This is a genomic window from Streptomyces sp. SID5464, assembly GCF_009862985.1.
Taxonomy (GTDB): domain Bacteria; phylum Actinomycetota; class Actinomycetes; order Streptomycetales; family Streptomycetaceae; genus Streptomyces; species Streptomyces chartreusis_D.
On the sequence record NZ_WWIQ01000049.1, the window covers coordinates 63,964 to 111,376 of the forward strand.

Genomic DNA, 47,413 nt, shown 5'->3' on the forward strand with positions numbered 1-47,413 from the left:
TGTACCGCGCCACGGACGAGGGGACGCGCGAACTGTCCCGGTGGGCCGGGGAGATCACGCCGCCCGCGCCCTTCGTGGCGAACGAGATCTTCGCCAAGGTCGTCGTGGCCATCCTCTCGGGCGGCGACCCCGCCGCGTATCTGAGCACCCAGCGCGCCGCCCACATGGAGCGGATGCGGCAGCTCACGGCCCTCAAGGCCGCGCAGGGCGCGGATCTGGCGACCGTGCTCTCGGCGGACTACGCCCTCAACCACCTCGACGCCGACCTCCGCTGGATGAGCACCACGGCGGCCCGGCTCACCACCCTGACCGCGGAGGTCGACGCAGCATGAGCAAACCCGTGCCTCTCCTCTCGGCGAGCGGCCTCACCAAGGCGCACGGCAGGACGCCCGCCCTGCGCGGCGCGTCCATCGACCTGCACCCTGGGGAGATCCTCGCCGTGACCGGCGCGAGCGGCAGCGGGAAGTCGACGCTGCTGCACTGCCTGGCCGGCATCGTCCGGCCCGACGAGGGCTCGGTGACGTACGACGGCCGGCGGCTGGCGGACCTGCCCGAGAAGCGGCTGAGCGAGCTGCGGCGGACCGAGTTCGGCGTCGTGTTCCAGTTCGGGCAGCTCATCCCTGAGCTGACGGCCCTGGACAACGTCGCCCTGCCACTGCTGCTGGCCGGCACCGCCCGCGCCCGGGCCCGGAGCCTGGCCGGTGAGTGGCTGGAGCGGTTCGGCGTGCGCGGGCAGCAGGACCTGCGGCCGGGCGAGATGAGCGGCGGTCAGGCCCAGCGGACCGCGCTGGCCCGGGCCCTGGTCACCGGCCCGAAGGTCGTCTTCGCCGACGAGCCGACGGGGGCCCTGGACTCCCTCGCCGGCGAACAGGTCATGACGGCCCTGGTCCACACGGCCCGCGAGTCGGGCACGGCGGTCCTGCTGATCACCCACGACGCCCAGGTGGCGGCGTACGGGGACCGGGAGGTCCAGCTGCGGGACGGGGCCGTGGCGCCGCTGGGGGTGACGGCATGAGGTCCCTGCGTGCCGATCTCCGCCTCGCCTGGGAGCTCACCCGTGGTTCCGATCGCCGGGAGTGGTGGCGGGTGACGCTGACGGCGACGGGCGCCGCGCTCGCGACGGGGTTCGCGCTGGCCGCCGTCACCCTGGCCGCGCTGCGCGGCAGTTACCGGATGTCCGCCGGCGCGGGCCTGCTGGACCAGCCCGGCACCCGGTCCGGCGTGATCGTCGGCCTGCTGCTCCTGCTCGTGCCGGTGCTGGGGTTCCTCGGCCAGTGCGCCCGGATCGGCGCCGTGCACCGCGACCGGCGGCTCGCCGGGTTGCGGCTGGCCGGGGCGACGCCCTGGCAGGTGCGGCGGATCGCCGCGCTGGAGACCGGGCTGGCCTGCCTGCTGGGCTCGGCGGTCGCCACCGTCCTCGCGGTGCTGCTCCTGCTGCGACAGTGGGACCGGCCGACCGTCCTGGCCTGGGTGGGCATCGCCCTGGTCGCCGTCGCCGTACCGGTACTGGGCGCGACGGCGGGCGCGCTGGCGCTGCGCCGGGTCGTGGCCTCCCCGCTCGGCTGGGTGCGCCGGGTCGGGCCGCGCACCGGACGGGGGCCCGGGCTGCTGTTCCTGGCCGGGGTCCTGCTCGTCGCGGTGCTGGCGCTGCTGACCGCGGGCACCACGTCCCCGGCGGCCTCCAACCGGCCGGGCGGCGGGTTGCCGCTGACGGTGGCGGGCGTGGTCCTCGCGGTCGGCGCGGGCGCGGTGTGGCTCTCCGGGGCCACCGCGAAGGCGACCGGGCGGATCCTCGCGGTCCGGGCCCGGTCGGCGGCGACGCTGATCGCGGCGGAGCGGCTGCGCGACGACCCCTGGTCGGCCGCCCGCACGCATGCCGCGGTGCTGCTGGTGACGGCAGTCGGGACCGCCTTCATGGGCGTCCGGCAGGTGCTGGGCGACGTGGTGCGCACCCGGAACTTCTCCGAACCCGCGTCCTACTACACCACCGGCCTCGACCTCACCGGCGCCGCCATCGCCATCGCCTTCGCGATCACCCTGTCCGGTCTCGCCGTCGGCAGCGCCGAGTCCCTGGCCACCCGCCGCCGGGGCCTGGCCGCGCAGGCCGCCGCCGGGGTGCCGCGCACGGTGCTCGGCCGGGCCCTGCTGCTGGAGACCGCGCTGCCGCTCGCCCCGGCCGTGCTGCTGTCGGGCATGGGCGGGCTGGCCATCGGCACGTGGTACGCCCTGCTCGCCGGCCGTCCGGTGCCCTGGGCGATCTCCCTGGTACCGGTCGCCGTCTACGCCGCCTGCCTGCTGGCCGCGGCCGGCTCGCTGCCCCTGCTGCGCCGCGCGGTACGCCCCGGGGAGCTGCGGTACGCGTAAGCGCCCTCCTCACGACCGGCCGGCCCGGGGGAACGGGGGTTCCCCGGGCCGGTCGGCCGGCCGCACGCGGCAATACGAAGGCCCGGATCCTCGTCAGGCGGAAATGCCGTCGATCCGGGCCAAGGCGTCGTCCGCGCCGTACGGCTGCAAGTACGGCAGCCAGCGCGGATCCCTATGCCCGGTCCCGATGATGCGCCAGGCCAGGCCGGAGGGCGGAGCGGGTTTGTGGCGCAGCCGCCAGCCGATCTCGAAGAGGTGACGGTCGGCCTTCACGTGGTTGCAGCGGCGGCAGGACGCCACCACGTTGTCCCAGACGTGCTTGCCCCCGCGGCTGCGCGGGATGACGTGGTCGACGCTGGTTGCGACGCCACCGCAGTACATGCACCGGCCCCCGTCACGGGCGAACAGCGCCCGGCGGGTCAGTGGAACGGGCCCCCGATAGGGAACCCGGACGAATCGCTTGAGCCGGACCACGCTGGGTGCGGGGACTGTGACGGTCGCGCTGTGCAGATAGGCGCCGGACTCCTCGAGGCATACGGCCTTGTTCTCGAGGACGAGGACGAGCGCGCGGCGGAGCGGTACGACACCTAGCGGCTCGTACGACGCGTTGAGGACCAGGACGTGCGGCACGGATGCCTCCTTGGACGCCGGCGGCGCGTGGCTCGCGCCGGGACGATTCGTAGTCAGTCTCCCCTCATGCCTGGTGATAGCGCCACCATGTCCCCGTAACGGGCTGGGAGTGTTTTCGACCACATCTGATTCATCCCCCGGATCATGGCCTGTTCAAGCCCAGGTGAGCACGGTCTCTCCTTCACACATCCCGCGGGAGCACACACAATGCCCCGTTAGTGTGGTGGTTCTGCCCCTTCGGTGACCCAGTCGTGACCTTGACCCCCCTGAACCACCGCACCGGGGCAGACCGCTGCACCTGGAGGTACCTGCCGTGTCCTTGTCCGTTGCGGACGCCGTCCTGCTGGCCGCCGGCCCGTCGCCGTCGCCGACCCCCTCGGAGTCGGAGACCCCGAGAGTGCCCTCGTTCCAGGACGCCCAGGAGAGCGCCACGAACGCCGCCGGCTGGGTCGAGCAGAACTGGTCGACGTGGCTCGCGATCGGCCTGAGGGTCCTGCTCATCGTGGTGGTGGCGGCCGTACTGCGGGTCGTCGTCCGGCGCGCGATCACCAAGCTGATAGACCGGATGAACCGGACCGGCCAGTCCGTGGACGGCTCCGGGCTCGGCGGGCTGCTGGTCAACGTCGAGCGCCGTCGCCAGCGCTCGCAGGCGATCGGCTCGGTGCTGCGCTCGGTGGCGTCGTTCCTGATCATCGGCACGGCCGCGCTGATGGTCCTGGGCACCTTCCAGATCAACCTGGCCCCGTTGCTGGCCTCGGCCGGTGTCGCCGGTGTCGCGATCGGCTTCGGCGCCCGCAACCTGGTCACGGACTTCCTCTCCGGCGTCTTCATGATCCTGGAGGACCAGTACGGCGTCGGCGACACCATCGACGCGGGCGTCGCCTCCGGAGAGGTGATCGAGGTGGGCCTGCGTGTGACCAAGCTGCGCGGCGACGGCGGCGAGATCTGGTACGTCCGCAACGGCGAGGTCAAGCGCATCGGCAACCTGTCCCAGGGCTGGGCGACGGCCAATGTCGACGTCACCGTCCATGCCGGCGAGGACCTGGACAAGGTGAAGGCGACGCTGGACGAGGTCGCCGGGAAGATGAGCGCCGAGGAGCCCTGGAACGAGCTGCTGTGGGGCCCGATCGAGGTCCTCGGCCTGGACAGCGTCCTGCTGGACTCCATGGTGGTGCGCGTCTCCGCCAAGACCATGCCCGGCAAGTCCCTGACCGTGGAGCGCGAACTGCGCTGGCGCATCAAGCGGGCGTTCGACGCGGCGGACATCCGGATCGTCGGCGGGGCCACGGCCCCGGTGGAGGAAGCCCCCGCCGACCCGACGGCGGGCATGGCGGCCCCGTCGGTGTACGCGAACTCGGCGTCCCCGCAGTCGGCGGCGGCGTCCCCGCTCACGCCCGTCGCACCGCCGACGAGCACCACGAAGTAACCGTCACCAAGAGGGGCGGCACCCGGATCACCCGGGTGCCGCCCTTTCGCGTGCCCGGGTAACGACCGCGTTGCCGGGCCCGTCCCCTCTTGACGCCCGCCGGGCGCCGGGCTTACGTTCCTCCCCACCGATAGGAAAGTTTCCTAACAGTGGGTCGGAGACCGGTCGCCCGATGGACTTCCCCGCCGGATCACTGAGAAGCTGAGCAGCCGAAGGGCAGGTGTGGACACGCATGGCAGGAACCGCCGGAACGCCGGGCACCCCGCGCGTCCTGCGCGCCATGAACGACCGGGCCGCCCTGGACCTGCTGCTGGAGCACGGGCAGCTGTCCCGCACCCGGATCGGCAAGCTCACCGGCCTGTCCAAGCCGACCGCCTCCCAGCTCCTGGCCCGCCTGGAGGCCGCGGGCCTCGTCCTGGCCACCGGCACCACCGAAGGCCGGCCGGGCCCGAACGCCCAGCTGTACGAGGTCAACCCGGCGGCCGGTTACGCCGCCGGACTCGACGTCACCCCCCACCGGATCCTCGCCGCCGTCGCCGACATCACCGGCCGTACGGTCGGGCGCCACGAGCTGCCCACCCCCGGCCGACGCACCGGCACCCCCGTCGTCCAGCAGGTCACCGACGCCCTGGACGGCGCGGTGAAGGCGGCGGGCCTCGCCCGGGACGACGTCCACCGGCTCGTCATCGGCACACCCGGCGCCTTCGACCCCACCACCGGCCGCCTGCGCTACGCCTCGCACCTCCCCGGCTGGCACTCCCCCACCCTCCTGGACGAACTCGCCGCGGCCCTGCCGATGCCGTTCGAGTACGAGAACGACGTCAACCTGGTCGCGCTCGCCGAACAGCGGCTGGGCGCGGCCCGGGGCCACACGGACTTCGTGCTGCTGTGGAACCAGGAGGGCCTGGGCGCCGCCCTGGTCCTGGGCGGCCGGCTGCACCGCGGCTGGACCGGCGGCGCCGGCGAGGTCGGCTTCCTGCCGGTGCCGGGCACGCCCCTGGTCCGCCAGGTCACCAAGGCCAACAGCGGCGGCTACCAGGAGCTGGCCGGCTCCCAGGCCGTCCCCAGGCTGGCCCGCGAACTCGGCATCGAGGACATCCCCCCGGGCCCGTACGCCGAGGCCGCCGCACACCTGGTGGCCCGGGCCGCCGAGGCCGACGACGAACCGCACCGCCACCTCCTGCGGACCTACGCGACCCGGCTGGCCACCGGTCTGGCCTCCCTCGTCTCGGTCCTCGACCCCGAGCTCGTCGTGCTGAGCGGCGCGTCCCTCACCTCGGGCGGCGAGGCGCTGCGCGCCCTCGTCCAGGCCGAGCTGGAGGAACTGGCCGCGTCCCGCCCGCGCCTGGTCGTGGGTGACGTCCGTGAACACCCCGTGCTGCGGGGCGCGCTGGAGAGCGCGCTCGCGACCACGCGCGACGAGGTCTTCGACACCTCCCGCTGAACCCACCCCCCTCCCCCGGTATTTCCCTTCTTCCCCGTACCTCAGGGAGCTCCGCCATGCCCGGAACATCCAGAAAAGCGACCTTCGCGCTCGCCGCCTCCGCCTGCCTCGCCCTCCTCGCCACCGCGTGCACCGGCCAGTCGGACGCGGGTACGAGCGACGACGCGTCCAAGGAGACGACCCTCAACTTCTGGCACGCCTGGAGCGCGCCGTCGGAGGTGAAGGCCGTCAAGGACCTGGTCGCAGGCTTCGAGAAGACGCACCCCACCATCCATGTGAACGTCGTCGGCAACATGACCGACGACAAGATCAACCAGGCCCTGCGCACCGGCGGCGGCAAGGCTCCGGACGTGATCTCGTCCTTCACCACGAACAGCGTCGGGAGGTTCTGCTCGTCCGGTGCCCTGGTGGACCTCAACCCGTTCTTCGAGAAGTCGGGCATCGACCCGGAGAAGACCTTCCCGAAGGCGATGAACGAGTACACCCAGTTCGAGGGGGACCGCTGCGCGGTGCCCCTCCTCGGCGACGCGTACGGCCTCTACTACAACAAGACGGCGTTCAAGAAGGCCGGTATCGCCGCCCCGCCGAAGACCTGGTCCGAGTTCGAGGAGGTCGCAAAGAAGCTGACGATCCCCCAGGGCGACTCCTACGAGCAGCTCGGCTTCATGCCGAACTACCACGGCTGGGAGACCACCACCGAGCACTACCTCGGCCAGTTCTCCCCCACGTACTTCGACAAGGACGGCAAGTCGAACGTCGCCGAGGACCCGGCCTTCGCACAGGCCTTCAGGGTCCAGAAGAAGCTGGTCGACGCCCTCGGCGGCTACCGCAAGCTGGAGACCTACCGCTCCGGGCTCGGCGACGAGTGGGGCCCCAAGCACCCCTTCCACACCGGCCAGGTCGCCATGCAGCTCGACGGCGAATGGCGCCTGGGCATGGCCCTGGACACCAAGCCGAAGTTCGACATCGGCGTGGCCCCGCTGCCCGTCCCCGACGACCAGGCCGACCAGTACGGCAAGGGCTACATCACCGGCACCATCGCCGGGATCGCCGCGACCAGCACGAAGCAGAACGCGGCCTGGGAGCTGGTGAAGTACATGACCACCGACACGGACGCGGTGGTGAACTTCTCCAACGCCATCCACAACGTGCCCTCGACGCTCGCGGCCCTGAAGTCCCCGAAGCTGAAGTACGACCCGCGCTTCAAGACGTTCCTGGAGATCGCCGCGAACCCGGACTCCACCACCGCCCCCGCCTCCGTCAACGGCGGCGTCTACCTCACCACGATCCAGGAGTTCGGCTACGCCTACGAGAGCGGCAAGGCCACCGACCTGAAGAAGGGCCTTCGGGACACCGCCCGGCAGATCGACACGGACATCGCGCAGGCGAAGTAGGCCATGAGCACCCATACTCTGCGCGCGAAACACCGCCGCTCGACGCTCCGCACCCTCGCCTTCCTCTCCCCCTGGCTGATCGGCTTCTCGGTCTTCTTCGCCTACCCCCTGGTCTCCACCGTCTACTTCTCCTTCATGCACTACGACGGCTTCCGGCCGCCCGCCTGGACCGGCACGAAGAACTGGACGTACGTCTTCGAGCACTACCCCTTGTTCTGGCCCGCCCTGCGCAACACCCTGTGGCTGGTCCTCGTCATGGTCACGCTCCGGGTCGCCTTCGGCCTGGGCGTGGGCCTGCTGATCACCAAGATCAAGACGGGTACGGGTGTCTTCCGCACCCTCTTCTACCTGCCGTACCTGGCCCCGCCCGTGGCGGCCACCATGGCCTTCGCCTTCCTCCTCAACCCCGGCACGGGCCCGGTCAACTCCCTCCTGGAGAGGACCGGGCTCCCCGCCCCCGGCTGGTTCAACGACCCCACCTGGTCGAAGCCGGCCCTCACCCTCCTGGCCCTCTGGGGCATCGGCGACCTGATGGTCATCTTCATGGCCGCGCTGCTGGACGTGCCGAAGGAGCAGTACGAGGCGGCGGAACTGGACGGCGCGACACCCTGGCAGCGCTTCCGCTACGTCACGCTCCCGAACATCTCCCCGATCGTCATGTTCGCGGTCGTCACCGGCGTGATCCAGACCATGCAGTACTACACACAGCCACTGATCGCCGGGAAGGTCGCCTCGGGCGTGATCCAGGGCGCGGGCACCCAGTTCGAGCCCGGCTACCCGGACAAGTCCACGCTCACCCTCCCCCAACTCGTCTACAACCTGGGCTTCCAGCGCTTCGACTACGGCTCCGCCTGCGTGGTCGCCCTGATCCTCTTCGCCCTCTCCATGGCCTTCACCGCGCTGCTGATGCGCCGCAAGGGCGGTCTGATCCAGGCAGGTGAACGATGACGCAACTACTGGACAAGCCACTGGTGCTGAAGGCACCGCCCTCCCCCGCGGAACGCACGGCCCACCGCAGGGCGTTCCTGGAGTGGATCGCGATCCACTCCCTGGGCGTCGCGGCAGCCCTCTTCTTCACCCTCCCCTTCCTGTTCGTCCTGCTCACCTCGCTCATGAGCGACAGCCAGGCACTCAGCCGCGACCTGATCCCGCACACCTGGGAATGGGACAACTACCGCAGGGTCTTCGACACCCCGGGCTTCCTCACCTGGTGGCGGAACACCCTGTGCTACGCGGTCCTGGGCACGGCGCTCACCGTGATCTCCTCGATCCCGGTGGCCTACGCCCTCGCGAAGTTCCGCTTCCGGGGCCGAAACCTGGCCCTGATGCTGGTCATCTCGATGATGATGCTGCCGCCGCAGGTGATCATCATCCCGATGTACCTGTTCTGGGCGAAGCAGCTCGACCTGTCCGGCACGCTCTGGCCGCTGATCATCCCCATGGCGTTCGGCGACGCGTTCTCGATCTTCCTGCTGCGCCAGTTCCTCACCACGATCCCCGACGAGTACCTGGACGCGGCCAAGGTGGACGGCTGCGGCGACCTGCGCGCCCTCCTGAAGGTCGTGCTCCCGATGGCGAAACCGGGCATAGCCGCAGTGGCCCTCTTCCAGTTCTTCTACGCGTGGAACGACTACTTCGGACCCCAGATCTACGCCTCGGAGAACCCGGGCGCCTGGACCCTGTCCTACGGCCTGGAGTCGTTCAAGGGCGCCCACCACACCGACTGGAACCTCACCATGGCCGCCACCGTGCTGGTGATGGCCCCCGTGATCCTCGTGTTCTTCTTCGCCCAGAAGGCGTTTGTCGAGGGTGTCACGCTCACCGGCGTCAAGGGTTAGCTCACCGGCGCAAAGGTCAGACGCAAGCAAAGGGTTGGACGCAATGAAACTCACCGTGGTCGGCGGAGGCTCGACCTACACCCCCGAACTCGTGGACGGCTTCGCCCGCCTGAGGGACACCCTGCCCGTCGAGGAACTGGTCCTGATGGACCCGGCGCAGGACCGCCTGGACCTGGTGGGCGGCCTCGCCCGCCGCATCCTCGCCCGCCAGGACCACCCCGGCCGCATCACCACCACGACCGACCTCGACCAGGCGGTCGACGGCGCGGACGCGGTACTCCTCCAACTCCGCGTCGGCGGCCAGGCGGCCCGGGAACAGGACGAGACCTGGCCCCTGGAGTGCGGCTGCGTGGGCCAGGAGACGACCGGCGCCGGCGGCCTGGCCAAGGCCCTGCGCACGGTCCCGGTGGTCCTGGACATCGCGGACCGGGTACGCCGCACCAACCCCCACGCCTGGATCATCGACTTCACGAACCCGGTCGGCATCGTGACCCGCGCCCTGCTCCGGGCGGGCCACAAGGCGGTGGGCCTGTGCAACGTGGCGATCGGCCTCCAGCGCAAGTTCGCGGGCCTGCTGGGCGTCGAGCCCCCGGAGGTCCACCTGGACCACGTGGGCCTCAACCACCTCACCTGGGAAACGGGCGTACGCCTCGGCGGCCCCGAAGGCGAGGACGTCCTGCCCGGACTCCTGACCCGGCACGGCGACAGGATCGCGGCGGACCTGCGCCTCCCCCGCGCCCTGCTCGACCGCCTGGGCGTGGTCCCGTCGTACTACCTGCGCTACTACTACGCGCACGACGAGGTCGTACGAGAACTCGGGACGAAGCCGTCCCGCGCGGCCGAAGTGGCGGCCATGGAACGCGAGTTGCTGACCCTGTACGCCGACCCGTCCCTGGACGGGAAGCCGGCCCTGCTCGCCGAACGGGGCGGCGCCTACTACTCGGAGGCGGCGGTCGACCTGGCGGCGGCCCTGCTGGGCGGCGGCGGCACCCCCTACCAGGTGGTGAACACGTACAACCGGGGCACGCTCCCGTTCCTCCCCGACGACGCGGTGATCGAGGTGCAGGCGGCGGTGGGCGCGAAGGGGGCGTCCCCCCTCCCGGTCCCGTCCGTGGACCCCCTCTACGCGGGCCTGATGGCGAACGTGACGGCCTACGAGGACCTGGCCCTGGAGGCGGCCCTGCACGGCGGCCGGACCCGCGTCTTCCGGGCCCTCCTCTCGCACCCCCTCATCGGCCAGTACGAGTACGCCGAGGCACTCACCGACCGGCTGATCGCACACAACCGGGAGCACCTCGCGTGGGCCTGACCGCACGTGTCCTCGCCATCGACGCCGGCAACAGCAAGACGGACGTCGCGATCGTGACGGCGGACGGAGAGGTCCTTTCCACGGCACGCGGGGGCGGCTTCCGGCCACCCGCGGTAGGCCTGGACGCGGCGATGGACACCCTGACCGACACGGTCGCCCAGGCCCTTTCCACCGCCGGTCTCCCCTCCGTCGACCACGTCTCGGCCTGCCTCGCCAACGCCGACTTCCCGGTCGAGGAGGACCAGTTGGCGGCCGCTCTGCACGCGCGCGGCTGGGGCCCGACGGTGACGGTCCGGAACGACACCTTCGCCGTCCTGCGGGCCGGTGTGACGGAACCCCGCGGTGTCGCGGTCGTCTGCGGCGCGGGCATCAACTGCGTCGGCATGCGCCCCGACGGCCGCACGGCCCGCTTCCCGGCGCTCGGCAGGGTCTCGGGCGACTGGGGCGGCGGCTGGGGCCTGTCGGAGGAGGCGCTGTGGCACGCGGCTCGCGCGGAGGACGGCCGTGGCGATGCCACGGCCCTGGCCCACACCCTCCCCGCCCACTTCGGCCTGCCCTCCATGTACGCCCTCATCGAGGCACTGCACCTGGGCGACATCGAGCAGCCCCGTCGCCACGAGCTGACGCCGGTCCTCTTCGCGACGGCGGCGGACGGCGACCCGGTCGCCCGCGCGATCGTGGAACGCCAGGCGGACGAAGTGGTCGCGATGGCCGTGGTGGCCCTGACCCGCCTGGACCTGCTGGACGAGCCGACGCCCGTCCTCCTGGGCGGCGGGGTGCTGGCCGCCCAGCACCCGCAGCTGAACGGCAGGATCGCCGACGTCCTGGCCGACCGAGCCCCCAAGGCGACCCCGCAGGTCGTCACGGCCGGCCCTGTCCTCGGCGCGGCGCTGCTGGGGCTGGACAGGGTGGGAGCCGGGACGGGGGCGCAGGAGCGCCTGCGGTCGCACTACGGGACGTGAGAGAGGCACGTGCCCGAGGCGGGCCGGGGCCGTGCCGGACAGCGGAACATGGACAGCCACAGGCACCGGAACACGCGAGGGCGCATACTAGGGGCAATGACAAAGCCTGCTGCACCGAAGCGCCATCTGCCCACCAGCCCCTTCAGGGCCCCGGTCATTCCAGCTCCCAAGCACTTCGCTGTGGGCGACCAGGTCACACACGACATGTACGGCCTCGGCCGGGTCATCGGCATCGAGGACGGAATCGCGGTCCTCGTGGATTTCGGCTCGGCCCAGCATCGGATCCTGAGCCCGTACGCCAAGATGACCAAGCTCTGACACCGCTGTGCCCGGTCACGGCACACCAGGTCCCTCCGGGGGCTTGGCACCAGAAGGAGACCTCCCATCGATCTGACCTCGCTGTTCTCCGCCCCGGAAGGGGCACCCCGGAGTACCGCCACGGCCTCACCGCCGCCGACCACGAACCCCTTCCAGGCCCCGGACTTCGGAGAGGACGACAGCGCGACAGCGCCGGAGCCCCTCAACGGCGACCGGCACTGACCTCAAAACTCGCCACGAGAGGGCATGAAAGTGCCCCCTCACCGTTTCAAGATCGCTTGGCAAGGGCTGCAGCCCGACGGCGCAACCCCCACGCCCTGAACCGACCGCTGCAGAAGAGGCCGACACCGACGGACAGAGCGAGCAGCACGGATGAGGGTCCGACGCCGAGGGAGACCGGGTGGTGCCCGGCTGTCCGCGACAACAGAAACATGATCAGCGCGAGGGTCGCCGCCGCCCCGGCGAGGAAGACCGCCAGTTCGGCCCACCACATCGCCCGCGTCGGTTGAGTCGTCACGGCGTCGTTCTACACGCTCGAGCTAGGGCTGTACAGCGGGAGAAGGCCTGCGGAGGAAGCCCGTGAATCGCTGACGCGCGGCCAGGTGTCAGGCACGCGGCAGCAGCCACACCTGCGGGAACGCCAGCATGTCGTCGAACAGGTTGAACGCCGCAGGCTCCAAGGTCACGGTCGCGGCCGCGCCGGTGAAAAGCCCGGCCATGTCCGCGGCGATCTTCTCCATCGCGGGCACGTCCGACGGCAGTGGCTTGACCAAGCGGTAACCGATGGTCGAGTGGAACTGGTAGGTGTCGAAGTTCGCGGCACGGATGTCGAGCAGGTCCCGCAGCTCCCGACGAGTCGTCCACAGCATGTTGAACGTGGTGTCGTCAGCCGGGGCGAGGTCCATGGTGAAGTTCGCGTCGAAGGGGCGGAAGCCCTTGACCTTCATGGTGATCGGGCCGAGCGGCGTCAGGTGAGACTTTTGAAGGCGCGCCAGAACTCGCTGTGAAATCTCCGTCATGTCCCGGCAGTCCGCCAACCACGGCGGCAGCTGCTTGTTGACGACTGCGTCCTGGGCGACCACGTCGAAGACGGTCATGTGCATGCTGTTGTGCGGTAGGCAGACGTACTGGTCGGCCAGCGACGACCGCTTCATGATTTCTTGGGCCTGCTTCTCGGCGTGGAAGAAGGCCGAGTCCTGAGGCACGGGGCAGACGACGGTGTTGCCACGGAAGCGCTGGGCATTGCCGTCGAGGTCCCACTTCTTCCCCGGACCGGCGTTGAGCGGCTCACGCTTGCCGTCGCTCCCGGTGGCCTCGGCGGGTCCGGCGAGGGCCAGACCAGCGGCGGTGGCACCGGCGGCACCGAGCAGCATGCTTCGACGATTGATCGCGGTCATGACGCTCCCGTGGGTCAAAGGGCTGGGGGGAGCTACAGACTCAGTCACGGAAGTGAACGGTCGGCGGACACCGAGCCAAGCACACGTTGAAGTCACGGGTGAGGGTCCTGGTGCGACTCCACGGCACGAAGCGGACCATCCACGTCGAGAAAGAGGAGGGGGCGCTCCACGCTGGTCACGGCGGCACGACTGGGTATCTGTGACGTCGTCAACGTATGGATTAAGTGTCTGGTCTTGTTCCTTCACAGGCCGCTCGTCGCGCTTGAGCCAATTGCAATCCGAGCAAGCTGGAATGTGGAAACGCGGATCGCGACGGTGTTCCCTGTGAGGCGGGCGTGCACGCCGTCGTGCTTCAGCCGTTCCGGGAGCTCAGCACATTCAGTTACCGTCACTCCGAATAAGGCACCCGGAGCTTGGCCCAGGACCTTGCTCCCGGCCAGCCGTCCGCGTCCGCACCCCGGTACCCGAGCTTCCGCTGCCACCTGGCGTAGGAGTCGCGGTGGTGTGTCGTCCACCGACGTCCACTGAGCGGGTGGGCCGAGGGTGGGCCGACCGGACCAAATTCGGTGCACCCCTCTTCGACCAGGCGCATTGCCATCATCCTGATGATCGGGCTGGTCGGCGCACTTTTGAACCATTCGGAACCTGGAAAGGGAACGTAGCCGTCTTCTGCACTCATGCGTGCATGTTAGGCGTATCCACCATTGCCGGCATGTTCACGCCTTTGCGATTAGGTAAGTTCATGCGATTAGCGCGTCTGATTCCGAGTCCCGGCGGAGCGTGCGTGGATGCCGCACACATCCGCACGAAAGGTGCGGCCCCGGCCGACATCGCGGCCCGGCCGGGCATCGCCGAGGGCGACCTGTGCGTCAGGACGTCGTACGAGTTCGTCGTTCTCCCCGAGGGAGGCCCACACGCCGGGGCCGGTGTCGTGAAACGCATGGCCGCGATCGGTGTCACCGTCAGCCACGCCGTGGAACAGCCGGGACCTCTGTGCGTCCACGTCTGGCAAGCGGTGAGGGCGGTCAGTCCTGCCGTTCACGTCGCGACGGTGGCCCGACCCCGTACAACGCTGCCGTCGAGTGATCACCCCTGGGCCGTCTCCGGGCCGTGTCAGGGTGCCCGAGGCCGGCCAACGGCGACCGGCAGTGACAGGCGAGTCCCCGTCGTCCAACACAAAGGCCCAGGTCAGAGCCCCCGAACCATTCGCGTTTCCACCCAGGGGTGGCGGTACGGCAAGATGGGGTGTATCTGCCCACTGCCGTATTCAAGCTGCCGGACGGTTTCTCTTGGCTGAGTTCATTTACACCATGCGCAAGGCGCGTAAGGCGCACGGCGACAAGGTGATCCTCGACGACGTGACGACCAGCTTCTACCCGGGAGCGAAGATCGGCGTCGTCGGCCCGAACGGCGCCGGCAAGTCGACCATCCTCAAGATCATGGCCGGGATCGAGCAGCCGTCCAACGGTGACGCCTTCCTCACCCCCGGCTACACGGTCGGCATCCTGCTCCAGGAGCCCCCTCTGAACGAGGAGAAGACCGTCCTGGAGAACGTCCAGGAGGGTGTCGCCGAGATCAAGGGCAAGCTCGACCGGTTCAACGAGATCGCCGAACAGATGGCGACCGACTACACCGACGAGCTCATGGACGAGATGGGCAAGCTCCAGGAGCAGCTCGACCACGCCAACGCCTGGGACCTCGACGCCCAGCTGGAGCAGGCCATGGACGCCCTGGGCTGCCCGCCCGGCGACTGGCCCGTCGTCAACCTGTCCGGTGGTGAGCGCCGCCGCGTCGCGCTGTGCAAACTGCTGCTGGAGCAGCCCGACCTGCTGCTGCTCGACGAGCCCACCAACCACCTCGACGCCGAGTCCGTGAACTGGCTGGAGCAGCACCTCGCCAAGTACCCGGGCACCGTCGTGGCGGTCACCCACGACCGGTACTTCCTCGACAACGTCGCCCAGTGGATCTGCGAGGTCGACCGCGGCCGCCTCTACCCCTACGAGGGCAACTACTCCAAGTACCTGGAGACCAAGGCCGCCCGTCTCAAGGTCGAGGGCCAGAAGGACGCCAAGCGGCAGAAGAGGCTGAAGGAGGAGCTCGAATGGGTTCGCTCCAACGCCAAGGGGCGGCAGGCCAAGTCCAAGGCGCGCCTCGCCCGCTACGAGGAGATGGCCGCCGAGGCCGACAAGATGCGGAAGCTGGACTTCGAGGAGATCCAGATCCCGCCGGGCCCGCGCCTGGGCAACGTCGTCGTCGAGGTCAACAACCTCAGCAAGGGCTTCGGTGAGAAGGTCCTCATCGACGACCTCAGCTTCACGCTGCCGCGGAACGGCATCGTCGGCATCATCGGCCCGAACGGCGCCGGCAAGACGACCCTGTTCAAGATGATCCAGGGCATCGAGCAGCCCGACTCGGGCGAGATCAAGGTCGGCGACACCGTCAAGATCTCGTACGTCGACCAGAGCCGCGAGAACATCGACCCGAAGAAGACGCTGTGGGCGGTCGTCTCCGACGAGCTGGACTACATCAACGTGGGCCAGGTCGAGATGCCGAGCCGCGCGTACGTCTCCGCCTTCGGGTTCAAGGGGCCGGACCAGCAGAAGCCGGCCGGTGTGCTCTCCGGCGGTGAGCGCAACCGGCTGAACCTCGCGCTCACCCTCAAGCAGGGCGGCAACCTGCTGCTCCTCGACGAGCCGACCAACGACCTGGACGTCGAGACCCTCTCCAGCCTGGAGAACGCGCTGCTGGAGTTCCCCGGCTGCGCCGTCGTCGTCTCCCACGACCGGTGGTTCCTCGACCGCATCGCCACGCACATCCTCGCCTACGAGGGCGAGTCAAAGTGGTTCTGGTTCGAGGGCAACTTCGAGTCGTACGAGAAGAACAAGATCGAGCGGCTCGGCCCGGACGCCGCGCGTCCGCACCGCGCCACCTACAAGAAGCTGACCCGGGGCTGATCTTGCGGCACATCTACCGCTGCCCGCTGCGCTGGGCGGACATGGACGCGTACGGCCACGTCAACAACGTGGTGTTCCTCCGTTACCTGGAGGAGGCCCGTATCGACTTCCTGTTCCGCCCGGAGAAGGACTTCAAGCAGGGGTCCGTGGTGGCACGCCATGAGATCGACTACAAGCGGCAGCTGGTCCACCGGCACACCCCGGTGGACATCGAGCTGTGGGTCACGGAGATCAGGGCGGCGTCCTTCACCCTCACCTACGAGGTGAAGGACGACGACCTGGTCTACGTCCGGGCCTCGACGGTCATCGTGCCGTTCGACTTCGAGGCACAGCGCCCGCGCCGCCTCACCCCGGAGGAACGGGAGTTCCTCCGGGAGTACACGGACGACGACGAGGAGGAGGCCGTCGCCGCATGACGGTGCTCCACCTCGCCGACGAGGGGGAGGCGGCGGATCTCGCGGCCTTCCTCTCCCGGCTGCTCCACTACGACCGTGGGGCCGCCGTGCGCCTCCAGGCGGCCGGCACCGCCCTCGCCGTGTTCGGGCGGCCGCCGTCCTTCGAGGTGCTGGCCGTGCGCGCGGTGCGGCTGGCGAAGCCGTACGAGGACGGGCTCGACGTCACGCTGGACGTGACCGTGTCCGCCGGTGAGCTGCTGGAGTCGGTGGACGAGAGGGGCGCGACGGCCGTCGTGCCGGGCGCGGTGACCGGGCCGCCGTGGGCGGGCCTGCTGCCGCCGCGCGGCGGCTGGCGGCCCGAGCCGGGGCTGCCGGAGCCCGACGCGCTGCGGTCCCTCGTGGCCGCCGCCGTCGCCGAGTTCCGCTCCCGTACGCAGGAGTTGCCGGCCGAGCGGCGCACGCGGGCCGAACTGGACCGGATCGGGCGGGACATCTGGTCCCGTACGGTCGGCGACACCCGGCTCCCGGTCCGGGCCGTGCACGCGGCGCAGTCGCTCGGGTTCCTGCGCCCCGGGGTGCCCTTGGCGCTGTTCTCGTCGGGCGCGTGGCTCAGGCTGCGCACGCCGTACGGGTCGATCGCCGTACGGCGGACCGGGCTCGGGGCGCTGGACGTCAGCGTCCGCTGACCGTCACCACGCCCCTTCGGGTCAGCCCGGGGTGTTCACCATCGACGCCGCCGCGTACGTCAGGTAGTTCCACAGCGTCTGCTCGTGCTCCTCGGAGAGCCCGAGTTCCTCGACGGCGACCCGCATGTGCTTCAGCCAGGCGTCGTGCGCCGCACGGTCGACCGTGAAGGGCGCGTGCCGCATCCGCAGGCGCGGGTGGCCGCGGTTGTCGCTGTACGTCGTGGGGCCGCCCCAGTACTGGATGAGGAAGAGCGTGAGGCGCTCCTCGGCCGGACCCAGGTCCTCCTCGGGGTACATGGGCCGCAGCAGTGGGTCCTCGGCGACTCCCTCGTAGAAACGGTGGACGAGCCGACGGAAGGTCTCCTCCCCGCCGACCTGCTCGTAGAAGGTCTGCTCCTGAAGCGTGCCGCGCCGAATCTCTCTCACGCCCTCCATGCTCTCAGACGCGGGGGCATAGGACTCAAGGCCTAGGACCGGCCCCGATGCCCTTACTGTGGGGGTATGGGCGGGCATGCACCCGACAGGGAACAGGACGATCTCGCCGCCACGGCGCGGGCGGCGCTGGTGCGCCGGATCGACGCGAGCGGCGCCTGGGCCACCGACCCGGTGTGGCGGGAGGCGTTCGCGGCGGTCCCGCGTCACCTCTTCGTGCCGTACTACTACGTCGGCGTCGCCGGCGGGTACGAACGCCGGTGGGGCGAGAGCCCCGACCCGCAGGCGCGTGAGCGGTGGATACGGGGCGCCTACGAGGACACCCCGCTGGCGACCCGGCTGCGCGACGGCGAACTGCTGTCCTCCAGCAGCCAGCCGTCCCTGATGGCGGACATGCTGGCCGCGCTGCGCGTCGAGGACGGGAACACGGTCCTGGAGATCGGCGCCGGCACCGGCTACAACGCCGCGCTGCTCGCCCACCGGCTGGGCGACGACCGCGTCACGACCGTCGATCTCGACCCGGAGATCACCGAGTCGGCCCGCCGGCACCTGGCCGCGGCCGGGTACCAGCCGGTCGTCGTCACCGGCGACGGCGCCCGGGGCGTGCCCGAGCGCGCGCCGTTCGACCGGATCATCGCCACCTGCGCGCTGAGCACCGTGCCGCGCGCCTGGATCGCCCAGAGCCGCCCCGGTGGCCGGATCCTGATGCCGCTCGCCACCGGGCTGGTCGTGCTCAGGGTGAGCGACGCCACACATGCCGAGGGGCGCTTCCTGCACACGCCCGCCTACTTCGTGCCGCTGCGCGGCGGGAGCCGGCCCGGGGGCGAGCCGCTCCAGCTGGGCGGCGTACCGCGCAGGGCCCGGGAGGACGACCTGTTCCGCTTTCTGCTGGCCCTGACGCGCGGCACCCTCGACCCGCAGGAGGCGCACTCGCTGTGGGAGCAGGAGGGCAGGCCGCAGCGCGAACGCTACGGCATCACGGTCAGCGGGGACCGGGAGTGGGCCTGGCTGGACGACCCGGAGGGGCCGTACGCCTGGCCCCTCCCGACCTGACGAGGCCGCCGGCCGGGGCTCTCAGCCCCGGCGGATCGTGATCGTCGTCCAGGCGCCCACGTGCACCCGGTCGCCGTCCTGGAGCGGTACGGGGACGAACGGCTGGATCGGGTCCTCCGAGCCGTTGACCGTCGTGCCGTTCGTCGAGTTCTGGTCGACGACCGCCCAACTGCCGTCGGGCTGCTGGACCAGCACCGCGTGCTGGTGCGAGACGCCCGGGTCCTCCGGCGGCACCGAGAGATCGATGTCGGGGGTGTCGCCGGTGGAGTGCCGGCGGCGGCCGATCGTGATCTGGTTGCCGGTGAGCGTGCGCTGCTGCTCGGGCGAGTACGCGGGCAGGTTCAGGCCCGCGGCCTCGGGTCCTGAGCGCTGCATCATCGCCATGAAGTACTCACGGTCCGGGCCGATGGTCGCGGTCCAGGTCGCCGGCCCCTGGGGCGCCTGGGGCTGCTGCGGGAAGCCGCCGGGGCCGGGCGGGGCCTGCGTCGCGCCGGGCTGCGGGTAGCCGTAGCCACCGCCCTGACCACCACCGGGGCCGGGCGGGGCCTGGGTGGCGCCGGGCTGCGGATAGCCGTAGCCGCCGCCCTGACCACCACCGGGGCCGCCGGGGCCACCGGGCCCGCCAGGGCCGCCGCCCGGGCCGGTGGGCGACGGCGGGGGGATCACCCAGTCGTCACCGCCGCCGCCGAAGGACTGACCGCCCTGCTGCGGACGCCGGGTCTCCTGCGGGAACCCGGGCGGAGCCGGCGGGCCGGACTGCTGGAAGCCCTGCGGAGCGCCGCCGGGGCCACCGGGACCTCCGGGACCTCCGGGGCCGGGCGGCGGTGGGGCCTGCCGCGAGGGGTCGGGACCGAATCCGGGCGGGCCGGGAGGACCACCAGGGCCACCAGGACCGCCGGGGCCACCCGGGCCGGGACGACCGCCGGGGCCGCCGGGCCCGGGGTGGCCCGACGGGTCGCTGCCGAACGGCGGGATCGGCTCGGCCGGGCGGTTCACCTGCGACGGGCGGGAGCCCTGGTACTCGTACGAGTCACCGCCGCCGTACGACGGACCCGACGGGCCGGGAGGACCGGACCGACCGGGCTGGCCCGGCGGCTGGAAACGCACGCCCGGGCCGGGCGGGGGCGGGGCGGCGGGGGTGTACGAAGTCGCCGTGTTCGTCAGGAAGTTCCACCGGCACTCCTCGCAGAACGGTGCGCCGCCCTCACGCGGCGTACGGCACTGCGGGCAGAGCTCAGGCTCGGCGTTCGGTACGGCGGACAGGTGCGGAGGACGCCCACCGGGCTGGCCACCGGGGCCGCCGGGAGGGCCGCCAGGGCCCCCTGGGCCGCCCGGGGGCGGGAAGCCGTAGCCGCCGGGCGGGGGCGGCGGGGGAGGAGGCGGAGGCACGGCACCCGCCATGCGGTGACCGCAGACCTCGCACCAGTCGTCGGAACCCGACTGGTGTCCGTTCGGGCAGGTCGGCATGTCGGCGCGTCCCTCCTTCGATTCCTTCTAGGTCACTTCTTCACGCGAACAGTCTTGGTGGACCGGGTCTCGAGCGTCATCTCGTCGGCCTCCTCGACCTTCGCCTTCAGTCGCACAGTACCGGTCGCGGCATCGACCACGTCCACCACCTTCGCAAGCAGTTTCGCAGTATCGGCGTTCCCGGAGGCACTCGCGAGCTGAACGGCCCGGCCCAGTTTGGCCGTTGCTCCGTCTATATCTCCTGACTTGCGAAGATCCAGCCCTTGTTGGATGACTTGCGCCAATTCCGCCTGCCCGGTGTAGTGGGCGACTTGGGGGTTGATCGACGTCGAGGCGACCATGTCGTCCGTCCACACGGCACGGACCAGGCCCTGCGCGCCGAGGTTCTGGACGGTGCCGTCGGGCTGCGGAATGACCAGCGAGATCCGGGCCGCCAGCATCTCCTGCCCGATGTTCGCGGCCGGGACCTCGACGCAGACGTGGTAGTCACGGGACTCGTCTCCCCAGGAACCCAGGGGATAGTCGCCGGCGCGCGGTCCCGCCTCGGTGCGCCGGCCGGTCAGTTCCTCGACCGTGGGCGCGACCTGCTTGAGGAACTTCACAGTGGTGCCGACCGGGGTCCACAGCCGCAGGGAGACGTCCGCGACCTCCTTGCCCATCGCCGTCTCCATCATCTGCGTGAAGTCGGCGGCGAGCCCGGCCGGGTCGGCGACGATGTCGGCGGTGCCGAGCAGGGCGGAGGCGATCGCTGTGACTTCTTTCACTTCCCAGTCGGTGCCCACGCCGCGCGCGTCACAGGTGAAGCGCCCCGCGCACGCGTCGAGCGCGGCCTTCAGGTCCTGGGGCGCCTCGTGTTCGTTGCGGCCGTCGGTGAGCAGGATGCCGTGCCGGATGGCGACGTCGGCGGAGGACAGCAGGCGGTCGGCCAGTTTCAGCCAGGTGCCGATGGCCGTGCCACCGCCCGCGCTGAGCGAGCGCAGCGCCTTCTTGGCCTGCTCGCGGGTGGTGGCGTCGGCGACCGCGAGGGTCCCGCCGCCCGGGTAGACCTCCTTGGCCACGTGCGTCCCGCCGATCACGGCGAAGTGCACGCCGTCGCGCAGGGTGTCGATCGCGGCGGCCGTGGCGTCGCGGGCGTTGCGCATCTTGGTCGCCGGGTAGTCCATCGACCCCGAGCAGTCGACCATGATCGCCACGGCCGCGGACGGGCCCCGGCCGGGCGAGAAGAGGTGGGGCGCGGAGACCGCGCTGCCGATCGTGCCGCCGCCGGTCGCCGTCACCGTGACGATGGCGTTGACCTCGCCGGCGCCCTCCGGCAGGTACTCGTTCTGGTACACGTCCACCGAGAACTGGGGCACGTTCGACTTCGAGAAATTGGCCATGCCTGCTTCGATCCCCCTCGAAAGCCCCCACCGGAGCGGGGTGATGACGGTGGGCGGACCGGTCCCCTCCGGTCCGCTGAGCCGCCCCCGTAACGCGGCCTCAGGCCGATCCTGCCCCCTGGGAGACGGCCGGGAACGGCACGAGGGCCACTGTTACGTTGTCGTGGCCCCCGCCGTCCAGGGCGTGGCCGACGAGCACCCGGGCGCTGTGCAGCGGATGCGCGGCCGCGTCGAGCGGGACGACCCTGGCCATCTCGTCGGCCGCCTCCGCGTAGTTCCACAGGCCGTCGGTGCAGACCACGACCACGCCGGGCCGGTCGGGCTTGAACGCGGCGGTGTGCGGTTCCAGTTCGTAGGCGTCCGCGCCGAGCCAGCCGGTGATCGCGTGGGCGCGCTCGTCGGCGTAGGCCTCGGCCTCGCTCATCAGGCCCGCGGCGACCATCTGCGCCGCCCACGAGTCGTCCTCGGTGAGCCGGGCGGGGGGTGCGCTCCGGTCGACCGGGACCCAGTAGGCGCGGCTGTCGCCGACCCAGCCGACGATCAGCAGACCCGATGTGACGACGGCGCCGACGATGGTGCACGCGGGGGCGTTCTGGTGCGGGGCGTGCTCGCGGGCCGTGGCGGGTTCCGCGGCGAGCGAGTTGACCGCGCGCGATGCGGCGATGATCGCGTCGTGCATCGCCTGCTGCGGGTGCGTGCCGCGCGGCAGGGCGGCCAGCAGTGCCTCGCTCGCCGCCTTCGACGCCGCCATCGAGGCGTCGTCGGGGCGGGTCGCCGAGGAGACACCGTCGCAGACGATCGCCACGGAGGCGGGTGAGCCGTCCGGCAGCGCGGTACCGCCGATGGCGAACGCGTCCTCGTTGCGGTGGTGGCGCAGGCCGCGGTCGCTGACCGCGGCCACCGGGCCGGACTCCTGCTCCATGTGGTCCCGTTCGCGCGGCTGGGCGTGGCCGCAGTTCTCGCAGTAGCCGTCGTCGTCCACGCGGCCGGCCCGGCAGGCCACGCAGACCTTGCCGCCGGCGCCCGCGGCCTGCGCCGCCGGGTCGGCGGACACCCGTGGGTCCGGTGCCTGGAGGAGGTACTCGTCGGGCTGCTGTGCCTGGTAGGTCTCTGACTGTGCCGGATATCCCCCGGGCTGTGGGGCGTAACCGCCGGGCGCCGTGGGGTGGCCGTCGGCCTGGGGGTGTGCCTCGGCCCGGGCCGAATGGTCGAAGCGGACGCCCGCGGCCGGCGGGGCACCGGGGGGCGGGGGTGGATCCAGGGGCAGCGCGGAGCCGCCCGAGTCCGTGCCCGGGAGGTCCGTCGGCAGGTGCGCCGCCTGCGATCCGCCCGTGCCGTCCGGCCCGGCGCCGGGCCAGGCCGTGCCGGCGGGCGGCACCGACGGCGGCTCGGGATACGCACCGGCCGGAGCGCCCTGCGCGGGCACCGAGCCGTTCATGGCGATGGTCGGGTTGTCCGCCGGCCGTGCCGGCACGGCGGACAGGTCGTATCCGCACGCGCCGCAGAAACGGTCACCCGACTCGAGGGGTTCCTCGCAACTCGGGCAGGCGGACAACTGGGGCATCTGCGACATCAACTACACCCACGTCCGGGGGCGGTAACGATTGGCACGTTCCACCAGGTCGATCCTCTCCTCGCCGCCGCGCGCCAGCCGGGCCAGCGTGCGGTACGAGCGTTCCAGGCCGAAACGCAGGCCCCGCTCGTCCAGGCCGCTGCCGAGCAGCGTCCGTCCTCCGGCGGCGGGAGGGGCGGAACCCTGGCCCCCGGAGAGTACCCAGTCCAGCGCGCAGCCGAGGACTTCGGCCGACAACTGCTCGCGGCGCGCCGGATCCAGACCGTACGCCTCCAGGGCCTCGACCTGCGCCGCGGCGGCCGTGAGGTCCTCCAGGAACGGTACGTCGGACGCGGTCGCCGTGCGTTGCCGGAGCCGCGCGCGGACGGCGGCCACGCGCGCGGCCGTGTAGTGGATGGAGGACTCCGGGACCGACTCCAGCGTCCGTACGGCGCTGCGCCGGTCCCCGGTCGCCAACTGCACGCGGGCCAGCCCGAACGCGGCGCTCACATAGCTCGGGTCGGTCGACCACACCAGCCGGTAGTACTCGGCGGCGTTGTCGAGCTGCCCCAGCACCTCCGCGCACAGGCCCAGCGCCAGCTTGGGCGCGATCTCGCCGGGGAAGGCGTCGTAGATCGCGTCGAAGGCGAGCGCGGCGCCCTCGTCGTCGCCCGTCACCAGCGCGGCCACGCCCCGGTACCAGACCACCCGCCAGTCGTCGGGCCGCTCCCCCTCCAGCGTGACCAGCGCCTCCAGCGCGGCGGGCGGATCGCCGGTCTCCAGCCAGGCCCGGATCTGCCGCAGCCTTGTCTCGATCGAGGGGGCCGGAGCCGCCGCGAGCGCGCCGAGCAGCTCGGCCGGGGCCGAGGTCATCAGGCCCGCCAGGAAGCCGGCGTTGGGGTCGGACGGGTCGACGCGGGGGACGGGGAGGGCGAGGGCGGCGGCTGCGGTGTCGACGGGTTTGACGAAGCCGTGGGGGCTGGGGAGGCTCTGCACGCCGCCGGGGCCCGGCCCGGTCGGGGCTCCCGCGGGCCCGGCAGCGAGCCGGGCGGCGTGGGGCTGGGAGGGGACAGCGGGGAGCGCCGCCGCCGCGGAGGTGCGCCGTTTCCGCACCACCCTCGCCCCGAGCCGGGACACCTCACCGTCCAGCTTCGGGAACAACTCCGTGTCCGTGACCCGCAGCTCAGGCCCGAACAGTGTGGACAGGGCGGGCCGGGCGCGGCCCGTCTGGAGGGAGACGACCTCCCGCAGGACGCCCGTGAGCTGCTCGGTCATCTCCTGCGCGGAGGCGAACCGGCGGGCCGGGTCGGGGTCCGTGGCGCGGACCAGGAGGCGGTAGAACGACTCGTACTGCCGGAACACCTCGATGTTGTCCGGGTCCGGCAGGGAGTCGACGTAGACGTTCGTGTAGCCCTGGAAGTCGAAGGTCAGGACGGCGAGGGTGCGCGCGACGGTGTAGAGGTCGCTCGCCACCGACGGGCCTGCCTCGGCGACCTCCGGCGCCTGGTACCCGACCGTGCCGTAGATGGCCGACTCCTCGTCGTCCATCCTGCGCACCGCGCCCATGTCGATCAGCTTGAGCTGGTCCTCGGTCTGGATCGCGTTGTCGACCTTGAAGTCGCAGTACAGCAGGTTGCGGCTGTGCAGATGGCCGAGCGCCTCCAGGGCCTCCAGGCCGTACGCGCAGGCCTGCTCCACCGGCAGCGGGTCGCGCCTGCCCTGCGGGGTGCGGCGGGCGTTGGCGATCTCCTTCAGGGACTTGCCGCCGACGTACTCCATGACGATGTAGCCGTCGAGGGAGCCCGTGCGCTGGTCCAGGTGCTCGACGAAGTTGTAGATCCGCACGATGTTGGCGTGCTCGATCTCCGCGAGGAAGCGACGCTCGGAGATCGCCGCGGCCATCGCGTCCTGGTCGCCGGTGTCCAGCAGGCCCTTGAGGACCACCCAACGGTCGGAGACCGCCCGGTCGACGGCCAGGTAGATCCAGCCCAGTCCGCCGTGCGCGAGGCAGCCGACCACCTCGTACTGGCCGTGCACCACGTCCCCGGCCTTCAGCTTCGGCACGAACGAGTACGGGTGGCCGCACTTGGTGCAGAAGCCCTCCGTACGTCCCGGCCGGTCGCCGCGGGCACGGCCCACCTGGGCGCCGCAGTCGGAGCGCGAGCAGAACCGCTTCCGCTCGGGCACTTCCGGGTTGTCCAGGACCATTTCGCGCGGGTCGGGCCGCGGGATCGGCGGGACCTGGACCAGTCCCGCCCCCAGCCGGCCCCGGGACGAGGAACCGGCGGCGGAGCCGGAGCTGCGCACCGACACCGAGCGGCCCGTCGCCTTGCCCGACAGGGAGCGCGAGAGGCGGCCCGACACCGAGCGGCGGGACTTCGACGACTGGGACGACGTTCGCGAACTGCGGCTGCTGGAGCGGGAGCTGCCGCTGCCCCCCGAGCCGCGTGAGCCGCCCCTGCCGCCGGCGGTGATGCCGGTGGGGGGTGACCCGACCATGCCGTTCGGCGCGACGACCGGGGCGAGGCCGCAGGTGTCGCAGTACAGTTCGCCGCCGCCCACGTCTTCGTAGCTGCCGCCGCAGGCGGGGCGTTGACATGTGCGTGCCCCACTCATGGACTCCCCCTCGTCGCTCATGCGCCCGGCCCCCTCCGGTCGTCCTCCGGCACGCCCTGGTCCGGCACCCGCGGGCCGCCGAGCAGTTCCGCGGCGGCCTGCTGGTAGCGCAGCACGGCCTGTTCGGCGGCGCGCAGGTCGCAGGGGGCGCTCCACAGCATGCGGCGGGCCTTCTCGTACCGCTCCACCAGCAGCGCGTCCTCGGCGAAGCCGTGCCGGGCGACCTTCGCCTTGTAGGCGTCGAGACGCCCGCGCAGCTCGGCGCGGACCGCGAGGGGCGCGGTGACCGCTGTCAACGACTCGCGGGCGCGCAGCAGCTCGTCCTCCGCCTTCTGCTCCAGCGACTCCAGGAGCGGGGACAGGCGGTGCCACTGGGCCTGTCTGCGGTACTCGGCGGCCGCCGCCAGCTGCTCCTGCAACGCGGTCGGCGGTCCGCTGACGACCGGCACCTCCGTCGCCGCGATCTTCGCGAGGACCTCGCCGCGGGCGGTGCGCGCCTCGGCGAGCGTACGGTCCGCGCGGCTGAGGACGTCCCGCAGTCTGACGATCCGCTTCTCGGCGTCCTGCCGTACGGTCAGGACCGCGTCGATCTCCCGGCGTACGTCCTCCAGGGCGCGCGCCTCCCGGTCGTACACCGTCGTGTCCGGCCTGCCGCCGCCCGGAGCCGAACTGCCCTCCGCGGCCACCCAGAACGCCAGCGGGTCCGAGACCACCTGCTCGCGCAGCTTCGTGAGCGTGCGGGTGATGCGCTCCAGGTCGTCGCCCGCCGGGTGCTCGCCGGGGCGCACACCGACCGAGTGCGCCAGTCGGCGGGTGCGCTGGAGCTCGGCCGCCAGCAGGTCGATCCGGGCCGGCAGCGCCGACCAGACCGCGTCGGCCGCGACGACCATGTCCAGGCTCGTCGCGTACAGCTCGTTCATCCGGTCGACGAGGGTGGCGAGCGAGTAGCGTTCGCTGAGCTTGCTCCCCGTGCCGTGCAGCGTCGGGGCGTTGGCCGTCGCCGTGGCGCTGCCCGCGACCGTGACCGACTCGCCGTTCAGCAGCTCCGTCAGCTCCACCAGGTCCTCGCGGCTGGACCAGCGGCGGCGGGCCCGGATCTCCCGGGCGGTGCGCAAGGCGTCCGTGTAGGCGTCGAAGTACGTCCACAGCAACGTGATCGACGCCTCCGTGGACGTCCAGCGCTCCTGGGTGACGCCGGTGAGCTCGGCGCCCTCCAGGAGTCTGCGGCCCGCGTGGTCCTGGAGGGCGAGGAGCGAGGTCTCGATCGCCTCGTGTTCCGCGCCGAGCCGCGCCAGCGCACGGTCCACCTCGTCCCGGTCCATCACCGGCCCGGTGGATCCCGTGACGCCCATCGATCACCTCTCGCTGCGGTTGTGCCGGTTGGGGGGTCGGTGCGGTGGTCAGGTCGTGCGGAGGTACTGCGGTGCCGGTGGTTCCGACTTCTCCGGATCCCTGCCCAGTGTCGCCGACAGCCACTTGCCGTACGACGCCTGCCAGCCGTTCGCGGTGTCCTTGCGGTAGTCCACCAGGATCTGGTTGACCCGGCGTACCAGGTCGTCGGCGTCCTTCTTCATCGCCACGCCGTAGTACTCGGCAGTGAAGGCGTCGCCCTTGAGCTGGACCGTCGGATCCTGTGCCGCCTGGCTCGCGGCGAGCGCGCCGTCGGTGACCACCGCGTCGACCTCACCGAGCTGGAGCCTGACCAGGCAGTCGAGTTGGTTCGGGACGGTCGTGGAGATGTCGGTGCTGGCGGGGAGTTTGCCGTCCTTCTTGTCCGCTTCCAGCGTGGAGTACGCCGTGGAGCCCGCCGCCGTGCAGATCCTCTTGCCGGCGAGCGTGTCGTCGTAGCCCTTGATCGGCGAGGACTTGGGGGCCAGGACCTGCTGTCCCGTCTTGAAGTAGGGCGCGGAGAAGGCGACGTCCGCGATGCGCGCGCAGTTGATCGTCATCGTGCGGACGACCATGTCCACGCGCCCGTCCTTGATGGCCGGGATGCGCTGGTCGGTGGGGATCGCCTTGAACTGGACCGCGTTCCGGTCGCCGAGTATGTCCTCGGCGATGCGGTGGACCAGGTCGATGTCGAAGCCCTCCAGCTCCGCTGTCTTGCCGCTGTTGGGGTCGCGGTAGCCCCAGCGGTAGCTGTTCTGGTCGACGCCGACGATCAGCTTGCGCTTCTCGCCCTTGCGGTTCTTGATCGCCTGGATGGTGTCGCCGTCGGCGGAGGAGGGCGACAGGGTCTGCTTCTCGGGGGCCTCGCAGTCCTCTTCGGCCTTCTCGGCCTTGACCCGGGCGGACTGGGCGACGGCCTGGCCGTCGACGGTCCTTGGTCCGGACAGCGGGACGCACAGTGCGAAGACGGCCACCAGGGCACAGACGACCGCCATCGCGGCCACCCCGCCCCAGCCCTTCAGACTGGCCCGCAGACGTCGTGCTCCCATGGTCGCGCCCCCTTTCACCCGTGTCCCGTTCATCGGTACTCCGACAGCCTGCGGCCGATGCCGAGCACCGCGCCCGCGGCGCCCAGCACGGCGAGGACGGCCGCGCCCGCCGACAGGCCCGTCAGGGCGTCCCGGCCGTCATCGGCCGCGCGCTTGAACTCGGTTTCCTCATGCGCGAGTGCCGTGCGCAGGTTCTCGTCGACGCTGTCGAAGCACTCCCCGGTCGTCTTCCCGGTGCCGATGACCTTGTCCAGCGCCTGCTGGTAGTTGCCGTTCTCGTCCTGCTCACGGGCCGCGGTGTGGCGCTTCTTCCACTCCGTCATGTTGCCTACGGCGGCGGTGACGGGGTTCTCGCCCGATGCGTCGTCGGCGAGCTTCCCGGCGGCCGCCAGGTACTTGCCCAGGGCGCTCATGTCCGTGCGGAAGTCGTAGTCGTAGGCGTCGTAGGTCTCTTCCCCGACCTTTTTCGTCTCGGCGCCGCGGGCCACCAGGGTCAGGTTCTCGTTGCCCCGTGCCTTGAGGGAGGCGATGCGGGCGTCGTGCAGCACGTTCAGGGAGCGGACGCCGTGGTCGTAGGAGTCGTTCAGGCCCGCGCGGGCGAGGCTGTGGCCGACGACCAGCCAGAGCAGGACCACGGTCGCGGCGGCCGTGGCGGCGACCAGGCCGTGGTTCAGGACGCGGTTCGTGCGCTGGTAGTTGCGGTGCTGGGCCCAGGCGAGGGCGGCCAGAGCGAGGACGCCCAGGGCGATGGCGGCCCACGGGTAGGGCGTGGCGTCCGCGTAGTCCGCGCGCAGGCGCTGGTTCTCCTTCTTGTACAGCTCCTCCGCTGCCGGGAGCATCTGCTGCTGCATCTTCTCGTTGGCGTAGCGGAGGTAGGCACCGCCGACCGGGAAGCCCTGGCGGTTGTACGTGCGAGCGCGCTCGACCAGGCCCTTGTACTCCGGGAGGAGTCTGTTGAGCTTGGCGATCGTCGCCGCGGACGGGGAGTCCGGGTCCGAGTTGGCCGCGGCGTTGACGAGTTTCTCCGCGGCCGTGCGGATGTCCTTCTCGTAGCGGTCGCGGGAGGCGGCCGTCTCCTGGCCACCGGCGAGGAAGCCGCTGGAGGCGGCGGTGTTGGCGTCCGCGAGGGAGCGGTAGATGTCGGCCGCGTCCGAGCTGAGGGGCTGACTGCTAATGAGGACGTCGTCGGCGGCGGCCGCGCGGTCGGTCATCTGCCAGGCGGTGACGGCACCGAAGGCGACGACGAGGAGGGCGAGGAGGGCGCCGATGATACGGAGGCGGCCGGGCTCTGTGGTGGCGGCGGCACGGAGTTGGTCCAGTCCCTCGGCGAAGGCGGTACGGCGGGGCTGGGGTTCCGTACGGCCGTGAGGAGGCTGGGCCGGTGGCGTCGGTTGTACCTGTCCTGGCTGGGCCGGTACCGCCGGGAGGGTGGGCAGGCCCGGGCCCGTTGGTGGTGTGCTGCTCGTCGGCAGGTGTGTCACTGTGACCTCCCCCGTGGTCATCCGTCGCCGCAAGTATCCCTTTCGGCACTGACATCCGCACCGCCCTTGCCTCGATCTTGATCTGATCGCAGCGCGAGGCACCACCCCTTGCCCAGAAACACGTCGGGGGGATCGGTTCGGTTCCCGCCGGCGATGCGCGCGGCTACTCCACGTAGCGGCGGAACCCTTGAGCCAACGCCGCGAAGCCGCACGCTTAGTAGAAGCGATGGACGTACTCGTCGTCCGCTGCCGGCAACTGCACCTTGTAGCAGCCGGCCGACTCTCCCAGGCGCACCGCTGCCTCCATCAGTTGACGCCCGACGCCCCGCCGCTGAAAGCGGTCGGCCACCACCACGTTCTCCACGAACAGGATGGCCCAGCCGCCGCGGGTGAGATTCGGCATCACAATGCAGTCCGCCGTCCCGGCCACGGCACCGTCCCCCTCGGCGACCAGCACGGTTCGCCCCTGCTGCCCGGATATCGCCGCCAGACGGCCTCTGCAGACGTTTGGGTCAACGGCGCGTCGTCCCGGTTCAGTTCGCCGTAGAGACCCAGCAGGGCTCCCAGATCCGCCTCGGTCGCCGCCCGCACGGTGATCTTCATGGGGTGAGCGTAGAGCGCGGGCATCGGCGCACGTCAGAGTGGACACCGTCCAAGACGAGGATTGAGGTCCGACGCACCATGGCTGATTTCGACAGATACGGCACCTGTACGCACACCGCCGAAGACCTGGTACGACTGGTCAGTGCCTGCCTAGGAGTGGCATTCACGGAGCGCGAGAGCGACTACCGGGGCGTCTACCACGTCGCCGACCTCGACGGCGTCCGTGTCGAGGTCCAGCCGAATGAGATCCCCGGGGACGACGAAGACGAACCGTGCAACGCGGCGAACCCGGAATGCCACGTCCTCGTGCTGACGACCACTCCGCTCCCCGACCCCACCTTGCGGACCCGGTTGGAATCCGTCGAAGGCCTCGTCCATCTGGGGCACGAGTCCGTGTGAGAACCGGGATCGGCACTCGCTGTCGGTCGCCATGCCCCCAGGACGGTCAGTCCCCCGTCGGGGTCTCCCTGCGGCGGAGAACGATCAGGGTCGTTCCGCCGATCAGGAGCAGGGTGATGGCGATGCCGGCGATGAGGGGGGTGACGCCCGAGCTGCCGGTTTCGGCGAGGTTGGTGTCCGTCGCCGTGCCGCCCACCGAGGCCGGGCTCGGTTCGCTGAGGGTCTGCGTGGCCGTGCCCGTCCCGCTGCCCTGGACCTGGCAGTCCAGCATGCCACTGAAGCGCTGGGTGAAGCCGCCCGGCCCGTGGATCGTGAAGTCGTACGCCTGGTCCTCCTGGAGGGGGACCGTCACCGTCCGGGACTCGCCCGCGGCGATGGTGTGCTCGAGGCCCTCCAGTTCGAAGGTGAAGGGCTCGTCGCCCTTGTTGGAGGCGGTGATGTCCACCCCGCCCTCGGCGCAGTTCTTCGCCGCCGACAGTGCCGGGACCGCGCCCTTGTTCGCCCAGGTCGCCCCTGCCGTCGCCGACACCGTCGACTCGCTGGAACCGGCCAGGATCTGCGTCTGGCTGCGGCTCTCGGAGGCGAAGGCACGGCCGACCGGCACGGTCGTCGAGGCCTGCACGGTCAGGTCCGCCATGCCCGCCGCCGCGTCCTGGGGCACCTCGAAGAACACCTGCCCGCCGTCGGACGTGGACGTGACGGCCTTGCCCTGCTCGTCGACGATCCGGACCCCGCTCGTGGCGGCGTCCGCGGGCGGGCTCACCGTCACGCTGCGGGCGTTCGTGTGCACGGTCACCGGGCCCAGCCGCTCCCCCGGCCGGCCGGAGACCGCCGGCGGGTCGAGGGTGAGCGAGGCCCGGGGCTCGGGCCGGCTCCGGGCGCTCTTCTCCAGGTAGTCCGCGAGCTGCTCGGCCTGCGGGTCGAGGGCGTCGACGGCCACGTCGTCCGAGTACCGCCAGATCGCCACCTGCGTGCCGGCTGCCGCGTCCTGCTCGGTCAGCGCACCGCGGACGCCCGCCTTCCGTGCCAGCGCCGCCAGGTCGTTCACCTGCGGGTAGGAGTTCTGAAGGATCCAGCGGATCCGCCCGGCGTCCTTGTTGGCGCCCAGGGACGTGCCGCTCCAGGGCGTCTCGTGGTACTTGGCGTCCCGCTGCGTCGGGTTGTGCAGGTCGACGCAGTACGTCTGGAGCGTGCCGCCGCCCTCGACGGACATCTCGAACAGGCCCGCCGACACCTGCTGGTCGCCGGTGGCGCCGTGTATCACCGCTGTGCCGTACGTCTTGAGCCCGGCTATCGTCGCGGTCGCTCCGCCCTGACTCCGCGTCGTCTCCTCGGCGGCCGCCTGTCCGGCACCGGCCAGCACGCCCGCGGCGACGAGCCCGGACACGAGCGTCGCGGCACCGAGGCGGGCAGCCCCTCGCCTGCGTACGAACACCGCAGAGAACGAAGCAAACACCAAATTCCCCTTCGAGCAGGACCCGTTGACGTGGGGGGTACGGTCCCACCAGCAGAAACACAGGCCTCACAGGTCGCAAGAGCCCCGAGAGCCATGCCCGGCATCCTAGGTACGAGGCGGACGCCGCTCGCCGGTGAGACGGTCGGACGAGTGATCCGACTCGGAATCGTTATCGCCAAGACCCCTTGTGAGCAGGGCTTATCGACAAGTCCACCCCTGATTTTTCGGTGCGCACTCGCCGATAAGCCTCAGTTCGGGCAGGTGCGGGGAGTGATTGACGTTACGTCAATACAGCAGCTTCCGGAGGTTGTTGGGCGGGAGCGTCCATCGGGCTCGACGAACCCTCCTGCGTGGTCTCCCAGTTGGGCTCCGGCTGTGCCGGTGCCGGAGCCGTCTCCGGTTTGCCTCGGCGGCGGAACGCCGAGGTGCCCCAGGCCAGGTCGTGTCCGATCGCCACCGCGTCGATGTCCGCCGACGTCCAGCTCTGCCCCTCGCGCACGTCGGTCCGCACCTTCAGCCTGCCCTGGACGATCACCGGCTCGCCGACCGTCAGCGACGCCGCCGTGTTCGTGGCGAGCTGCCGGTTGGCCCACACCGTGAAGAAGTTGGTGTGCCCGTCCGTCCACATGTTCTTCTCGCGGTCCCAGTAGCGCGCGGTCACCGCCAGCCGGAACCTCGCCGACGGGCCGGACGCCATCTCCCGGTACACCGGCTGCGTCGCCACCCTGCCGACCGCGCAGACCATCGTCTCGTTCATCGCGAACCCCTCCCTCGCCCGGACTGCGACACCGGGCCCACATGCGTACGGGCCCGTCCCGTACGGCTGCGTCTGCCAGACTGCCGCCGCCGGGCCGAGCCCGCTGAGCGCTGTGGATCACCGCCCGCCTGTGGACAACGCCGTCACCCGGACGAGTGACGCCGAGCTGTGAGTGAGTGATGCGGGCAGCGAGTGATGCCAACGGCCTAGTGGTGCCAAAGGGGTGGTTGAGGCAGAGGGCCGAGCGACACCGAGTGGCATCCGGCCCGTCACAACCGCCACGCCCCCGGAGTCACCGTCCCGGCCCAAGCGTCACCTCCCCGCCCCCACCACCCTCCCGTACTGCTCCCGAACCTCCCGATACCGCAGCAGCTCCGCCGCCACGGGATCCAGCACGCGGGCCCTCCCGCACCCGGCTGCCGCCTCTCGCAACCGGCGTTCCGCCTCCAGGCCGTAGCGCCGGGCAGGCCCCCGCGCCGCCATCCGGCAGCTCCACTCGATGAGCGGGCCGCCGACGATGCCGATCACCATCAGCAGCACAGGCACGCCCAGGTTCGGCGACATGACGCCGACGATCTGGCCCAGCAACCACAGGCCGCCCAGGAACTGGAGGATCGTCATGGACGCCTGGGCGAGCACGGCCACCGGCCACCACCCCGGCCGCGGCGGCCGCCCCGTCGGCACTCCCGCGCGCACGCTCAGCTCGTCCAGCGCCTCGGGCAGCCCCCTGGAGCCGCGGACGGCCGCCTCGCGCACCGCCTGCGCCCAGGGCGCGGGCAGGCCCGCCGTGGCCCGGTCGGCCACCGTCCGTACGGCGTGCTCGACCCGCTGCCGGGCGGTGGCCTCCTCGTCGGCCTGCGTGCGCGAGGGGAGCCGCCCCGTGGTCGGCTCGCCGCGGTCCTGGTACCAGCGCCACAACCGCAGCCAGGGCGTGCCGCAGGCGCGGTTGGCGTTGCGCAGCCACGCGCGTTCGGCGGCCTCGCCCGCCGCCGTGGCGCCCACGGCGTCCGCGAGCCGGTCCGCGAACTCCTCCCGGGCCTGTTCGCTGAGCCCGGTGCGCCGCTGCGTGGCGTAGACGGGCCACAGCCGTGCCGCCGCGATGTCCACGTCGGCCGAGATACGGCGGGCCGGCGCCGTGCGCTCCGCGACGAACTGGCCGAGTGCCTCGCGCAGTTCGCCGACGCCGTCCCCGGTGAGTGCGGACAGCGCGAGCACGGTCGTACCCGGTTCGCCGTACTCCCCGAGGGCGATGCCGTCCTCGTCGAGGAGCCGTCGCAGATCGTCGAGGACCTGCTCGGCGGCCTCCCCGGGCAGCCGGTCGATCTGGTTGAGGACGACGAACATGACCTCCGCGTGGGCCGCCATCGGCCGCAGATAGCGCTCGTGGAGGACGGCGTCGGCGTACTTCTCCGGGTCGACCACCCAGATGACCGCGTCGACGAGCGCCAGGATGCGGTCCACGTGCTCGCGGTGCTGTACGGCCGCGGAGTCGTGGTCGGGCAGGTCGATGAGGACGAGTCCGTGCAGCTGCGATTCCCCGTCCCCGGTCGGCAGCGGACGCCGGCGCAGCCGGGGCGGGATGCCGAGCCGTTCGATGAGACTCGCCGCCCCGTCGCTCCAACTGCACGCGATGGGAGCGGCGGTGGTGGGGCGGCGTACCCCCGTCTCCGAGATGGCCACCCCGGCGAGCGCGTTGAACAGCTGCGACTTGCCGCTGCCCGTGGCGCCCGCGATGGCGACGACGGTGTGCTGCCCGGAGAGCCTGCGCCGCGCGGACGCCTCGTCGAGCACCCGGCCCGCCTCCGCCAGCGTCCGGCTGTCGAGCCGGGTGCGGGAGAGCCCGACCAGTTCGCGCAGGGCCTCCAGGCGGGAGCGCAGCGGCCCGTCGTACACCAGCGGGGACGCCGCCGGCGGGGCGGCGGGGCGGTTGTCCAGCACGGCGTACTGGTGCCCTCCGGTGGTCTCGTCGACCCGCCGAGCGATGAGCCCGTCGTCCCAGGTGCCCGCGGAGCCCGGGGAGCCCGGGGAGCCCGGGGAGCCCGGGGAGCCCGGGGAGCTTGTTGGGACCGGGGAGTCCGTACGGGCGGAGGAGTCACCGTCCCGCACGCGCGCGTGGGCGCCGTTCGTGCTCCCGCCCTCGGAGGCGTTCCGGGAGGCCTTCGCCGACGGGTTCCCGGCAACTGCTGCCTTGTCCGCGTCGCCCGGCTGTTCGGCGCGCTCGGTGTGGTCCTGGTCAGTGACGGCGGCCACCGGTCACCTCTCCTTCTGCAGTACGGACAGGGCGGCGATGAGTTCGGCCTGGGGCTCCGGGTGGACGTCGAGGGCGTCGAGCGGGGCGAGCCGGCGCTCGCGTTCGGCGTGCAGGACCCGGTCGACGTGCTCGGCGAGCAGCCGTCCGGCCCGGTCGCGCAGCCGCAGCGCCCCGTGGGCGCCGATCCGCTCGGCGAGCCCCTCCCCGGCCATCCGGCCCCGGCGGCCGCCCAGCAGGGAGGTGGCGACCAGGGCGGCGACCAGCTCGGGGTCGGGCGAGAGGTTCCGGTCGAGCTCGCGCACCTCGTCCTCGGCGTACTCCTCGAGCTCCCGCCGCCAGCGCCGTACGGCGAGACCGATCCGGTGCTCGGCGCTCTCCGCGGCGGGTTCGCGGTCGGCGAGCCCGGGTGCGGCCGCCGCTGGTTCGCGCCGCCAGGCGTCGTCGATGCGCTCGTCGGCGGCGGTGACGGCACACAGCAGCAGCGCGCTCAGGCTCTCCACGAGCGCTTCGAGGAGTTCACCGGCGGTGCAGTCCAGGGGGAAGGCGCGCCACCGCTTGAGGGCGTCTCCCGCGAGCACCGCGCCGGCCTGCAGCCGGCCCCGCACGCGCGTGTGCTCGCTGTCGTACGCCCCGTCGACGGCGGCGATGAGCCGTAGTGCGGCGGCGTACTGTGCGGCGGCGGCGCCGGCCAGCTCGGGCATCCGGGACTTGAGGGAGTCGAGGACCCCGCGCGCGGTGCGGGCCATGACCTGCTGCCGGGCCGCCGGGTCCTGGGCGTGGTGGACCAGCCAGGTGCGCAGCTGGGCCACGGCGCTGGCCGGCAGGAGTCCGCCGCCCCAGGCCGACTCGGGCAGTTCGGGCACGGTGAACCGAGGCACCTGCCCGAGCCCGGCCTTGGTGAGCAGGGCCCCGTACTGCCGCGACACCTCGGCGACCACCTGGTGGGGCACCCGGTCCAGGACGGTGACGAGGGTGACGTCGTACTCCTTGGCGGTGCGCAGCATGTGCCAGGGCACGGCGTCGGCGTAGCGGGCGGCCGTGGTGACCATGATCCAGATGTCGGCCGCGCAGATGAGCTCGGCGGCCAGGACGCGGTTGTCGGAGACCAGGGAGTCGATGTCGGGGGCGTCGAGGAGGGCGAGGCCGGGCGCCAGCGTCTCGGCGGTCTCGACCCGCAGCACGCGCGCGGGGTTCTCCCCCGGGAGCAGCAGATCCTCCGTGGCGTCCTGCTGAGGCACCCACACGCGTGTGAGGTCGGGAAGCACCCGCATACCGCTGAACCAGTGATGGTCCTCGGGGTGACAGACCAGCACGGGGGTCCGTGTCGTCGGCCGCAGCACCCCGGCCTCGCTGACCCGCCGCCCCACGAGGGAGTTCACCAGCGTGGACTTCCCGGCTCCGGTGGAGCCCCCCACGACGGCCAGAAGTGGCGCTTCGGGGTCTCTCAGCCGGGGCACCAAGTAGTCGTCGAGCTGGGCGAGCAGTTCATCGCGGCTGGCACGCGCGCGTGGGGCCCCCGCCAGGGGCAGCGGAAAGCGTGCGGCGGCGACACGGTCGCGCAGGGCGGAGAGTGCGTCGAGCAGCTGAGGCCGTACGTCCAAGGTCACCACATGTGAAGAATGCCCAATTTTAGGGGAATTCTGAAGCATATGAGCATGTCTGCGCGCCGACAGGACACAAGGGATGGAAGGGACTACTGGGACACGGGTCCACTCCAGGCATAACGAGTGCACAACACCCGCCGCGTGTGACGCCAAAAGCGGTGCACGATTCGTACCTGCCTGCGATTATCAGGACCGCTTCACCGAACCTCCACATCGAGCCACGGAGGCGAAGCAACAGGGACAAGGACGCGGGAGCCCTATCCTTGTCCCCGGCAACGTCACGGATCGGCCCACACCAGGGCACCACGACAGAGGCCACCACACCGGCCCCCGTAGCTCAGTGGATAGAGCAGGCGCCTTCTAAGCGCTTGGCCGCAGGTTCGAGTCCTGCCGGGGGCGCAAGTCTCCGCCCTCCCGTTCGGGAGGGCTTTTTGCTGGTCGGAGTGGGTGACACTGGGCGCAGCGAAGCCCCGGCACCTCCTTGGTGATCAAGGGCAGGTGCCAGGGCTGTCCGGCTGTCACCGGGTTTCGCGCGTGGCCGTGTCGAGCACGTGTCGAAGTTCCAGGCCGCGCCGGTGTCAGCCGGTGGACGACTGGTCGGGGACATCTCCGGCAGCTTCGAGCCGCCTCTTCAAGTCGGGCAGCCGGCCCTCGAGGCAGCGGGCGCAGGTCGCCAGGAGCACGGCAACGCCGTTTCCCGTCCGCTCGGCCACCGGGGCGGGATTCCGTCGTCGCCCGCCCGACTCGCCTTGGAACAGCGGATCACCCGGCTTGAGCTGTTCGTCCCCCGATGTGCTGCCCCATGATGCCCGTCAGGGCGGGATGCCCGGGACAGCGCGGTCCCGCCGTCCGCGCGGCCCTGCAGGTCGCGTCGCTCGTGGATGTTCCCCGTGTCGATCCACTGCTTCCCCGACCTCCGGCGTCGCCTTGTGGAGCAGCAGCCGGCGCCCACTGATCCTGGGCACCGGGATCGGGCAGGGGCGCTTACTCGACGGGCACGTCTGGTGGTACGCGAGGACGGGATGCCTGGACGCTGAGGTAGACGAACTGGCCGGCGTCCACAAGAACCTGACCCGCAGCGCCGTCGTTCTGGTCTTCCACTGCAAGCTGTTCGTCCGAGGCGGGTGCCCATTCCCTGCGTCAGCCTCCAATGGCTCCTAGAATTTGCTGGGACGCTTTCCCACCTGCTTCACCGAAGCAAGTGGTTTGAGCTCGTCGCGATCATTTTCCTCGCGAAATGCTCTTGCCAGCGTTTCCCAGCGAGCTGCAAGCTGGCTGCAGAACCGAGAAACACCCTGCGGGGAAGATGCACTCGGCAAATCGAAAAGGCACCACATTTGGCGATGCTTGAGGATGTTTCGCAAGTCCTCAATTCGCCCATTCCTCCGCCCTTGAACTTCTTCTACCTTACCCATGAACTCATCGTCTCCGCTTGCAGGCAGATGAATTACGGGATCGCTGCTATACATTGGATAGGGAACGGTGAGTTCGTAGATTATTTCGCTTGAAGTACCGGTACGGCCAAACTCACGCATTGCTCGAATGGCTTCGCAGCGTGTCTGCCAATGCCTCCTGTTTTCAACGAGTTTAGCCACGAGACTCCATCCCTTTTCCTCTTCCTTCAGCCACCGACGAAAGCTTTCAGGCGTCAAGCCGCCGGCCAAACTCTGGGCGCTTCGATGCTTCCATACGTGAGCAGCCACGGCAGCCGATCGCTCTATCAGCAGCTGCTCATAGTGCACCAATTCAATTTCGTGCACATTGTCAGGGCGTAGCCGGTTGGGGTACCTTTCAGGATAGTGCTGCTCAGCCCACCGGATAAATTCTTCTCTCCTCCTGAGACCGACAAGGTCCGGATCATCCGCCAGGATCCAGGGGCGGATAGAGCTGGCAAATCCGCTGTCTTGGTTGCGCGAAGACAGTTCGAGAAAGTGGACCGCCCTCTCGGCCAAGTCATGAACCATTCCGCCGATCTCCTCCTCTATTTCGTCGAGCTCCTCTTCGTCGAGCCGATCAGAAAAGTACCTACTTCCACTTCTGGGCTGCACATCTGTATCTGCCACGCCTCCTCTTATCGGGAGAATGCAGGTAGAATAGATGCAAGCAGTATCGTAGTAGATTTGCCAGTGGGACAGCAGACGCGAATGCCGCATCAGAACTGTTATGTCCCGAACCTTGATCGGCCAGAACAGTTGCGCTTTCGGGGTCTCGAATACACCCATCACATCCCGGATCTTCGCAATAGCCGGATGCTTGACACCCCTGTAAGCCGATATGTATTTGAGGCCACGGAAAGGGGACTTATGGCCATGACGAAGGACGCGGGTCCAACAGCGTCGGACCGGATTCCCTACCAACAAGAGATGCAAAGCGGCTCGGGGTACTTTTCGCTCCGGTATTTTACGCGGATAGAAGTAAGACCGCCTCAGTTGCTCCGCTCTGACCTGACCGATGAATTGAAAAAATTCTCGCTGGATCAGCCTTAGCTGCGCTGTTTCGATTGGGCCCTCCGGGAGGACCTCGCTGACCTCCTTGGGTAGAGACTGGCCAGAACGTGGATTACCTTCGCCGTCTACCTCTCCTTCTTGGTCAATAAGGTACCGCTTAAAATCTTCAAAGTACTCTTTGAAGATTTCAGTGATACGTTTCCGGAGATTCTTGCATTCCTCTGCTCGCAGCCCACTGGTCTCGTCGCGCGGCGACCAGTCCGCACTCAGTCGTTCACCCATGGACAATAGAACCGCCTGGCGATACCTGGCCATGAGAATCGGAGCCCTCCACCAATCTCCGCGTATGGAAATACCTTTGCGGCGAAAATAGACCGGCTTTCTTCTGAATGGATGATAGATCTTCAGATCGAGATCCGATGGTGCGAGTTTGATGGCATCTTCATATGTAACGACTGCGTCGACGTGCATCCCTATCTGTTCTTGCAGCATGCCTACCTCGAGGCGGAGATAGGGGTTGTGAGGATCGAGCTGCAGAGCCTTGTAATAATATCGCAGCGCTTCATCAAAACGTCTGCTCTTCTTGCATTGTTGCGCTTGTTGGACGTTTCTGAAGAGTTGGGGTGGGACCGCGAGGCGTCGCCATGCAGGCCAAGGCGGCTCGTCAACAAGCCTCGTCAGTGGCAACACGAAAGCGCACACTTCGTAAGCTGCTTGTTCTAGGGCAAGATCCCATGTCTCATCAGTGCACGTGATTGGTTGACTGGCCCATTTGGGCAGTACCATCACCTGCACTGTCACGCCGCGCTTGCCGTTCTCGCTGTTGAATATTGCACCGTTGACTTGGTACGCGTAGCTGACCTGCCCGGCAGCAAGTAGCCTTCCGATACTGACGGCCAAACTTGCGCCGACGTTCTTCGTGTCTATAGCTGGGCTGCGCAACACTTCCGCGAAATCAATCTGCTGTGAACCTCCTGGAATAGGTTCGGGAGCTTGGATGTTCACCTGGTTCAGCTTCTCTCGGAAACTTGTCGTCAACCTGTCGATCGACGCATTGGATCTACCCGTCTCATCTCTCAACGGGGGCACAGAAATAGGTCCAGGGGCACTTATCCTTTTGGACATGCCAATTCTGCGCCAACAGTAGACTGCTGTCAGGCAGAAGATGCCGAGTATGAAAAATCTATAGGGTTTCAGAACCGCCAGAAGCCCCAGGATCGGCTTACCCTCCCATTCCGTGACGTCTACCCCGAATGCCAAGATTCCGCACAACACTGCGATGGCTGTAATGGCAAAGTAAGCCGACCATAGAATAGGGCGAGGTTTCGGGACGGAGGCGTCAGCCCAGTGACCCGACTTTCTCCTTCTATACATGATGACCTCGGCGGCACGGCGCTCAATAGAGTTACGTCCAGTCTAGGTTTCGAGTGTGAGCTCGCATCTTGGCGATGGCGTGCACTCGGACGAGATGACTTGGCGAGCTCATCTCTCGATGAAGGGTCAATTTTTGCGCCAGATAAACAGTTGTCTATTCACTCTGTTTGTCCCGTAGCGCCGAGAATCCCATGCCGGATGAGCGGTGGGACCGCACCGAACGTCTGGCAATGCCTTCACGAGGTCCTGCTCACCGAGGGACGTCTACCGCGAGCAGGTTTGAGCTCGCGACACCGTGCCGGTCATCGCCCGCCGTGGGACCCGGCACGACGCCGGACTGGGCACCTACCGCCGGGTGGTCGAGCGCGCCTTCGCCCGGCTCCACGGCTTCCGACGCTCGCGCACCCGCAGGGAATCGCAGGGCGGACCTTGCATCGCTGCGCGGTTCGGCATCGCCGAGGGCGACCTGTGCGTTGAACCACGCACGAGTTCCTTGCCGACGGCCGACCGGTGCAGCAGTCGACGAGTGGGGAGCCGTACGACCTGACCGCCTACACACTCGTCCTTCTCCCCGAGGGAGGACCACACACCGGGGCGGGAGTCGTGAACCGCATGGCCGCGCTCGGCGTCACCGTTCACCCCCGCCGTGGGGCAGCCGGAGTCGAGCAGGCGACCGCCGAGGGAGGCGTCGCTACTCGATGTCCACAGGGCCACACTCGTGACGTACATCCAGCGGACCCACGACGCCGACGACAGGCAGCCGGTACAGACGACGAACATGGTGGTACCGCCGCTCACAGTTAGATCATTTGAGAGATACCGATCAACCGTCACCAGCCCTGCTTCTGCCACATGTCGAACGGGAGAAGCGCAGATCCGCCGGCGACCTGGTGAGGACCGTCCCCTGCCCGCCCCGCCCCCCGCCACCTCCCCCCGCTTCCAGCACCCCCGGCCCAGGCCCGATCATGGTCCGGGACCCACCGTGGGTCGAGGAAGGGGTGTGACGTGCGGCTGCGCTGTGCTGTGCTGGACGACTTTCAGAGGGTGGCGACCGAGGTCGCCGACTGGTCGCCGGTCGCCGACCAGGTGGAGGTCGTCTCCTTCGACACCCACCTGGACGGCGAGGACGCCCTGGCCGCGGCCCTGGCCGACTTCGACCTCGTGGTGACGCTGCGGGAGCGCGTGCCCTTCCCCGGGTCGCTGATCGCCCGCCTGCCCCGGCTGAAACTCATCGTCGCCTCCGGCATGCGCAACTCGGTCATCGACTACGCGGCCGCCGAGAAGCACGGCGTCACCGTGTGCGGCACCACCAGCTCCTCCACCCCGCCCGTGGAACTGACGTGGGCCCTGCTGCTCGGTCTCGCCCGCGGGCTCGTCGAGGAGAACAACGCCCTGCGCTCCGGCGGCCCTTGGCAATCCACCGTCGGCGCCGACCTGCACGGACGCCGCCTCGGACTTCTCGGCCTCGGCAAGATCGGCAGCCGCGTGGCCCGGGTCGGTCTCGCCTTCGGCATGCACGTCAGCGCGTGGAGTCAGAACCTCACAGAGGAGCGCACCGACGAGATCGGCGTCGAACTCGCCCCCTCCCGGGAGGACCTGCTCGCCGACAGCGACTTCGTCTCGATCCACCTCGCGCTGAGCGACCGCACCCGCGGACTGCTCGGACCCGCCGAACTCGCCATCCTCAAGCCGACCGCGTACCTGATCAACACCTCGCGCGCCGCCATCGTCGACCAGGAAGCCCTCCTCGCCGCCCTGCACGAGGGCCGGATCGCCGGCGCCGGCATCGACGTCTTCGACATCGAGCCCCTGCCCGCCGACCACCCGATGCGCACCGCCCCCCGCCTCCTCGCCACGCCGCACCTCGGCTACGTCTCCCGGGCCAACTACGCGACGTACTACGGGCAGGCGGTCGAGAACATCCGCGCGTTCCTCGGGGGCGCGCCCGTACGACGGCTGCCGTGACGCCCGTCCGGGGCCGCGCCGGGTTTCCGCACCGTCCGGGTGAGGACGTTTCCGCACCGTCCGGGTGAGGACACGGAAACGGCCGGGACCCGGTGACGGGTCCCGGCCGGCCACCGCTGTGAGCGGTGGATTCACGCCACGGGCGCCGACGTGAACAAGGGCGCCTCGGCTGCCGCGTCGAACTTCAGGACTGCTTGCCAGGAACGATGACGTTGCTGACGCAGGTGACCTGGCTGTGCGAGGTCGGGCACGTCTGCGTCGAGTTGTTGGCGAAGCGGACGCTGCCGTCCTTGGCGGTCGTGATCTTGTACGTGTCCCCTTGCACGCAGCGGACCTGCCCGTTGCCGTCGTCCACGCACTTGCCGGGGCCGCCCTGGGCGGCGGCCTGGGCGGCACCGACCCCGATCAGGGCAAGGCTCCCCAGGACTCCGGCTGCCGCTGTAGCTGCGATCTTCTTCGAGTTGAGCATCTACTTTTCCTTTACGGTCGACCCCGTGACTGGACGGCGGGGTCGTTCCGGACGCTTGGGCCGACAAAGAAGCCAGACGACAGGCCCCGGGGCTCGGACCACCTGGTTCGAGCCCCGGGGCCTGCCTAGATCACCTGATCAGTGATCACTTGCCACCGAGGATGAAGTTCTGGGAGCAGGTCACGGACTCGCGCTCGCTGTTGTCCTGCTCCGACCAGCCGAGGATGCCGAGCGAGATGTTGACGTCATCGATGTTGATGAGGCCCTTGGTCGAGTCGTTCTGCTCACACGACTGGTTCTGCTTGTTCTCCAGCTTGACCTTCTCGTCCCCGTCCGCAGCGTGGCCGACACCGGCCCCCAGGAAGCTGACGCTGCCGAGCATGGCCATGACGACCGCGGCCTTCTGGTAGTTGCGCATTACTGCTCCGTTCTTGAGTGGACACAACCCGTGATGGGTTGGTCACCGACAGTCGCCAACTGTAGGTGACCCTCACGCGGCTTCTAACGGGCGAAACGCCCACTCACGCAAGTTTCTTGAAAAAAGTTGCGTTGTAACGCGGTTTTGTATGTATCGGATGGCCTAACTCAACTAGCCACTTCCGACCAACTACCGCTAGGGAACCCCCGGGGGCTACCGCCCGGGGAGGACGACGCTGTCGACACACGTGACCTGACCGCGCGAGGCCGGACAGGTCTGCGTCGACTCGTTACTGAGGTGGACTCCGCCGTCCTTGCTCGTGGTGAGCTTGTACGTACTCGTCTGCACACAGTGAACGTGACCCTTGCCGTCGTCGACGCACCTGCCGGGGCCGCCCTGGGCAGCGGCCTGGACGACTCCGCCACCGATCAGAGCGAAGCCCCCCAGGACTCCGGCTGCCGCCACCGCTGCGATCTTCTTCGTGTCGAGCATCTGTTTCTCCTTTGCGGTCGACCCCCCGCGGCTGAACGGCGGAGTCGTTTTTCCGGGCATATGGACCGGCTGGAAACCAGACAGCAGGCCCCGGGGTTCGGACACGTGGTCGAACCCCGGGGCCTGCCTTCAGATCACTGGATCAGTGCTTGCCGAAGCTCTGCGAGCAGGCCAGGGACTCCTTCTCGCTGTTGTCCTGCTGGGACCAGCCGAGGATGGCACCGACCGAAACGTTGACGTCGTCGAGCTGGATGAGCCCGGTCTGCGCGTCGTTCTGGGCGCACGCCTGGTTCTGGTCGTTGTCAATCTTGATCTTGTCGCCGTCCGAAGCGTGACCGACACCGGCACCCAGGAAGCTGACGCTGCCGAGCATGGCCATGACGACCGCGGCCTTCTGGAAGTTGCGCATTACCTCTCCGTTCTCGAGTCGACACAATCCGTGATGGACTGGTCACTGACAGTCGCACTCTAGGTGACATTCGGGGCTTTTGATAGGCAAAACGCCCAATCGCGTAACTTTCCTGAAAAAACACATTGTGGTGATGCTGTGCAGGTGTCCGGCGACCAGCGACCAGGACCGCCACCGTCGGCCAACTACCGGTCGGACAGCCGCTGTTCACAGCGGGCGGATCCTTCTCCACAGGCGGGAGGCCGCCCTCGCCACCGAACACGAAGAGCGCCTGCCGTCTCGGCGGTGCGTGTCGAGGTGGTCGCCGGGTCGCGGCCGGCGGCCGCGCGCACCTTCAGGAGCCGATCGCGCGAACGCGCCCGCGTCGACCGCACCACAAGCAGCAGGCCCCGGGGTTCGGACACATGGTCGAACCCCGGGGCCTGCCTTCAGATCAGCCGATCGTCACTTGCCGAAGCTCTGCGAGCAGGCCAGGGACTCCTTCTCGCTGTTGTCCTGCTGAGACCAGCCGAGGAGGCCGACCGAGACGTTGACGTCGTCGAGCTGGACGAGCCCGGTCTGCGCGTCGTTCTGGGCACACGCCTGCTTCTGGTCGTTGTCGAGCTTGATCTTGTCGCCGTCCGAAGCGTGACCGACACCGGCACCCAGGAAGCTGACGCTGCCGAGCATGGCCATGACGACCGCGGCCTTCTGGAAGTTGCGCATTACCTCTCCGTTCTCGAGTCGACACAATCCGTGATGGACTGGTCACTGGCAGTCACAGACTGTAGGTGAAGATCGATGGTTTTTATACGCAAAACGCCCAATCGCTTAACTTTCCCAAAAAATCTCCGTGCGGAGCTGCCGGGCAGACGCCGAGCAGCCGCCGTGGCGCGTCGCGTGCCGGACGAGACAGGGAGCCCGTCTTCGCCGCGGCATGACCCCGGCACGGCACGGGTCGTGGGGAAACAACGCCCGTACGGCGGAGCACAGGTTCAAAAAGGGTGATCCGGAGAAAAACCTCGTTACCGGTCCGGGGCCCTCGCGTTGAAACGGTCAGTGCGGTCGCGCGTACTGCTGCCGCACTCACCGATTCACTAAGGAGAACGTGATGTCTCGCATCGCGAAGGTTGGCGTTGTCGCTCTCGGCACGAGCGCTGTGGTGCTCAGTGGCGCCGGTCTCGCCGCGGCGGACGCCGGCGCCAAGGGCGCTGCCATCGGCTCGCCCGGTGTCCTGTCCGGCAACGTCGTTCAGGTGCCGGTCCACGTGCCGATCAACGTGTGCGGCAACACCGTCCAGTTTGTCGGCCTGCTCAACCCGGCCGTCGGTAACACCTGCAAGAACGAGGGTCACAAGAAGGACGACCACAAGAAGGACGACCACAAGGAGAGCAGCAAGAAGAGCGGCCACCGCCACTGACGTCTGCTGTCTGCCCCGAGAGCCCCGGCCTCCCCGAACGCCGGGGCTCTCCCCATGTCGCCGTGAGGGTCCTCGTCACCTCACGCGTACCGGTAGATCCGGCCGACGTCCTCCAGTTCGTCCGGCGTCACGTCCCACGGAGGCAGGCGCTGGTGCCGTGCCACGATCCGGCCGTGCTGCCCGTCGCCGGAGCCCGGCGGTGCCGCGGGAAGGTAACGGGCCCCGCGGTGTCTGCGCTGCCAGCGGTACCACTGCAGGTCGACGAAGGCGTGGTGCAGCCAGAACACGGGGTCGTTGACGGAAGCGCCGCCGAGCATGTCCCCGCCGACCCAGCCGTGCACCCGGTTGTGGTTGCGCCAGGACGTGCTGCCCCCACCGGTGCCCCAGCCCTCCAGTTTGTTGCGGAATCCCCGCGTGACCGTCGAGTCCCAGGGCGCCACGTCGTAGACCGGGTCCTTCAGCGCCCACTGCAGCTCGTTCTTCGTGGGCAGCTCCATGGGGGAGCGGCGGCGGCCGAGGTCCCGGGTGAGGAACACCGCGTCGGTCACATTCACCTTGATGGTCCAGTTGCCTTCCCGGTAGGCGAACGGACCCGTCATCACCTGGTGGTCGGAAGGGCGTCCGGTGCCGCCGAGGAGGTCCGCCGTCCAGGGTGCGGAGGTGGTCGTGCGGTAGCGCGTCCAGTCCCAGTACGGCACGGTCACCGAGGGGTCCACCCGGCGCAGCGCGCTCTCCAGGTCGAGCAGGAACCGGCGGTGCCAGGGCAGGAAGGAGGGTGCCATGTGCGCGGCGCGCAGTCCGTGTTCGCCGTCGGAGGAGAAGTACTCGATGTGCATCCGCACGAACTCGTCGTACTCGCCCCGCCGTTTGACCTCCAGCAGCGCCTTGACGAACCGCCGCTTCTCGGTCTTGGTGAGCGTGCCGGCGTCTCTACGCACGTACGCCATGCCGGTCCCCCGTGTGCACATGCCCCGCGTCTGCTGGTTCCGGGGCCAGGTCGCGCAGTCGGCGGCCGGGGCCGAGTTCGTCGACGGCTGCGCGGGCGGCTTCGAGTGGTGACCGGTACGAGCAGTAGTGGTCGACCATGCTCAGCCAGGTGCCGTCGGCCCGGCGCATCAGATGCAGCGGTCGGCCGTCCACAGTGACGTGCCACCGACCCCGCCCGCCCGACCCGGCCGACGGGGTCCACGTCCCTCGGATGCGGCGGCTGCGGTAGGTCTGGTCGAAAGCGGCTTCGCCCAGGACGTTTTCGGTTCCGGGGCGCCGGAGCCGGAAGGCGGCGGCCACCGGGGCCGCCAGGGTGGCGGCGAGGGCGCAGGCACGCAGACCGCGCGTCACCTCCCGCCGTGTCCTGCCCGCCCGTTCGGGTCGCGCCGGGGTCGGTGCCCCGCCTCCCGCCGGTCCTCCGCCGATGCTGACGACCATGTCCACTCCTCGTCCGGTTCCGGTGTCGTAGCCGTAACCGCCGGACGTCCCGCGCGGTCACCGCCGCGCGGCCAGACAAGTGATCGCCGGCGTAGCTGCCGGTAGGGGGGCGGGTCGCGTCACCGGCAGGACACACAACGGAGGGCCGGCCCTCGAACTGTCCGAGGACCGACCCTCCGTACGCGTGGTCCCAGCTCTAGAACCACAGGTTGCCGTGCACCGGCTTGGTGTCGTTGACCGCGGACGCGGCGTTCTTCGCCGTCTGGACCAGCGATTCCTTGCCCTGAGCGCTCACATCTAGGGGAACCCTGGTGCTCACGCCGCCGGTGAGGTCGGTGGACGCCAGGTCCCGAGTGTTCTCAGCGGCCGGAGCCGGCTGCGGAGCGGGGGCGGGCTGAGCAACCGGAGCC

41 protein-coding genes, 1 tRNA gene and 5 pseudogenes are annotated in these 47,413 nt (G+C 69.9%); 22 read left to right on the plus strand and 25 right to left on the minus strand.

Annotated elements, in window-relative coordinates:
- From GTY47_RS23380 to GTY47_RS23390, 3 genes and pseudogenes are all read left to right on the plus strand, one after another.
- Nucleotides 1–332 (plus strand): annotated as a pseudogene (locus tag GTY47_RS23380) (PadR family transcriptional regulator); the annotation flags it as partial.
- A complete protein-coding gene (locus tag GTY47_RS23385) occupies nucleotides 329–1,015 on the plus strand; it encodes an ABC transporter ATP-binding protein (RefSeq protein ID WP_010046714.1) in 687 nt (228 codons plus the stop codon). The pseudogene GTY47_RS23380 and the gene GTY47_RS23385, both read left to right, overlap by 4 nt.
- Entirely contained in the window at nucleotides 1,012–2,364 is a 1,353-nt protein-coding gene (locus GTY47_RS23390; RefSeq protein ID WP_010046716.1) for an FtsX-like permease family protein, read from the plus strand. Before GTY47_RS23385 ends, GTY47_RS23390 begins: the two co-directional genes overlap by 4 nt.
- Nucleotides 2,365–2,457: 93 nt before the next feature.
- Here the strand turns inward: GTY47_RS23390 and GTY47_RS23395 are convergent, their stop codons facing one another.
- Entirely contained in the window at nucleotides 2,458–2,994 is a 537-nt protein-coding gene (locus tag GTY47_RS23395; protein WP_010046718.1) for an HNH endonuclease, read from the minus strand.
- Between the two features lie 313 nt (nucleotides 2,995–3,307).
- Between GTY47_RS23395 and GTY47_RS23400 the strand changes: the two genes are divergently transcribed.
- From GTY47_RS23400 to GTY47_RS23435, 8 genes are all read left to right on the plus strand, one after another.
- Nucleotides 3,308–4,420: a mechanosensitive ion channel family protein gene (locus tag GTY47_RS23400; RefSeq protein ID WP_010046727.1), complete on the plus strand. Its 1,113-nt coding sequence runs from the start codon at nucleotides 3,308–3,310 to the stop codon at nucleotides 4,418–4,420.
- 232 nt (nucleotides 4,421–4,652) lie between these two features.
- Nucleotides 4,653–5,864 (plus strand): ROK family transcriptional regulator, encoded by a 1,212-nt coding sequence (locus GTY47_RS23405; RefSeq protein ID WP_010046730.1) that lies wholly within the window; start codon nucleotides 4,653–4,655, stop codon nucleotides 5,862–5,864.
- Between the two features lie 56 nt (nucleotides 5,865–5,920).
- Nucleotides 5,921–7,258 carry an ABC transporter substrate-binding protein gene (locus GTY47_RS23410; protein ID WP_010046731.1) on the plus strand — a complete coding sequence of 446 codons (1,338 nt, stop codon included), beginning with the start codon at nucleotides 5,921–5,923 and terminating at the stop codon, nucleotides 7,256–7,258.
- Nucleotides 7,259–7,261: 3 nt separating this feature from the next.
- On the plus strand, nucleotides 7,262–8,206 hold the full coding sequence (locus GTY47_RS23415; RefSeq protein WP_010046732.1) for a sugar ABC transporter permease: 945 nt from the start codon (nucleotides 7,262–7,264) through the stop codon (nucleotides 8,204–8,206).
- Nucleotides 8,203–9,096, plus strand: a complete 894-nt coding sequence (locus tag GTY47_RS23420) for a carbohydrate ABC transporter permease (protein ID WP_010046733.1) — start codon at nucleotides 8,203–8,205, stop codon at nucleotides 9,094–9,096. Before GTY47_RS23415 ends, GTY47_RS23420 begins: the two co-directional genes overlap by 4 nt.
- 43 nt (nucleotides 9,097–9,139) lie before the next feature.
- Nucleotides 9,140–10,405 (plus strand): 6-phospho-beta-glucosidase, encoded by a 1,266-nt coding sequence (locus tag GTY47_RS23425; RefSeq protein WP_010046734.1) that lies wholly within the window; start codon nucleotides 9,140–9,142, stop codon nucleotides 10,403–10,405.
- Entirely contained in the window at nucleotides 10,396–11,367 is a 972-nt protein-coding gene (locus tag GTY47_RS23430; protein WP_010046736.1) for a BadF/BadG/BcrA/BcrD ATPase family protein, read from the plus strand. The genes GTY47_RS23425 and GTY47_RS23430 overlap by 10 nt, the downstream gene beginning before the upstream one ends.
- Before the next feature lie 96 nt (nucleotides 11,368–11,463).
- The gene (locus GTY47_RS23435) at nucleotides 11,464–11,685 is read left to right on the plus strand and encodes a hypothetical protein (RefSeq protein ID WP_029181646.1); all 222 of its coding nucleotides are present in this window, start codon (nucleotides 11,464–11,466) and stop codon (nucleotides 11,683–11,685) included.
- A gap of 605 nt (nucleotides 11,686–12,290) precedes the next feature.
- Here the strand turns inward: GTY47_RS23435 and GTY47_RS23440 are convergent.
- A complete protein-coding gene (locus GTY47_RS23440; RefSeq protein ID WP_010046741.1) occupies nucleotides 12,291–13,058 on the minus strand; it encodes a DUF1868 domain-containing protein in 768 nt (255 codons plus the stop codon).
- A gap of 412 nt (nucleotides 13,059–13,470) precedes the next feature.
- Nucleotides 13,471–13,761 (minus strand): peptidoglycan-binding protein, encoded by a 291-nt coding sequence (locus GTY47_RS40375; RefSeq protein ID WP_173937294.1) that lies wholly within the window; start codon nucleotides 13,759–13,761, stop codon nucleotides 13,471–13,473.
- A 6-nt stretch (nucleotides 13,762–13,767) separates the two neighbouring features.
- Between GTY47_RS40375 and GTY47_RS41160 the strand changes: the two are divergent.
- The 4 genes and pseudogenes from GTY47_RS41160 to GTY47_RS23460 form a co-directional block, all read left to right on the plus strand.
- Nucleotides 13,768–14,073 (plus strand): annotated as a pseudogene (locus GTY47_RS41160) (hypothetical protein); the annotation flags it as partial.
- Nucleotides 14,074–14,371: 298 nt separating this feature from the next.
- A complete protein-coding gene (ettA, locus tag GTY47_RS23450; RefSeq protein WP_010046743.1) occupies nucleotides 14,372–16,036 on the plus strand; it encodes an energy-dependent translational throttle protein EttA in 1,665 nt (554 codons plus the stop codon).
- Nucleotides 16,037–16,038: 2 nt separating this feature from the next.
- Nucleotides 16,039–16,452 (plus strand): thioesterase family protein, encoded by a 414-nt coding sequence (locus GTY47_RS23455; protein WP_010046748.1) that lies wholly within the window; start codon nucleotides 16,039–16,041, stop codon nucleotides 16,450–16,452.
- Entirely contained in the window at nucleotides 16,449–17,117 is a 669-nt protein-coding gene (locus tag GTY47_RS23460) for a hypothetical protein (protein WP_010046750.1), read from the plus strand. Before GTY47_RS23455 ends, GTY47_RS23460 begins: the two co-directional genes overlap by 4 nt.
- A 21-nt stretch (nucleotides 17,118–17,138) precedes the next feature.
- Here the strand turns inward: GTY47_RS23460 and GTY47_RS23465 are convergent, their stop codons facing one another.
- Nucleotides 17,139–17,552, minus strand: coding sequence for a globin (locus GTY47_RS23465; RefSeq protein WP_010046752.1), 414 nt, complete (start codon nucleotides 17,550–17,552; stop codon nucleotides 17,139–17,141).
- A gap of 66 nt (nucleotides 17,553–17,618) precedes the next feature.
- Here GTY47_RS23465 and GTY47_RS23470 point away from each other — a divergent pair, with 66 nt between their 5' ends.
- Entirely contained in the window at nucleotides 17,619–18,602 is a 984-nt protein-coding gene (locus GTY47_RS23470) for a methyltransferase domain-containing protein (protein ID WP_010046754.1), read from the plus strand.
- 21 nt (nucleotides 18,603–18,623) lie between these two features.
- Here the strand turns inward: GTY47_RS23470 and GTY47_RS23475 are convergent, their stop codons facing one another.
- The 8 genes from GTY47_RS23475 to GTY47_RS41165 form a co-directional block, all read right to left on the minus strand.
- Complete coding sequence (locus tag GTY47_RS23475; protein ID WP_040904173.1) at nucleotides 18,624–20,069, minus strand: FHA domain-containing protein; 1,446 nt, start codon at nucleotides 20,067–20,069, stop codon at nucleotides 18,624–18,626.
- Between the two features lie 32 nt (nucleotides 20,070–20,101).
- The gene (locus tag GTY47_RS23480) at nucleotides 20,102–21,448 is read right to left on the minus strand and encodes a VWA domain-containing protein (protein ID WP_010046757.1); all 1,347 of its coding nucleotides are present in this window, start codon (nucleotides 21,446–21,448) and stop codon (nucleotides 20,102–20,104) included.
- 100 nt (nucleotides 21,449–21,548) lie between these two features.
- Nucleotides 21,549–23,021, minus strand: coding sequence for a PP2C family serine/threonine-protein phosphatase (locus tag GTY47_RS23485; protein ID WP_010046759.1), 1,473 nt, complete (start codon nucleotides 23,019–23,021; stop codon nucleotides 21,549–21,551).
- A 3-nt stretch (nucleotides 23,022–23,024) separates the two neighbouring features.
- Nucleotides 23,025–25,616 (minus strand): serine/threonine-protein kinase, encoded by a 2,592-nt coding sequence (locus GTY47_RS23490; protein ID WP_029181648.1) that lies wholly within the window; start codon nucleotides 25,614–25,616, stop codon nucleotides 23,025–23,027.
- A 17-nt stretch (nucleotides 25,617–25,633) separates the two neighbouring features.
- On the minus strand, nucleotides 25,634–26,968 hold the full coding sequence (locus tag GTY47_RS23495; RefSeq protein WP_010046762.1) for a hypothetical protein: 1,335 nt from the start codon (nucleotides 26,966–26,968) through the stop codon (nucleotides 25,634–25,636).
- 48 nt (nucleotides 26,969–27,016) lie between these two features.
- Nucleotides 27,017–28,054, minus strand: coding sequence for a glutamate ABC transporter substrate-binding protein (locus GTY47_RS23500; protein WP_173937292.1), 1,038 nt, complete (start codon nucleotides 28,052–28,054; stop codon nucleotides 27,017–27,019).
- 29 nt (nucleotides 28,055–28,083) lie between these two features.
- A complete protein-coding gene (locus GTY47_RS23505; RefSeq protein ID WP_010046764.1) occupies nucleotides 28,084–29,535 on the minus strand; it encodes a hypothetical protein in 1,452 nt (483 codons plus the stop codon).
- Nucleotides 29,536–29,749: 214 nt separating this feature from the next.
- Nucleotides 29,750–29,992 (minus strand): GNAT family N-acetyltransferase, encoded by a 243-nt coding sequence (locus GTY47_RS41165; RefSeq protein ID WP_010046767.1) that lies wholly within the window; start codon nucleotides 29,990–29,992, stop codon nucleotides 29,750–29,752.
- A 224-nt stretch (nucleotides 29,993–30,216) separates the two neighbouring features.
- Between GTY47_RS41165 and GTY47_RS23515 the strand changes: the two genes are divergently transcribed.
- Nucleotides 30,217–30,537, plus strand: coding sequence for a hypothetical protein (locus GTY47_RS23515; protein WP_029181649.1), 321 nt, complete (start codon nucleotides 30,217–30,219; stop codon nucleotides 30,535–30,537).
- Between the two features lie 46 nt (nucleotides 30,538–30,583).
- Here GTY47_RS23515 and GTY47_RS23520 read toward each other — a convergent pair whose 3' ends face one another.
- The 4 genes from GTY47_RS23520 to GTY47_RS23535 form a co-directional block, all read right to left on the minus strand.
- Nucleotides 30,584–31,993, minus strand: a complete 1,410-nt coding sequence (locus GTY47_RS23520; RefSeq protein WP_078602963.1) for a Cys-Gln thioester bond-forming surface protein — start codon at nucleotides 31,991–31,993, stop codon at nucleotides 30,584–30,586.
- Between the two features lie 280 nt (nucleotides 31,994–32,273).
- Entirely contained in the window at nucleotides 32,274–32,750 is a 477-nt protein-coding gene (locus GTY47_RS23525) for a single-stranded DNA-binding protein (protein ID WP_010046771.1), read from the minus strand.
- A gap of 312 nt (nucleotides 32,751–33,062) precedes the next feature.
- Nucleotides 33,063–35,000 carry a YfjP family GTPase gene (locus GTY47_RS23530; RefSeq protein WP_010046773.1) on the minus strand — a complete coding sequence of 646 codons (1,938 nt, stop codon included), beginning with the start codon at nucleotides 34,998–35,000 and terminating at the stop codon, nucleotides 33,063–33,065.
- A gap of 3 nt (nucleotides 35,001–35,003) precedes the next feature.
- Nucleotides 35,004–36,611: a dynamin family protein gene (locus GTY47_RS23535; RefSeq protein WP_029181650.1), complete on the minus strand. Its 1,608-nt coding sequence runs from the start codon at nucleotides 36,609–36,611 to the stop codon at nucleotides 35,004–35,006.
- 320 nt (nucleotides 36,612–36,931) lie between these two features.
- Here GTY47_RS23535 and GTY47_RS23540 point away from each other — a divergent pair.
- Nucleotides 36,932–37,004, plus strand: a tRNA-Arg gene (locus tag GTY47_RS23540).
- 758 nt (nucleotides 37,005–37,762) lie between these two features.
- On the opposite strand, the gene GTY47_RS23545 is transcribed toward GTY47_RS23540, so the two are convergent.
- Entirely contained in the window at nucleotides 37,763–40,057 is a 2,295-nt protein-coding gene (locus GTY47_RS23545) for a tetratricopeptide repeat protein (protein ID WP_158688457.1), read from the minus strand.
- 667 nt (nucleotides 40,058–40,724) lie between these two features.
- Here GTY47_RS23545 and GTY47_RS41170 point away from each other — a divergent pair.
- From GTY47_RS41170 to GTY47_RS23555, 3 genes and pseudogenes are all read left to right on the plus strand, one after another.
- A pseudogene (locus tag GTY47_RS41170) lies at nucleotides 40,725–40,847 on the plus strand (IS5/IS1182 family transposase); the annotation flags it as partial.
- 12 nt (nucleotides 40,848–40,859) lie between these two features.
- Nucleotides 40,860–41,230: pseudogene (locus tag GTY47_RS41175) on the plus strand (GntR family transcriptional regulator); the annotation flags it as partial.
- A 201-nt stretch (nucleotides 41,231–41,431) separates the two neighbouring features.
- Nucleotides 41,432–42,391 carry a D-2-hydroxyacid dehydrogenase family protein gene (locus tag GTY47_RS23555; RefSeq protein ID WP_010046780.1) on the plus strand — a complete coding sequence of 320 codons (960 nt, stop codon included), beginning with the start codon at nucleotides 41,432–41,434 and terminating at the stop codon, nucleotides 42,389–42,391.
- Nucleotides 42,392–42,575: 184 nt separating this feature from the next.
- Here the strand turns inward: GTY47_RS23555 and GTY47_RS23560 are convergent, their stop codons facing one another.
- The 5 genes from GTY47_RS23560 to GTY47_RS23580 all read right to left on the minus strand — a co-directional run bounded on the left by GTY47_RS23560 (nucleotide 42,576) and on the right by GTY47_RS23580 (nucleotide 44,884).
- Nucleotides 42,576–42,860, minus strand: a complete 285-nt coding sequence (locus GTY47_RS23560; protein WP_010046783.1) for a hypothetical protein — start codon at nucleotides 42,858–42,860, stop codon at nucleotides 42,576–42,578.
- Nucleotides 42,861–43,005: 145 nt separating this feature from the next.
- Complete coding sequence (locus GTY47_RS23565) at nucleotides 43,006–43,278, minus strand: hypothetical protein (protein ID WP_010046785.1); 273 nt, start codon at nucleotides 43,276–43,278, stop codon at nucleotides 43,006–43,008.
- Between the two features lie 213 nt (nucleotides 43,279–43,491).
- On the minus strand, nucleotides 43,492–43,770 hold the full coding sequence (locus GTY47_RS23570; protein WP_010046787.1) for a hypothetical protein: 279 nt from the start codon (nucleotides 43,768–43,770) through the stop codon (nucleotides 43,492–43,494).
- 142 nt (nucleotides 43,771–43,912) lie between these two features.
- Nucleotides 43,913–44,179: a hypothetical protein gene (locus GTY47_RS23575; protein ID WP_010046789.1), complete on the minus strand. Its 267-nt coding sequence runs from the start codon at nucleotides 44,177–44,179 to the stop codon at nucleotides 43,913–43,915.
- A 444-nt stretch (nucleotides 44,180–44,623) separates the two neighbouring features.
- A complete protein-coding gene (locus GTY47_RS23580; RefSeq protein WP_010046792.1) occupies nucleotides 44,624–44,884 on the minus strand; it encodes a hypothetical protein in 261 nt (86 codons plus the stop codon).
- Nucleotides 44,885–45,269: 385 nt separating this feature from the next.
- Here GTY47_RS23580 and GTY47_RS23585 point away from each other — a divergent pair, with 385 nt between their 5' ends.
- A complete protein-coding gene (locus GTY47_RS23585; RefSeq protein ID WP_040904180.1) occupies nucleotides 45,270–45,578 on the plus strand; it encodes a chaplin in 309 nt (102 codons plus the stop codon).
- Between the two features lie 80 nt (nucleotides 45,579–45,658).
- Here the strand turns inward: GTY47_RS23585 and GTY47_RS23590 are convergent, their stop codons facing one another.
- The 3 genes and pseudogenes from GTY47_RS23590 to GTY47_RS41180 form a co-directional block, all read right to left on the minus strand.
- Nucleotides 45,659–46,525 (minus strand): tyrosinase family protein, encoded by an 867-nt coding sequence (locus GTY47_RS23590; RefSeq protein ID WP_010046795.1) that lies wholly within the window; start codon nucleotides 46,523–46,525, stop codon nucleotides 45,659–45,661.
- Nucleotides 46,509–47,003 (minus strand): tyrosinase family oxidase copper chaperone, encoded by a 495-nt coding sequence (locus tag GTY47_RS23595; RefSeq protein ID WP_029181651.1) that lies wholly within the window; start codon nucleotides 47,001–47,003, stop codon nucleotides 46,509–46,511. Before GTY47_RS23595 ends, GTY47_RS23590 begins: the two co-directional genes overlap by 17 nt.
- Before the next feature lie 196 nt (nucleotides 47,004–47,199).
- Nucleotides 47,200–47,413 (minus strand): annotated as a pseudogene (locus GTY47_RS41180) (hypothetical protein); the annotation flags it as partial.

Coding starts and splice junctions, on each gene's coding strand:
- GTY47_RS23385 (WP_010046714.1), top strand. CDS start 329: ATGAGCAAACCCGTGCCTCTCCTCTCGGCGAGCGGCCTCACCAAGGCG.
- GTY47_RS23390 (WP_010046716.1), top strand. CDS start 1,012: ATGAGGTCCCTGCGTGCCGATCTCCGCCTCGCCTGGGAGCTCACCCGT.
- GTY47_RS23405 (WP_010046730.1), top strand. CDS start 4,653: ATGGCAGGAACCGCCGGAACGCCGGGCACCCCGCGCGTCCTGCGCGCC.
- GTY47_RS23410 (WP_010046731.1), top strand. CDS start 5,921: ATGCCCGGAACATCCAGAAAAGCGACCTTCGCGCTCGCCGCCTCCGCC.
- GTY47_RS23415 (WP_010046732.1), top strand. CDS start 7,262: ATGAGCACCCATACTCTGCGCGCGAAACACCGCCGCTCGACGCTCCGC.
- GTY47_RS23420 (WP_010046733.1), top strand. CDS start 8,203: ATGACGCAACTACTGGACAAGCCACTGGTGCTGAAGGCACCGCCCTCC.
- GTY47_RS23425 (WP_010046734.1), top strand. CDS start 9,140: ATGAAACTCACCGTGGTCGGCGGAGGCTCGACCTACACCCCCGAACTC.
- GTY47_RS23435 (WP_029181646.1), top strand. CDS start 11,464: ATGACAAAGCCTGCTGCACCGAAGCGCCATCTGCCCACCAGCCCCTTC.
- GTY47_RS23440 (WP_010046741.1), bottom strand. CDS start 13,058: ATGCTGCTCGGTGCCGCCGGTGCCACCGCCGCTGGTCTGGCCCTCGCC.
- GTY47_RS40375 (WP_173937294.1), bottom strand. CDS start 13,761: ATGAGTGCAGAAGACGGCTACGTTCCCTTTCCAGGTTCCGAATGGTTC.
- GTY47_RS23460 (WP_010046750.1), top strand. CDS start 16,449: ATGACGGTGCTCCACCTCGCCGACGAGGGGGAGGCGGCGGATCTCGCG.
- GTY47_RS23465 (WP_010046752.1), bottom strand. CDS start 17,552: ATGGAGGGCGTGAGAGAGATTCGGCGCGGCACGCTTCAGGAGCAGACC.
- GTY47_RS23470 (WP_010046754.1), top strand. CDS start 17,619: ATGGGCGGGCATGCACCCGACAGGGAACAGGACGATCTCGCCGCCACG.
- GTY47_RS23475 (WP_040904173.1), bottom strand. CDS start 20,069: ATGCCGACCTGCCCGAACGGACACCAGTCGGGTTCCGACGACTGGTGC.
- GTY47_RS23480 (WP_010046757.1), bottom strand. CDS start 21,448: ATGGCCAATTTCTCGAAGTCGAACGTGCCCCAGTTCTCGGTGGACGTG.
- GTY47_RS23485 (WP_010046759.1), bottom strand. CDS start 23,021: ATGTCGCAGATGCCCCAGTTGTCCGCCTGCCCGAGTTGCGAGGAACCC.
- GTY47_RS23490 (WP_029181648.1), bottom strand. CDS start 25,616: ATGAGTGGGGCACGCACATGTCAACGCCCCGCCTGCGGCGGCAGCTAC.
- GTY47_RS23495 (WP_010046762.1), bottom strand. CDS start 26,968: ATGGGCGTCACGGGATCCACCGGGCCGGTGATGGACCGGGACGAGGTG.
- GTY47_RS23500 (WP_173937292.1), bottom strand. CDS start 28,054: ATGGGAGCACGACGTCTGCGGGCCAGTCTGAAGGGCTGGGGCGGGGTG.
- GTY47_RS23515 (WP_029181649.1), top strand. CDS start 30,217: ATGGCTGATTTCGACAGATACGGCACCTGTACGCACACCGCCGAAGAC.
- GTY47_RS23525 (WP_010046771.1), bottom strand. CDS start 32,750: ATGAACGAGACGATGGTCTGCGCGGTCGGCAGGGTGGCGACGCAGCCG.
- GTY47_RS23560 (WP_010046783.1), bottom strand. CDS start 42,860: ATGCTCAACTCGAAGAAGATCGCAGCTACAGCGGCAGCCGGAGTCCTG.
- GTY47_RS23565 (WP_010046785.1), bottom strand. CDS start 43,278: ATGCGCAACTACCAGAAGGCCGCGGTCGTCATGGCCATGCTCGGCAGC.
- GTY47_RS23570 (WP_010046787.1), bottom strand. CDS start 43,770: ATGCTCGACACGAAGAAGATCGCAGCGGTGGCGGCAGCCGGAGTCCTG.
- GTY47_RS23575 (WP_010046789.1), bottom strand. CDS start 44,179: ATGCGCAACTTCCAGAAGGCCGCGGTCGTCATGGCCATGCTCGGCAGC.
- GTY47_RS23580 (WP_010046792.1), bottom strand. CDS start 44,884: ATGCGCAACTTCCAGAAGGCCGCGGTCGTCATGGCCATGCTCGGCAGC.
- GTY47_RS23585 (WP_040904180.1), top strand. CDS start 45,270: ATGTCTCGCATCGCGAAGGTTGGCGTTGTCGCTCTCGGCACGAGCGCT.
- GTY47_RS23590 (WP_010046795.1), bottom strand. CDS start 46,525: ATGGCGTACGTGCGTAGAGACGCCGGCACGCTCACCAAGACCGAGAAG.
- GTY47_RS23595 (WP_029181651.1), bottom strand. CDS start 47,003: ATGGTCGTCAGCATCGGCGGAGGACCGGCGGGAGGCGGGGCACCGACC.